Origin of the sequence: Nitrospira sp. BLG_1 (assembly GCF_047338595.1) — a bacterium.
GTDB lineage: Bacteria > Nitrospirota > Nitrospiria > Nitrospirales > Nitrospiraceae > Nitrospira_D.
Map to the genome: position 1 here is coordinate 1 of NZ_JBLFBO010000017.1, position 50,644 is coordinate 50,644.

A 50,644-nucleotide genomic window follows, 5' to 3' on the forward strand; every position below is an offset into this window, starting at 1 on the left:
CCTCTTCAAACTGTTCCTGCACACGTTCTTTGGTTACGTTTCGCCCTAATTACCAATCGGAAATAGATGAACTAATTACCTTGTTATCATCCGTCAGCAGTAGACAACCCATAGCACTAGCGAACTTCAAGGCTGCACCCACCACCTCAATTGAAAGCGTTCTTAAATCGAAACGAGCGTATATACTACCGACAATATGATTCTCTTTGTAAAAGGTAACGCAGGTTGATCCAAGATCTCCAAGTACTTCGAGGTCCTTTGACCAAGATCGCCCAGCAGGCAGAAACATACGTAGCTGGCAGAGTTCTTCTGAAGGGAGCGTTGAATTATCCCATTCTGAAATTAGGTCACGCACCGCAGCAGAGACTGTCATACCAGGAACAATTCGGCGTGTTTCTGCTACCGCGTTTGCAATAAGATACCCCCCAAATTGCCACACTGCCATACCGCCTCCACATCTCTCACATGGTTTATTTTTCGCAAAAAGATGTCATCGTCAACAAGCTCAAAGGGATCAAATTATTAAGACCTCCAAGCACCTGATGCATACGGTACGTTATCTGACACGAACACCTTGTGATTCTTGGGCCGTTGCAGTTCAACAATCTGTTGGTAAATCGTACACCTGAACCCACAGAGAGAGAGCAACGAATTACTGAATCACCTCTTTGCTCCCCACTCATGTCTCCGTTATAATCCTTCGTTCCACGGAAGACCCATGGCTACAGCGACCACTGAATACAAAGAACGCCTTCGCCAACTGGCCGAATTGATGCTCGCCGTGTCGGGCGAATCGGTCACCATGATGAAGCGCAATGCGCCGGAGCAGGCGCTGAAGCTCAAACGCCAGGATGAGTGGGGCATCTACCTGGAATTTCTCAAGATTATGTTCAACCTCACAGACCGGCTGGTGGCCCTGCACATTCCGCTGAAGGATCAGCTGGAGTTCATGAACGGGCTGGAAGATGCGGTGACCCAACAGTTAAAGCAAGCACTGGAACCGGCCTTCGGCAACAATGCCGATCAAATGGAAATCATGATGACAATCGGCACGACGGTGGCCGAGAGTCGCCAGACTTACGAACACTACAAATTCCTGATCACCGAAGACTCCAAAACCAAGAGCGAGATGTTCCGCAATTTCGGCGAGAACGTGGCCGAGGCGCTCGGTGCGCCACGCAACGCACAGCTCAGCGCCGCCGCATCACTCTGTGCCAGCGCCGTTGTCCCGGCGCTCAGCGCCGTGCTTCAAGGACAGGCGCCTCCCTCTCAGGAGGCGCCGCAGGTCGGAGCTCCAGCCGTTGGAACGTCAACAGAGCAGAACAAGTCAACCGGCCAGGAGATCAAGCTTGTCAGCTTGATGTCGAGTGTGTCGGGAGAAGAAGTCGAAACCCGCTGGGGCCTCCACCCCCGGTTCCGAGACGACCTCACACTGTCCGAACTTCAACAACTCACCAAACTCTTGAACCGGGTCGCAAAAATTCTTGGCGAACGGTATGCCGCCGTGGCATTCTCTAAAGAGTGGGCCACGTGGCATAAGGCAGGGCACGCCTAATTCCCACCGGTCGTCGCCCATCATTCGCGCATAACGCATTGCTCGCCTTTGACCAAAGGAGTGTTTGTGGATTCTCCAAATTCGACGAAGACTGCTCTCCCCCAGAACCTGAATCGGCTCCCTGAACTGGCACGGAATCTCTGGTGGAGCTGGACCCTGGAAGCTCGCCAGCTGTTTGAAACCATCGATCCGACCCTGTGGTTCCTGACCAACCATAATCCCGTCAAACTCCTCGCCGACATTCAGTCTGACCGGCTGACGCGCCTGGCAGAGGACCCCTCGTTCCTTCGCCAATATTCGGCCGTCTTCCGCCTGTTTGATGAATATCTGGCCAATAAGAAAAGTTGGACCGGCACTCACCATGCCGACTTGGCAAAGAAGACCATCGCGTACTTCTCAGCCGAGTTTGGGCTCCACGCTTCCGTGCCGATTTATAGCGGCGGGTTAGGAATCTTGGCCGGAGACCATTGTAAAGAAGCGAGCGATCTTGGGCTGCCGTTTGTCGGCGTTGGATTCATGTACCCGCAGGGCTATTTCCGTCAGCGCATTACACCCGAGGGCTGGCAAGAAGCAGCCTACGCTCCTTTTAACCGCGATGAGTCGCCGATACATTTAGCTCAGACTCCGTCCGGTGAATCGTGCCGGTTTACCGTCGACATGGGGAACCGGCGCGTCACCGCTGCCGTGTGGAAACTGTTGGTGGGCCGAATCACGCTGTTTCTCATCGATACGGACGTGCCTGAGAACAGCCCGGAAGACCGCGCCCTCTCCGCTCGACTCTATGGCGGAGATCAAGAAATGCGGATCTGCCAGGAAATTCTGCTGGGAATCGGCGGTGTGCGCATGTTGCGTTCGCTCGGGATCTCGCCGTCCGTGTGGCATGCCAATGAAGGACACTCGGCCTTCCTGACCTTGGAGCGAGTACGTGAGTTCGTTCAGAAGGGTTCGTCTCATGCGGAAGCCTGCGAATTGGTCCGTCAGAGTACCGTCTTCACCACGCATACACCTGTCCCTGCCGGGCATGACGTCTTCCCACACCATTTGATGGATCGCTACTTTACCGGATACTGGGAACAGCTCGGTCTGTCACGTGAAGAATTTCTGCGCCTGGGTGAGACTCCCGAATCGCACGGTGGATTTAATATGACCGCATTGGTCATGCGCCTCTCCGCCCATGTCAACGGTGTCAGCCGGGAGCACGGCCGCGTGACACGCGAGATGTGGCAACACTTCTGGCCTGGATTGCCGACCGATCAGATCCCCATCCGGAGCGTCACGAACGGCATTCATGCCCCGACGTGGATCTCCCCGGAACTCCACCATCTCTACAGCAAGTCACTCAGCCCGACCTGGACACAGACCTGCGACGATCCCGCCATGTGGCAACGGGTCATGGATGTTCCTGACCATGAATTGTGGGCGGTTCGCCAAGCCATGAAACGGAAACTGATGGGCTTTATTCGCGAGCGGGCCAGAACCGGGTGGATGCATGGGCATCTCCAACCCTCACAAGTGCTCACACGCGGAACGCTCATGGACCCTGAAGCGCTGACCATTGGGTTTGCCAGACGGTTTGCAACCTACAAACGCGCCACTCTGCTCTTCCGAGACCTTGAACGGCTCAAAGTCTTGCTCCAAGACCGATGGCGGCCGGTCCAACTGATTTTCGCCGGCAAGGCCCACCCGGCCGATGAGCCGGGCCGGTATTTCATCCATGAAGTGCTGTCGTTCTGTCACGATCACAAGCTCGGTGGTCGCGTCGCATTTCTTGAAGACTACGAAATGCATATGGCAAAGTACCTCGTGCAAGGTGTCGATATTTGGTTGAACACGCCTCGCTTCCCCCTGGAGGCCAGCGGCACCAGCGGCATGAAAGCCGCCCTGAACGGCGTGTTGAACCTCAGCGTCCTGGATGGATGGTGGGTTGAAGGGTACAACGGAGCCAATGGATGGGGTATCCAACCGTTGAGCGAACAGGCGGACGCGCAGGCTCAAGACCATCACGATGGTGAACAACTTTATCGCCTGTTGGAACAGGAAGTTGTTCCACTGTTCTATCAGCGAGATCGTGACGGAATCCCTCGTGGCTGGCTGCAAATGGTGAAGGAATGTATTCGCACCACCGCGCCCCAGTTCTGCACCACGCGCATGTTGAAGGACTACGTCAGCCTGATGTACCGCGCCGCCACGGTGCGCATGCCTGCGACATGGTAATGTGGTTCGAGCGATCGAACCGGAGGCTGTTGCGCACGCGGGTTCCTCACCTGGTTACCGTTGCGATCGCGATTGTCGGACTGATCGTGTTGCTTGGTGGACTGCCTGTCGTGGCGGCCACCACAGGGGCACCGTCTCCAATTGAATCGAAGGCTGGCGTCTTCTTCAAAGCCGGTGAGTACCCGGAAGTCACAGCGCTCTACCGAAGTCTTCCACCAGATGCGACCCCTTCTAAAGAATTTCTCCGCCTCGTCTTGCAGAGCTATGTCCGCCTTGGACGAACAGACGAGGCCCTCTCCATTTATTCCAAACTGATCCAGCCGGGGCAGTCTCACGATGCTGCGCTGCTTCGCCCCTTGGCGCTCGGCATGATCACCAGCCACGTACGAGACCGCAAGGAACATATTCGGATCGCCGCGTACTCAGCCCTGGCGGAGTTGGGACTGCCGGAGACCGCAGCCATTCTGGAGGATGGATTGCTGGATTCATCCGTCGTCGTGCGGGCACGAGCCGCCGAGGCGATCGGAAAATCCGGCCTCTCGGCACAATCCGGTCCCTTGCGCCGTGCCTTGCGAGATGCAATGCCGACCGTCCGCATTGCCGCCATGACCGCCCTCGGCGAAGGAAACGCCACCGATGTTCGACAACGATTGATGGACGTGGCTCGTACTGAGGATGGCCCTGAGTCCGTTTTTGCTTCCGCAGCCTTGGTGAAATTGGGCCAGTCCGAACAGCTGGCTGAAATTACCAGTGCCGCAACGTTACCGGACGCTGAATCCAGAATGGCGGCATTGGGCGTCTTGGGGCGCCTCAAACGCCCGGCGAGCCTCGCCGTCCTTGCGCAAGCCGTCTATGATCCCGATCCATCAGTCCGTGCCTTTGCGGCCGGTGCGCTGGGGGAATTTGGATCTCCCGATGGCGCCGCCCCCCTGACACATGCTATCGGAGACGAGAGCGCGATGATTCGCGCGGTCGCGGCCGCAAGCCTCGGCAAACTGGGTATCAAGGATACCCGGCCGCTGCTCTCGGCACTGACTCGCGACCCCGATGCTCACGTCCGTGCCAATGCTGCAGAAGGACTACTTCGCCTTGGTGATACCTCAGCCATCGCCTTGGCGGCCGAGCTGGCCCGACATCCCGATCCATCCATACGTGGTACAGCAGCCCAAGCCTTGAGCGCCTCACCGGATGAGGAGCAGGCGCTCACAATATTGCAGGCGCTCCTGTCAGACCAACAGCCGCTCCCTCGGCTGTCGGCCGCCAAGGCATTGCGAAAAAGCAACGACAGAGCCATCCCTATTTTGCTACAAGGGTTACGTGACACCGATGAGGCGGTACGCATTGCGGCGGCAAACAGCCTCCTCCAGCAACTCGCCAAGCAACCGACATCAAAACGACGCCGCTAACGCAGGACCACCATGGCCAAATTTCTGACAGTTTTGTTGCTTCTAGTCGGCGCGTTCGGGGCAGGCTATTACGTTGGACAACGCCCCGTGGGCACATTACAGCAGTCCGTCTCCAACCTCCAGCAATCGTTGAAGGAGGTGTCGAAAAACGTCATGGATACCACGCTCGGAATCGAGCGCGATCTCCGTCGTCGTCAGGGACTTGTCGAAGCCAAGTCTCGTTTCGTACAGGCAAAGGTATACGTAATCGACCAAAAGCATGCCGAGGCAGCGAAGGAGCTCACGGCTGTCATCGACGCAATAGAGACCATGACAAAGGGAGCGAAGGGTGATGACGCAACCGCAGCGCTGCGCCATTTAGTCGATTCGCTGCGGGACGTTCAATTGGAACTGGCGACGGGGAAACAGGTCGCGTTCAAGAAGATGGAGGACCTGCAACAACGGATGGATCAACAGTTGAACAAATAGTTCAGGCGTTGGCAGGTTCAGAGGTCGGCTGCTTCTTCCACTTCGCTAAAATCCGCTCGACCCGCATTTTCACGACCATATCGGAGTCTTTGAGCAACGGCTTGATCGCCTCACGCCCGCGATCGTCGCCGATTGATTCCAGGGCCGCGGCTGCCGTCAATCGTGTAAACCAGTCTTTGTCACCAAGCATCTGAATGAGGGGGTCGATGGCTTCGCTACTCTTGATCCGTCCCAACGCGAGCACGGCGCATTTCCGAACGTTCTCATCCTTATCGCGAAGGGCAGGGATGAGCTTCTCGACGGAGGGCGCACCCAATGCGACCAAGGCATCGATCGCATCATCTTTAAACTCATCGTTCCGCAGCTGCAGCATCAGGGGATCCAGCACCCGCTCGTCGCGTATTTTCCCAAGGGCTGCGATGGCGTACTTGCGCACCTCCCAGTCACGGAGAAGTTTAAGCAGCGTCTCGACCGCAGGCGGTCCCACCTGGCCCATCGCTTCGATGGCAACCTCGCGAACCTGCCAATCACCGTCACGCAACGCACGGGCCAACGGTTCGACACACCGTTCGTCCCCCATTTCCCCGAGCGTGATCACGGCTTCTCTTCGGACTACCCAGTCGGGGTCGGCCAATAGATCGATCTGGATATCGATCTCGTCCTTGACCTGCTCTTCTTCAAGCGCAACCATGCCTGGGCCAGCCGTTTCCGGCTCGACGGAGGGAGACTCAGCCTGCGGACGTTCAGCGACGACCTCAGCGGCCGACTCATCTCCGGATTGCTGGCTGAGAGGATTGTTATCGAGAGAGGGGCGTTTGGTCTTCGAGTCCATAAGAATCAGTCCGTCTTTGAGACGATTTTTCCACGAGAGATTAGGCTGATGCAGAAGCGACGGCTTTGCTTCCGGCTGCCCGCTTTTTCCGCTGCACTAGGGCCCGCCGCTTCCGCTGCTCCCGTTTCAATCGTTTTTTCAACGAGCGGAGGGCGGTATCCCCTTCCGGATTACCCTGATCAGTCGTCTTTGTGGCAATTTTCTTCTTTAGTTTCACTTCATCCGACTCTTGCGCGCGCTTCTTGGCCATCGAATCATGCCTCCCCTTAATATTCACACGTATGATGGTCTTGGGCTGATAGAAAGAGTGCAGTCTAGTGGAGAGCTTTACACACTGTCAACCTGAATGGGGCGATACGAATGTTCCCGAGATGAGCCTAGATTATTAGGGGGTGCTTCCCGCAAGTTCCGCCTTTTCAATGAGCCTCTACGAGTACCCCGTTTACAAGGCAAGCAAGCGTCATCCTGAAAGGGACCCATCTCGAGGCTCTCAGGTAAGGACCAGCGAAGCAACCGGAAGCTGGATTGGGTCTACCACGGACAGCATGGCAAGGGCCCACCGATTCCTCCTGGCAATCCAGAGATCGCCGGGAAAATTTCTCGCGTGAGATGTCATCCCCTGCGACGTCCGGCCAACCGGAAGCATTCGGTCTGTCAGAACGGACGACATTGGCCCGGAAAATTGCTCTGCCAGCAGCAGCAGCTCGGGACGGCGTGCGCCGACAACCTCGATCTGCACATGTGCAACCCCTTCACGCTCCATTCCCAGAAGGACGGCCGCCCCGTGGGACAGGTCGAGAATCCGCCCCTTTTCGTAGGGCCCACGGTCGGTCACTCGCACATGAAGATGTTTGCCGTTCGACAAATTAACGACGCGGACCACACTCCCGAGCGGGATCGTCCGATGCGCAGCCGTCAGCCCTTCCATATCGAATATCTCGCCGTTCGCAGCCTGTCTTCCATGAAACTGTTCGCCGTACCAGGAGGCAACCCCGCGATCCTTGATCCCGACATCCAGTTGCACCTCCCCTTTAGGGACCCAGGAGCAGGCACCCAGGGACAGACACAGTGCCAGGGCAAAAGAACTCTTCGAGAAGAACCGATTGTGGGGAACGTCCGTGTGCATACTGGATTTACCTCCCTCTGAATGCTGACGTACTCTGATTTTCGATTGACTCAGAGTATGAAAGGTCTCCCATTTCGACAACACCGACGGGAGTATCCCTCTCCCCCCACCTCCGTATAGCTAATCCCTATTCAAAAAAGTACCTGATTGGACTATCGAACGGAGCTTCTATATAACCGAGGCACAGTATAAGTTCAACACCTTATAGTATTCGAGACAGGCGGTAAGAACAGGAGCTGTGATCCCCGTACGGCTTCAGTATGCTCGCGATTTCTGGATGGATTCCGGGAGACAGCCGTCTGCGTCGTGCGTGCTGATTCCAGTTCCGCAGCAACACCCGGCAGACTGTATTCCACCGCCATATTGACTGCATCAGGCAGAGTGAGTAAGATCCCCCGCAGTAAGAACTGTTATCCCGAGAGCAGTACTGCTCCACATTCTCCACAGCTGTTCGCACCGATATCACTTTCGTGATTGACGTTCACAACATTACAAAGCGGTACGGCCATCATACGGCTATTGATCGCGTCACCTTTTCCGTCGCCAAAGGGGAAGTGCTGGCCTTTCTCGGTCCCAACGGGGCCGGTAAGACCACGACGATGCGAATTCTGACCTGTTTTATGCCTGCAACGGAGGGCACGGCGCGCGTCGCGGGGTTCGACTGTACCGATCACCCTTTGGAGGTGAAGCGGCAGATCGGGTATCTACCGGAAACACCGCCGGTCTACCAAGAACTGACCGTCACCGAATACCTGACCTTCGTCGGACAACTCCGTGGCATGGCAGGACCAACACTCACCTCGGCACTTGACCAATCCATCGGGCGACTTGAGCTGGGTGCCGTGCGGCACCGACTGATCGGAAATCTCTCCCGTGGCTATCGGCAGCGTGTTGGATTGGCACAGGCCCTGTTGCATGATCCTCCGGTCCTCATTCTCGACGAGCCCACTGTGGGCCTCGACCCGAAACAGATCATTGAAATCCGGGAACTCATCAAGAGTTTGGCCGGTTCGCATTCCGTCATCCTCAGCACACATATCCTTCCCGAGGCGACGGCCGTCTGCCAGCGGGTGGTCATCATCAACAAGGGTCGGATTGTCGCGGAAGACACCCCTGAGCAGTTGTCGGCGCGCCTGCGTCAATCGGAAAAAGTCTCGCTGACGCTGAAATCCCGCCCAGCGGACTGTGAGTCAAAATTACAGGCAATCCCAGGCGTGCTTCAGGTACTTCCAGGACAGGGTGGAGGCACTTTTCTCATTGAATGTGAGTTAGGTCGTGACCTACGCGACGAACTTGCACGTGTCGCCGTGATGAACCAATGGGGGCTGCTCGAACTCCGGACGGTCTCTATGACATTGGAAGACGTCTTCCTCCAACTGACACGTCACGAAGACCACTCCACTGAAGCAACAGAGACCACGGTGAGCATGGCCCCCTCGGAAAGCATGGACGGGTAGACGCCGTATGACCCCGGTACAGGCCATTATTGGTAAGGAACTGCGCATCTATTTCGTCTCGCCCATTGTCTATGTGGTCGGAGCGGTCTTTCTGCTGATTTTCGGACTGCTGTCCTACCTGTACGTCGGATTCGCGGGCGCGCAGGCCATCCAATTGATGCAAATGCAAGGCGGGCCGGCGCAGATCAACCTGAACGACCTGGTCTTTCGAAACCTCTTCGCCAGCATGCGAATCGTCCTCGTGATTATCTTGCCCATATTGACCATGCGGTTGTTCGCGGAAGAGCGCAAGTTGCGAACCTTCGAGTTTTTGCTGACCTCGCCGCTGCGGGTCACAGATATCGTCGTCGGCAAGTTTGTCAGCGTGTTTGTGATCTATCTTGGGCTGGTCGGACTCACTACATTAGTCCCGACAGTCCTGATGCTCTTCAGCGACTTTGACTGGAATCCCATCTGGACCGGGTATCTCGGCATGGTACTGCTGGGAGCCCTGTTTCTGTCCGTCGGACTGTTCGCCTCGGCGGTCACGGAAAACCAAATCGTCGCCGCCTTCGTCAGCTTCGGCATGTTGCTCACGATTTGGTTGATCGCCGGACTGGGCAGCCTCTTCGGCGATACCACCGCGGGTCACGTCATCTCGTACGTATCCTACATGGAGCACTACGAACGCCTCGTTCGGGGACTGATCGACACAAGCGACCTGGTGTACTTCGGAAGCGGCCTTGTGCTCATGCTGTTTTTGACACATCGAGTCGTGGAATCGACACGCTGGAAATGAAACTTCAATCGTTCCCCCTCGGCATTGTAGGAATCCTGCTCGGCATCGGTGGCATGGTCGCCTACAGCCTTCGACCGGACTGGCTCTGGGCCGTGACCGTTTCCGAAGGCTTGGCGCTGGCCTGCCTGGTCTCGTTCTTTGTCCTCCATTTCGAGACCGTCAAGGCCTTCTCGGGCCGGCGCTCAACGAAGATGGGGCTCAACAGCCTTCTGATGGTCGTATTCTTCACGAGCATTCTGGTGATCGTGAACTTTCTGGCAGCCCGGCATTCTGTCCGGTGGGATCTCTCGGAGAACCAGAACTATACCCTCGCACCCCAAACCTACCGGGTGCTTCGGACCCTCCCGCGAGACGTCAAGATCACGGTCTTCACCAGAGAAAAGGACCCTGGCTATCAATCCTTCAAAGAGCGCTTGGAGAGTTATCGGCAAGCCTCGACCAAGCTGAGCGTGGAATTCATCGATCCGGAAAAGCAACCAAAGATGGCCCAGACGTACGGCATCTTTCGGACCGACACGGCCATCTTCGAGAGCAACGGGCAAACAATCCGCGTGACCTCCCCCTCTGAAATCGAACTGACCGGCGCATTGATCCGGATCTCCAAGGACTCGAAAAAACGGATCGTCTTCGTTGAAGGCCACAGCGAGCTGAACGTCGAGGATAAAGACCGGAATGGTCTGTTTAGTGCGAAAGAGGCCTTGATTCGTCAAGGCTATGACGTTGGAACGGTCTCGCTCCTGAAGGAATCTGCCGTGCCGGATCATACGTCCGTGCTGGTCCTTGCCGGCCCACGTCGTCCCGTCATGAAAGAGGAACAAGATCGCATTCACTCGTATGTCGAGAAGGGCGGCCACCTGTTGCTGTTGGCGGATCCCGATACCCAAACGGGACTCGAGACACTGCTGGCCCGCTGGGGAGTAGGCCTGGGCCCCGGCGTCCTGGTGGATCTCCAAGATCGATTAGCGCAAGGTGACCTCACCGCGCTGCTCGTAAGAACGTTTACGGAACATGAGATCACGCAAGATCTCACCTCGGCCGTGCTGTTGCCGCTGTCACGACACATCACCTTCGATGAGCAGACCGGCACAGACTGGGACTTCGTCCCCCTCGCCAGAACGTCGCCCAACAGCTGGGCCGAAACGAATATGCAAGGCCGCGTGGTGAGCCTCAGTGAAAAAGAAGACGTCAAGGGACCACTTCCCATGGCCGCCGCCCTGTCGCCCAAGAAGGCCCCGGAGGAGGGCAAACCTCGCCCGGCCATTGTGGTGATCGGCAATTCCACCTTCGCCTCCAACGCCTTCTTTAATTTCCCGGGCAACAGCGACTTTTTCCTCCATACGACCGGATGGTTGGCCGAGGAGCGGGACTTGATCTCCATCGCCCCGAGAGAGCCGGCGTTGCACCCCTTTACGCCCAATCCCACGCAGGAGCGCGCACTGATTTACATCCAGGTTGTTTTGCTGCCGCTCATGACCTTCCTGACCGGTCTCATCGTGTGGAGAAAACGGCGACGCTTGTAAGAGGCATAAGCATGCACGACATGTTCGTCATCTGTCATTCGTCTTCCGGCAAACGTGAGGAGTACAGAGCCGATTCCCCTCGATTCACTTGTCACCTTTCACGTTTCACCTTTCACGCTTCACCCTTCACGCTCTGACCATGCGTTACTGGCCCACAGTGCTCATGTTGATGATTCTGGCTGGACTGGGTGGCTATCTCTACCTGATCGAGTTTCCCGCCAAACAACAGGAAGACAAACAGGAGACGGCACAGAAACAACTCTTACCGTTTCCGGAAACCGCCATCACGGGCCTCTCCATCACCACCGCTCAAGGCCCGGTTGAGCTCAAGCTGACCGAACCGGCGAAGTGGTCCATTGTCGCTCCGCTTCGGACCGAAGCCGATACACGCGAGGTCCAAGCCCTCATTCGCGCGCTGGTTACCGGAACCGTCACCAGAACCCTGGACGACCAAACCACACAGCTGATCGCATTTGGCCTCGAACCGCCGGTCACCACCCTCACCGTGACAGCCGGCACGCGACAGGAGACCATCGCCATCGGCAACAGCGGGCCCCTGTCCAATACCCTCTATGTGCTGCGGGGATCGGATCATCGCATCCTCTTAACCAGTCTGGCGCCGAAGGATTTTGTCAATAAGTCCTTGATGACCTTTCGGCGGAAGGAGCTGTTGAAGTTCGTGCAGAACGACATCGAACGGGTTCGCTTGACCTATCCGACGACCGAAATCGTGATCTACAACATGGCGAAGGATAAGCCCAAACCTTCGTGGAAGATCCGGTATCCGATCGAAGCCGAAGCGGATCAAAACGAAGTGCGGTCTTTGATGTTTCGCCTGGAAGACCTGAAGGCGCTCGGCATCATTGATCCAGGCCCTGAACGAGATACCATTGCCAAGAGCTTGACGACACCGAAAGTGAAAGTCACCCTGCATACCGCCGCCGGAGACCAATCGGTTCGGCTCTATCAACCGGACCCGCAGAAGGGCGAAGCCATCGCAGAAACCGCACCGGACGCACCGCTCTATCGTATCAACCCGGGACTGATCAAGGACCTGACGAAGGACCTCTTCATTCTTCAAGACAAACGACTCTTCGGCCTCGACTATACGGATGTGGCCATGCTGTCGGTCAAAACCAGAGATCAGGAGTACGTGTTGATCAACCAAAGCGGTGAGTGGATCCTGGAAGACCAGCCCACGGAGAAAGTCAGCCAAGAGGTGGCAGACCTCTTCGTCAGTCGGGTGGCCAATCTACCGGCGGAAGAACGGGTCATGAAACAATCCGCACCGCTCGCCCCCTATGGGCTCCTGTCGCCGGCCGCAGAGTTTGTCGCGACGGCAAAGGACGGCAAGGCCACAGGCAAACTGACATTGGGTAGCCAAGCGGGGAATCTCCTCTACGCAACCGGCCAACGAATTCCCGGGTTGTTTCAAGTGCGCCCGGATCTCCTGACTCAGATCCCATCGAAAACCGAACTCCTCGGGAAAGCGCCGAGCGCGGCACCGTCAAAACGTTAATGCGATTACGACATATTCGTTATCCTATTTAGGTACTTGGCTCAGGTACTTGACCTGACTAGTACAATTCCGCTATAGGTTCAATCCGTACCCATCGGGACATCGAAACGGTACTCAACCAAGGCCGGACGGTCTCGTCATCCCGAAACGCGAACGCGTGGGTTCACAACACGTGACCAACTACATCCTGAACGATCTGCCCCAACAGAAAGTGAGCGGTTCCACCATGAAGCATCCACACATCCGTACCGGACGATCTCTCGTTGGACTGACCCTGATCCTCTTCGGGCTGAGCGCCTACGGCTGTGGGGACTCCGCAACCGTGACCGAGCCGGCGTCACTCGGAAACCTGTCGGTCTCCGAAGGAACATTGACGCCCAGGTTTAGCCCTGACACAACAAGTTACACGGTCCAGCTCTCCACCGATGTCTCAACTACTACCATCACGGCCACTCCTCGAGTCGCTGGAGACACAATACGGATCAACAACCAGCCTGTATCAAGTCAGGCCATCACGCTCGACTCACCAGGGGCAGAGGAATCTGTCAATATCGTTGTCACAGAAACAGGCACAGGTGGCACGTCGAGATCATACACGGTCCGAGTCAAACGAGCGCCCCTGGCTGGAGATAATTCCTTAATAAACTTGACTGTTACACCAGGAGCGCTCGCTCCCCCATTCGACAAGAACTTACTTAACTATACGGTCAGTGTAGACAATAACATCGGACGCATCACGGTCACCCCCACACTGTCAGACCCCTTGGCGACCATGACCGTGAATGGGCAAGCGGCAGGATCTGGTCAACCCCACCCGGTTGATCTCAAGGGTGGTGGTCAAGTCACACCAGTCACGATCACCGTTACGGCACAGAATGGAAGCACGAAATCCTACGAAGTTACCGTGAGCCGGGGAGCGTCAAGAAACAACAACTTGTCAGGACTGACCGTCTCCTCCGGGAGCTTAGACCCTTCGTTCAGGGCAGATCGCACCGCCTATACCGTGAATGTGGGCAGTGGTGTATCCAGCGTCACAGTGAGACCAACCCTGGCAGATACCTCGGCAACCATGACCGTCAATGGGCAAACCACCACCTCCGCCCAATCACAGACCTTTCAGTTAAACAACCCTGGTTCGCCTACCATCATCACCATCATTGTCATCGCCCAAGATGGGTCACCCAAAGCATATTCGGTAGCTATCAATCGGGCCGGGAACAACAATCTGTCAGCATTGACCGTCTCCTCCGGGAGCTTAGACCCTTCGTTCAGGGCAGATCGCACCGCCTATACCGTGAATGTGGGCAGTGGTGTATCCAGCGTCACAGTGAGACCAACCCTGGCAGATACCTCGGCAACCATGACCGTCAATGGGCAAGCCGCTACCTCCGGCCAATCTCAAACCATTGGGTTAAACAACCCTGGCTTACCTAGCACCGTCACCATTATCGTATTCGCCTCAAATCAAGCCCCCAAGCAATATACGGTGACCATCAATCGGGCCGCCCTCTCGGGCAATAACAACCTATCGGCGTTGACCGTGTCGCCGGGCACCCTAAGCCCCACGTTCAGTGCAAGCACTTCCTCTTACACCGTGAATGTTGGGAGCACCGTCACGAGCGTGACCGTGACCGCCAGGCTTCAGGATACGAATGCCACGATGACGATCGAGGGACAGGGCACCAACTCGGGCCAAAGTCGCTCCATCAGTCTGGGCGAGGCGGGAACGAACACAGTCATCGACATCCTCGTAACTGCTCCGAATGGGACCCCAAAGGCCTACACCGTCACGGTGAACAAAGCCGCCCTCTCGGGCAACAACAACCTATCGGCATTGACCGTGTCGCCAGGAACCTTAGATCCTTCATTCAGGGCAGATCGCACCGCCTACACCGTGAATGTTGGGAGCACCGTCACAAGCGTGACCGTGACCGCCAGGCTTCAGGATACGAATGCCACGATGACGATCGAGGGACAGGGCACCAACTCGGGCCAAAGTCGCTCCATCAGTCTGGGCGAGGCGGGAACGAACACAGTCATCGACATCCTCGTAACTGCTCCGAATGGGACCGCAAAGGCCCACACCCTCACGGTGAACAAAGCCGCTCTCGGTGCAAACAATAATCTATCAGCATTAACTGTCTCACCAGGCACATTCGACTCGCCCTTCAACGCGAACGATCTCAGCTATATAGTAACTGTGGATAGTGCTGTCGGTAACGTCACTGTTTCCGCAACCAAAGCCGATTCAAATGCCACGATGGCGCTAGGCAGTGTAACCGTCCCACCGGGTACTGCGTCAGGGCAAGCGAATTTCCCGCTGAATGGTGCAGGAGGGGAAAATACAGCGATATCGGTCACCGTGACTGCTCAGAATGGAGTTGCCATCAACACCTACACCATCTCCGTGTTCCGTCCGGCCACGCCCACCCCACCGGCGAAACCGGCAATCGCCCCGGACCTACTGACAGCGGATGACTCCTGTCCGCTTAGGACTGATCTTACGGGCCCTCCGACCGGCACTAATGCGGACTGCGCCGTAGACGATCAAGGTATACCGTTTGGCACCAGAGACGACAACTTCACCACCGTCACAACGCCAAGATTCACAATACCCCAGCCTGCATCGGGACACACACCAAACCTTTACGTGGATGGGAACAAGGTTGGCTCTAATTTTAATGCGGCGAATAACACCCTCCAACCAACAACACCGCTGAGTGGGAATAACAATGGAATCCCGCACTCGATTACCAGCACCGTAACCAATACGGCGACGAACCTTGAGTCCCAGCAGAGTGACCCTTTGCCCGTAACTATCAGCACGGGGCAAACCGGAACATAGTTCCGGCCATCAAATACGACTTTGATGTAACGCGCACTTAGGCCTGTCGCACATTATTGAGGTCATCCCCGGTGCCACCAGAGGGTGGCCAATACTAGGGTGAGCATTTCGGCAGCCAGGCTCGCCCTGAATGTCGTAATGTCGGTCTGACGTCGCTACTAAGACAGATATTGCGACGGCGTTATATGCCGTTCTGCTGAACAGCCCAGTACCCGCAACATCATGCCGTTCATCTCATCAGCCTCGGTTGATACTGTAGAGACTCCCTCCATCACTCCGAACCACTAACGTGAGTCAGTTTCTTAGCTACATACGCTGAACCTCCTCCACATGTTGTTCGATCCCCTCTGTTATCCTGACCAGATCCCGCCTTCGCCCGGAGCTCCCTTACCTTTGTAGGCCTAGACCGTTTTCCCATCCTCTCCTAGCATCAGGACTCTGTTGTTCGGGATGGGCAAGACCCAAGACGCTACGAATTCCTGTACCAAAAAATAACCGGGACCATTATGAAACACCTGTTGACCTTCACCAAGACCTATTGGGCCATCATCCTGGTCGCTGCAATCAGCATCGGGAATTACGGATGTTCGGACAGCGCCTCGATTTCAGAAACCACCGTAGAAGTACCCCTCTCCAGCTTGACGGTAACCCCAGGATCGCTGCAGCCCGTGTTTTCAAGCAACACCACCAGCTACAGAGTCGATGCCCCGACAGGCGCTGCAACGGTCACCGTGGTCGCCACCCCAAAAAGCAGTACAACACTCGTCACTATTGATGGCACGGTCACCACGCAACGCTCCATATCACTTGGCCCTCCAGGATCGAGCAAGATAATCCCTATTCTCTTAGAGTCACAGAATGGGTTGGAAACCACCTATACCGTCACGGTCACAAGACTCTTATCGAGCGATAACAATCTCTCGGCATTGAGCGTCAAAGTAAATAACGCGATTCAACCCTTGGTTCCTGGCTTTGATGCGAACACCCTGGCCTACACAGTAGACGTTCAGACCAACGTCACCTCCGTGAACGTCACTGCCACCAAATCAGACCCAAATGCCGCGATGCTGATCGGGTCTACCACTGTTCCGGCAGGAACAAATCCAGGACAAGTGCCCATCACACTCGGCTCTCCCGGGACAATCACACCGGTGACAATCGAAGTTACCGCCCCCAATGGCAGCAAGAAGACCTATACCTTATCCATAAAGCGACTCGCAGGAGATACCAATCTGTCAGCGTTGAACGTCTCAGTCGGTACCTTGAATCCTGTCTTCACCGCAGGCACGACATTCTACACAGTAGACGTGCCCACCAATGTCACCAGTGTGGCTGTCTCGGCAACGAAATCCGATCCGAATGCCGTGATGGCAATCGCGAGCGTCACCGTCCCAGCAGGAACAGCCTCCGGTTCCGCAACAAATCTTCCCCTCGGCGCGCCAGGCTCAGACACGCCGATATCAGTCCTTGTCACTGCACAGAATGGGATTGACAGTAAAACCTACACCGTCACGATTCATCGCGCGTCATCGGACGACAGCAACCTGTCGGCATTGATCGTGACCGCAAACTCCTTGGCTCATCCTATTGATCTCAACACCCCACCGCCCTACACGGTCAATGTGGCCACGAATGTGACCAGCGTGGATGTCTCGGCAACGAAATCCGATCCAAATGCCGTGATGGCAATTGGGAGCGTCACCATCCCGGCAGGAACGGCTTCCGGTTCTGCGTCCAATCTCCCGCTAGGAGGGCCAGGCTCAGACACGCCGATATCAGTCCTTGTCACTGCACAGAATGGGATTGACAGTAAAACCTACACCGTCACGATTCATCGCGCGTCATCAGATGACAGCAATCTACTCGCATTGAGTGTGGCAGCGAATGCTGTACTTCTTACCTTAACTCCAGCTTTTGATCAGAACCACTTGGACTACACAGTAGAAGTACCATTTGGCATCTTCGAGGTGACCGTCACTGCGACTAAGTCCGATCCTAATGCCATCCTCTCTGGCTCGGTCCCCGACCCTGGAACAGGAGTCGCAACTGGCCAAGCAACCGTTTCTTATATATTCCTCCCCCCCCCACAGATATCGGTTATTGTGACCGCACAAAACACAACGACCATCAAGACCTACACCATTACCGTGAGCCAAGCACCTCCTCTAGCTCCCTAGTACATTAGGTCGTTCGCCGAGGCCTTTCTGTCACCGGATAGGCCTCTTGCGACATACCATCCTTACACAGACCTACTTCCCATAACCGGTCACCCACCGCTTCTTAATCTGAAGCGTTGCCCTAATCAGTTAGGAACGCCGCTTCTCTCACTCGGCTGATCCATACACAAGTAGGGATAGACCGATCAGGAAACCCTTCCGTAAGATCTGCACCTCCGTTTTGGTTCATACGGGTGGCTGGGCCCAACAGGATTTCCAGCAAGCGAATGTGGTGGGTCCATCATGAAACACCTTTTCACCATGCCTGCACAGTACCTTGCCCTCGCGCTTCTTGTCGGGACCATCGGGTTTGGCACCGCTGGCTGTACGGACACAGGGTCGATTGATCCTGGCCCGCAACTAGCCGGCCTTTCAGTTTCCGGCGCGTCACTCCAACCGCCCTTCACCAGCGACACGACCGACTACACGGTTGATCTGTCCGGCACCCAGCAAGATGTCACCATTTCAGCAACGAAGTCTGAACCGAATGACGTCTTGTCTGGTGGGATCACCGCTCCGGCAGGACAAGTCACTGGTCAGGCCACGGTTCAAGCCCCCGGGCCTGGATCAACGAAGGACGTCTCCTTGACCGTCTCATCCTCCGATGGAAGGGCGAAGATCTACACGATAACCCTGCGGGCGATCACCCTTGCCGGGGACAACACCCTGAAGAGTTTGACTGTCTCGCCGGGCACCTTAGCTCCCGTCTTTTCTGCCGCCACTCAAAACTATACGGTGAATGTGGCCAACACCGTCACTGAGGTGACCGTCGTGGCCACCAAATCTGACCCCAATGCCGTGATCTCGGGTGATGGGCCTAACGAAGGGCGTGCGACGCTCACACTGGACGGGCCCGGAACCACCAAGGTTGTCTCGTTGACCGTGACCGCACCGAATGGAACCTCAAGGAGCTATACCATCGCCGTCACACGTGCGAGACCCTCGAGCGACGATGCGCTCGCCGACTTGACGGTCACTCCTGGCTCCTTGGATCCTGCGTTCTCTTCAGATACCGTGAGCTACCGGGTGACCGTGGCCAGTGACGTGGAACGTGTGACTATCTCCGCAACGAAATCCGATCCCAATGCCGTGCTGTCCGCACTTGGTTCCATCATCGCAGCGGCAGGGACACAGACAGGACAAATCTCCGTCCCTCTAACGGGAAGACGCACCGAGATGGATCTGACGGTCACCGCACAGGACGGTGCGACGACACGCTCATACGCCATCTTCATCCGGTCTCGTCGATAGACTGTGGACTCAGCTTCACCCTGACGCAGACATATTTCTGCCGCCATGTACTCATGAACAGCGGTTTCTCTGAATCACTGTCCTGACACTCTCACACATCGCGCCCATCATCCCTCCTCACTTCGTCGGTTGACCCGACCGGTCAGATCCGCTATATCAAATATCAGTCGCTGCTCGATTTGCGGACATCGTGAGAACCGATCTGAACCCTCTGTGACATTTCCTCGCTGACGGTTTGGACTCAGTAGACCAGATGCACCAGTTCCGGCGTGCAACACGAGACCATCTGCGATATTGCCATGAAACGCTTTTTGATCATCACAAGAGCCGATTGGGTTGCCCTTTGCCTCGTCGTGCTCTGTGTGACTCTCTACGGTTGTAAGGACTCGGCGTCCGTTTCAGATCGGCCCAATGTCCCACTGGCCAGCCTCGACGTGACGCCGGCCACCCTTCAACCGGCCTTTTCCAGCGATACCACCAGCTATGCGGCTGAGGCTCCGACGGCCGCTACCAGTATCACGGTCACAGCGACCCCCCAGGACAGCACAGTAACGGTATCGATCGACGGAACTGTCACCACACAGCGTTCCATCGCCCTCGACCAACCAGGATCGACCAAAACCATCTCTATCGTGTTGACAACACAGACCGGTACGGACAGCACCTATACAGTCCGTGTGACACGACTGCTCTCAGGTGATAATAATCTGAAGACCTTGACCGTCACGCCAGATCCCGTGAGTCCCTCCTTTACGTCCGACCGTTTAACTTACACTGTGGATGTGGCCACCAACATCTCCGCTGTCACCATTGCCGCAACCAAGTCTGATCCTGATGCCGTACTATCGGGTGATGTGTCCGATGAAGGACGCGCGACCATCCAACTCGATGGACCGGGGACACAAAGAATAGTTTCGATCACCGTCACCGCTCCGAATCAAGCCCGCAAAACCTATCGCATCACGATCCGTCGTGCGGCATCCAGCAACAACAACCTGTCGGCCTTGCGCGTGCAAGTCGGCACTGCTGATCAAACCTTATCTCCTGGCTTTTCCTCTGGCGAGACCAACTACAGGGTGGATGTGGGGACCAAGGTTACCAGTGTCACCGTCACAGCAACCAAGGCCGATCCCCTTGCGGTGATTTCCGGTGGCGTCCCCAATGAAGGACGGGCCACCATCCAACTGGATGGACCGGGGACAGAAAAGGATGTCTCCATTCATGTGGCCGCTCAAGACGGCAATGTAAAAACCTACACCATCACGATCAAACGAGCCGCTCCATCGAGCAATAACAACTTGTCGGCTCTCAGTGTGACATCCGGGACTCTGAGTCCCGCCTTCACTGCTGATCATCTGGCCTATGCCCTGGATGTGCCGACCAACGTCGACAGCGTAGATGTGTCCGCGACCAAAGCTGACCCAGACGCTGTGATATCCGGCTCGTTGTCCGCCGGGACTGGCCAAGCAAGCGGTCACGCATCGATTCCACTCGGCACGCCGGGGAGCACCACAGCGGTGTCCATCATCGTCAGAGCACCGGATGGAACCTCCAAACCTTACTCCGTCACCATTAACCGGCGTGCATCCAGCGACAGCACGCTGTCAGCCTTGAGTGTAAGTGCCGGCACATTGGATCCTCCCTTCGCCCCTAATATCGTGGACTATACGGTGAAGATCGGCCTCCTCACCGGCAGCGTCATCATCACAGCGACCAAGACCGATCCGAACGCCATCATGTCTTCCCTAGGCTCAGTCATCGCTGCAGCTGGGACACCCATCGGTCAGGTGACGGTCTCTCCGGTCTTGGGGGCTGGGACAACGGTAGATCTGACTCTGATCGCCCAAGACGGGATCAACAGAACGACGTATAAGATTACTGTGACTCGAGGACTCTAGAAACTAACAGCCACCGGTGAGACCGCCATATCCCTTGATCCTATCGATTGACCAGACCGAGCGGATTCGCTATAGGTGTCATATGTCGGTACGACGTTCTCGATCTTGGAATGCAGGCCTGAAATCAGCTGTACGCATCAGCGCCACGTGCGATGTTTACCAGATCAGATACAAACCAGCCTCCCTGGTACTGAGAAAGTGACCATATGTCCATGAAACACCTGCTCGTTGCTGCGAGCCACCGCATCGCCGCTGTCTGTCTCATCACTCTCTGCTTCATCGCCTCTGGCTGCAGAGACAGTGCATCACTTTCAGAGCAGACAGCAGAAGTTCCCCTTACCGGCTTGACGATCACCCCCTCCGGTGCGCTTCAACCGGCATTTTCCAGCAATACCACCAGCTATACCGCCACCGTGGCCACCGCCGTGACCAGTGTGACGGTGACGGCCAATCCCAAAAGCACGACGACCACGATCATCATCAACGGGACAATCACCCCTGCAGGGCAAGGCCACCCTGTCTCACTCGGCCAGCCGGGGTCGACCACACTCATTGAAGTGGTCGCATCCTCACAAAACGGACTGGAGAGCAGGTATACCATCACGGTCACACGGCGCCTCTCGGGTGATAACCACCTCTCGGATTTGAACGTGACAACAAGTTCTGTGCCACAGCCATTGTCGCCGGGATTTGATGCCAATGTTCTGAACTATACGGTGAACGTGGCAACCACCGTTGGACAAGTCACGATCACCGCCACCAAGTCCGACCAGAGTGCCACGATGCTGATGAGTTCAGCGGCGAACTCCGTCAGCATTGGGCCAGGGATCAATCCCGGGCAATTACCGGTCACGCTTGGTAATCCGGGGACAACCACCTCTGTATCGATTACTGTCACCGCACCTAGTGGAGCCGCGGCGACCTACTCCATCACCATCAACCGCCTCTTCTCTAACGACAGTCTTCTGTCTGCGTTACAGGTCAATGCGGGTTCTCTGGATCCACCCTTTGCACCCGACACAGAGAACTATACCGTGAAGGTAGGCCTGCTCGTGGGCGGTATCACAATCACGGCGACAAAGTCTGATCCCAATGCCACAGTGTCGGCGTTGGGATCAGTCATGGCCACGGCAGGAACCCCAACCGGCCAGGTGACCATCTCGCCGGGGCTGGGACCAAATCCACCGGTTGGAATAACTGTTATCGCGCAAGACGGAGTGAACAGCACGACGTACAACGTCACTGTTATTCGAGGGCTCTAGCAGGTCATCTCGCCCATGAAACGTTTGGTTTCTTTCCTGGCTTAGAGCCTGTCTCCAATCTTGATTGCGGCGCATGCTATCCGCTCGCAACTCTCATTGAAAGCGCAACATGCCGCCGAACAAAAGGCGGGTAAGCAATCGATCTGTCCGCAGAAGAGATCTATCGCTTTGGGTCCAATTCGATCAGGCCTTTGCGGATGGCAAGAATGGCGGCCTGTGTGCGGTCGTAGACTTGTAGCTTGTGAAAAATATTCCTCACGTGATTCTTGACCGTCTTTTCACTGAGGTCCAAGCTGTTGGCGATTTCTTTATTGGTCTTTCCGTCGGCAACCAATCGCAACACGGTAATTTCCCGTTCCGTCAAGTCATGTTCGGCCCATGCCGGCTTTTTCCCTTTTTTCTGCGCCATGAGCGAAAACTCCGCCAGGATTTTGCTGGCGACCGACGGGTGGATCAGCGACTCACCGCGATAGATCGCGCGAATGGCGGCCACAATCTGCGACGATTCCGAATCTTTCAGGAGGTATCCCGTTGCGCCGGCACGGACCAGGTCGAAGATATATTGCTGCTCTTCATACATGGTCAACGCGACCACGCCAATATGCGGGAACTCACGCTTGATCTGTCTGGTCGCCTCAACGCCGCCCATCCTCGGCATACTGACGTCCATCAGGATCACGTCCGGAAGCAAGGCGCGCGCTTTCTCCACCGCTTCCATTCCATCCTGCGCCTCACCAAGAACATGAATATCTTCTTTCGTCTTGAGAATAGCAGCCAACCCTTCTCGGACGACCCGATGGTCGTCGGCGATGAGGACCTTAATCTTTTCCATGCTGTTGTTCCTCCTTCTGGCCCAAGGGCACTTCAACGATAATCCTCGTGCCTTTCCCTGGTTTGGATTCGACTCGCCCCTCCCCTCCGACCAACCGCGATCGCTCTAAGATACCTTTAATCCCAAAATGGTCCCACTTTTCAGGGTCGCGCAGGACGGTTTCCATATCGAACCCGATTCCATTATCGGTGATCGTCACCCGCAAGAGATCGATATCAATATCCAACTTAATCGTCACTCGGTCCGCCTTGGCATGTTTGTGAACGTTCCCCAAAGCCTCTTGAATGATGCGAAAAAGAAACATCTTCGTCCGAGGAAACAGAATCTGTTCGTCCCCGGAGAAGGTAAACTTGGTGGCGATATGAGTCTGCGTCTGATAGGACTTGAAATAGTTGGTCAGCGCCGAGATCAATTCCATCTTGTCGTAATGCAGAGGACGCAAATTGAAGATGACCTGGCGGGCTTCTTGAATCGCCAGTTTCAGCTGAGCCTTACTCTCCTTGAGCGTGGCCAAACTCGCCCGTGGATTTTTCCGTAAGAGCTGCTGACACAGATCCAGCTTGAAGTTGACCCCCGCCAGGATCTGTACGAACCCGTCATGAATCTCGCAGGCGATTCTGGTCCGTTCATCCGTCACCGCTGCGCCGGTTTCCTTCACGTACAATCGGTAGAGGGATTGATACTTGTTCAACGTTTTCTCGATCTCCGCCGTCGCGCGAATTCTGGCTCCGATCAACTCCCACATGAATTTCGCGCTGGCTCCTCCGATGACGGTAACGCCCATTCGATGAAAATCCTGGAGAAATTGCCACACGTCCGGGTCTCCCGACACGTCGATGATCAGGTCGACACGCTCCATCGTAAGCAGCTGTTGATAGTCGTGCGTGACCGGGATCTTCAACTGCTTGGCCAACGCAAGTCCCGGCGCATCTGCATTGATCTCCGCAACACCGACGATCTGAACCAACGGATCATTCGCAAAGATCTCGATCAGCGCGGTGCCTCCACGACCAGCACCGATGATGGCAACGCTGGTTGACGCGGAAGTCGATGCGTGTCGTTTCCCACGCGAAGATAGAGGTTTGATCGTAGGCATGGTGGTTCTAGCGGGTTGCAAGAAAGCAGTATAAACACTGTTCAGAGACGCGTAACTGCATGATCCTGTCTGCGATCCGCATATGCTACAGGACGTTCAACAGAGCCTTCCCGTCGGTCCGCAACCGGCAAAGAGGCGAGGTGGACTCAGCGCCGTGTCGTAAACGGCTGAGGGAGGCCTTAACTATGCAGGAGAACAGGCTCACTCTCCGGCTCGTACCCGAAGCACCCGTCTGGTCACCGTGTGAGGTGTGAAACGGCCGAGACAGAACCATCCTGAGAAGAGAACTGAGCGACAACAGTCGAAGGTCAAGGCTCACTACGTTCCTGCGCCAGGGTCTTCAACTCATCCAAGAATTGGTCGATGTCCTTGAACTCTCGATACACGGATGCAAACCGGACGTAGGCGACCTGGTCCAACTGATGCAGTTCTCGCATCACTTCTTCCCCGACGATCCGGCTTTCGATCTCCGTCTCGCCCATCTCTTGAATGTGTTTTTCAATGCGGTCGGTCACGGCCTCAATGGTACTGATACTGATCGGCCGTTTTTCACAGGCTTTTTTTAGTCCCACCAGAATCTTATTGCGATCGAACGATTCGCGCCGCCCGTCCTTTTTCACCACGACCGGGAGGATCTCTTCGACACGCTCGTAGGTGGTATAGCGGCGTTTACACCCAAGGCATTCGCGACGGCGACGGATGACCTCGCCTTCCTTGGCCATACGAGAGTCGACCACCTTGTCTTCGAGTTCATCGCAGAACGGACATTTCACCGGCGGCGACCCTGTCCTCTTGCTAGCGGCTGGTTAGTACTGGTGGATGAAAGGAAACCGAGCGTTCAATGCCTTGGCCTCAGCCCGTACTTCCTCCAGCACCGCTGGCTCTTGCCGATGTTGCAGCACGCGGTCGACCAGTCCCACGATCTGCTTCATCTCGGGCTCACGCATGCCGCGCGTCGACACGATCGGCGTTCCAAGGCGAATGCCGCTGGCCACGGCCGGTGGCTTCTCATCGTACGGCACAGCGTTCTTGTTGACGATAATCCCGGCGGCATCGAGCGCCGCATCGGCATCTTTCCCCGTAATACCCTTGTTCGACAAGTTGAGAAGCATCAGATGAGTATCGGTGCCTCCGGAGACGATCTTATACCCACGCTCGACCAATCCCTGCGCCAAGGCCCTCGCATTGACCAGCACTTGCTGCTGATACCGCTTGAACCCTGGGGAGAGGGCCTCTTGAAATGCAACCGCTTTTGCCGCAATCACATGCATGAGCGGTCCGCCTTGTAATCCGGGGAACACCAGCTTGTCGACTCCCTTGGCGTACTCGGCTTTGCACATCGTCACACCCCCGCGCGGGCCACGCAGAGTTTTATGGGTCGTCGTGGTCACAAAGTCCGCATAGGGGACGGGATTCGGGTGAAGTCCCGCAGCGATGAGCCCGGCGATATGGGCGATATCGACAAGCAGATAGGCCCCGACGGATTTCGCAATCTGCTGGAACCGCGGGAAGTCGAGGATCCGCGCATAGGCGCTAGCCCCCACCACGATCATGCGCGGGCGGCATTCCTCGGCAACCTTTTGCACCGCATCATAGTCGATGGTTTCAGTCTGGCGATCAACGCCGTAGGAAAAGACCTTGAAGAGAATGCCGGAGAAGTTCACCTTGCTGCCGTGCGTCAAATGGCCGCCCTGAGCCAGATCCATCCCGAGAATCGTATCGCCCGGTTTTAAGACCGACAGATAGGCCGCCATGTTGGCCTGCGACCCGGAATGCGGCTGAACATTGACGTGGTCGGCACCGAAGATCTGCTTGCACCGCTGAATGGCCAGGTCTTCGACGGCGTCGGCATGCTGACAGCCGCCGTAATACCGCTTGCCCGAATAGCCTTCAGCATATTTATTGGTGAGCAACGAGCCCTGGGCGGCAAGCACCGCCGGGCTGGCGAAATTCTCCGAGGCAATCAAGAGTAACTTTTCACGTTGCCGGATCGCTTCCGACTCAATCGCGGCATAGACATCGGGATCTACCGCTTTCAGTACATCCAATGAGCCGATCGCGTCCTGCATCATGCTGTCATCACCCCTTTATTCCGAAGCGGAAGGTTCTTCTGCCTCTTGTTTCTTGACCACGCAAACCGTTACGGTCGCGACCACGTCCCTGTGCATCTTAATGGGTACAGACACCGTGCCCAACTCCTTGATCGGGTGCGCCAATTGGATCTTCCGCCGATCCACCGTCACACCTTGGGCCGCTAATCCCTCCGCGATGTCTTTCGTGGTGACGGAGCCAAACAGCTTGTCGTCCTTGCCCGCCTGCATCTCGATCGTCAGCGATACCGCCGACACTTCTTTGGCATGGGCTTCGATCTCCAGCTTCTCTTTCTTGGCCTTCTCGGCCGCCACCCTCTTCACATGTTCGAACGCCTTCATGCTTCGGCTGTCGGCTTCAACGGCCTTACGCCTCGGCAACAAATAGTTTCTCGCGAACCCATCGGCGACGTTGATGAGATCGCCAAGATGCCCAACCCCTTCCAGGGTCTCTTGAAGAATAACTTTCATAGCCCTACTCCTTCACATAATAAAGTGCCAGAGAATACTGAGCTGGCTGCGAAATGTCAATTCGGAGGGATACGGGTGGGGATGCCTATGGAATGATACCGAGGGCACGGCCCGCTGTGGCAAACGCCGCCACGGCCTGTTGCAACTGAGCGGGTGTATGGGCCGCCGACATTTGGGTCCTGATCCTTGCCTGTCCTTGAGGAACGACGGGATAGCTGAACCCGACGACGTAGACCCCTTCGTTCAGCAATGCCTCCGCCATCGAGGTGGCAAGGGCGGCCTCACCCAGCATGACGGGAATGATAGGGTGTTCACCCGGAACGAGCCGGAAGCCGAGCGTAGTCAGCTCATCCCTGAAAAAAGCAGCATTGGCGCGAAGCTGTTGCCTGAGATGGTCACCTTGCTGTACGAGCTCAAGCGCACAGAGCGCACCAGCCGCAATCGGCGGAGGGAGGGAGTTGGAGAAGAGGTAGGGCCGAGACCGTTGGCGCAGCAACTCCACAACCTCAGCCTTGCCGGAGGTAAATCCACCCGTTGCACCCCCGAGCGTCTTTCCCAAGGTGCTGGTCACGATTTCAATCCGGTCGGCGACGCCGAAGTGAGCCGGCGTACCCCTCCCCTTCTGACCAAGTACCCCGGTGGCATGACTGTCATCGACGATCACAGCCGCGTCATATCGTTCCGCTAGCCCGACAATTCGATCAAGCTTGGCCAGGTCACCATCCATCGAGAAGACGCCATCCGTGACAATGAGTCGAAGACGACAGTCACCTGCTTCCTGAAGCCGCGCTTTGAGATCAGCCATATCGGAATGGGCGTACCGAAGTCGTTTGGCTTTGCAGAGTCGGATACCGTCGATCAGGCTTGCGTGGTTCAACGCGTCGCTAATGACGGCATCGCGCTCATCCAGCAACACTTCAAAGAGTCCCCCGTTGGCATCGAAGCAGGAACTGTAGAGGATCGTGTCCTCAGTACCGAGAAACGCACTGATGGCCTGTTCCAGCTGCTTGTGCAGATCTTGCGTGCCGCAAATAAACCGCACTGAGGCCATGCCATAGCCATGGGTGTCCAACCCTGTTTTTGCCGCTTGGACGATCGCCGGATGATTCGCGAGGCCGAGATAGTTGTTGGCGCAGAGATTGAGCACCGAGCCCTGAGAGACCCGAATATCCGAACCTTGTGGGCTCAGAATGCGCCGCTCGGCTTTATACAGGCCTTTGGCCCGGATGTCGGTAAGTTGAGTATCCAGAACCTGTTTGAGAGAATCGTAGGCCATGATTTGCGTGAGAGGTGAAAGATAAAAAGTGAAAGCCAGGAATGGTACAGCCCGGAAATTTAGATTTCCATGTCTTGCTTCTTACTTCTCACTTTTCACTTCTCACCTTTTACCCTATCACGGGAATAGCACCACCTTTCCACATTGCCCCGACTGAATCAACTCAAACCCGGTTGCAAACTCGCTCAGTGGAAACGAATGGGTGATGACCGGCCGGATATTGAGACCGGCCTTGAAGAGACCGGCCAGCCGGTACCAGGTTCCAAACAACCGCCGGCCGGTAATCCCGTACACACGAATCCCCTTGAAGATCATTTCGTTAGGGAGATCAAACGTCACAGGGCCGGTGGGAATACCGAACAGTGTGACCCGCCCACCGTTCTTCACCGCCTGAAAGGCCTGGTGCAACGCCTCTGGGTTTCCCGACATCTCCAACGACGCATCAACCCCTTCACCGGCGGTGATATCCAGAATCGCAGCGGCCAGCTGTTCCGGGTGATACGCTTTTGGATTGAGGACGTGATCCGCACCAACTTGCTTGGCCAAACCAAGCCGGTAGTCGCTGACATCCGACGCAATAATGGTGGCCGCCCCGGCGGTTCGTGCGACAGCCGCGGCAAACAACCCGGTTGGGCCGCATCCGGTGATCAACACCGTCTGGCCGGTCAAGTCTTCAGCAAGGGCAGCGTCAACGGCATTACCGATTGGTTCCTGGAGACAGGCTAACTCAGGCGGAATGTTCGGATCCGTTTTCCACAGGACGTTTTCAGGTAAAATCACATACTGCGCGTAGGATCCGTCTCGGTCGACTCCGAGGATCTTATAATTCTTGCACACATGCGCCAATCCCGTCCGGCACTGAAAACAGGCTCCACAAGTCAGATGCGATTCCGCTGCGACATAGTCGCCGGTTTTGACGAGGGACACCTCGCGTCCGACCTCCACCACGTGGCCGCACAACTCATGGCCGATCACGCGCGGTGGATGGATCCGCCGCTGTGCCCATTCATCCCACCGATAGATATGGGCGTCGGTTCCACAGAGCGAAGTCGCCGCCACCTTCACCACCACGTCATGGAGCCCTGGGATTGGGTCCGCCCAATCAGTGAGGGTGAGACCCGGTCCCGCAACAGTTTTGACGAGTGCTTTCATGAGTGCATTCTATACCAACATCACCAGTGGACGCCCATGTTTCAGCGAAAGAAACACATTGCGCCACCCTCTCGTGGTGGATAGGATATCAAGCAGAAAGAACTGGATCGATCGAGAGGAAATACGCCCCATGCGGGGAGACTGAAAGGGGATGAACATGAACAGGAGCCGAGCCTGGACAGAGCGCATCATCATGATGAGTTTCTTGGCACTGTGTCCACTGAACGTCCAAGCCGAGACGGCTCGATGGAACATCGACCCGGATCACTCCCTGATTGAGTTCCGGGTAGCGCACATGGTGATCTCGAAGACTTCAGGACGATTTCTCGACTACCGCGGATTCGTCGAGATGGATGCGAACGCAAAGACCATCAACGCGATCGAAGCGACCATCAATGCGGACTCAATCAATACCAACCATGAGAAACGTGATGGACATCTGCGTAATGCCGACTTCCTGGATGTGAAGCAGTTTCCAACGATCATCTACGCTATGAAAACCGCTCGAAAAGAAGGAGAAACATACAAGGCTGTCGGCAATCTCACACTCCACGGCGTCACGAAGGAAGTGACCCTCACCGGGACGTTGAACGGCGTCACGAAGGACCCCTGGGGAAACACGAGAGCCGGATTCACCGCCGACGGTACATTGAATCGTAAGGATTTCGGCATGGTCTGGAACAAAACTCTCGATACCGGAGGACTCGTCGTGGGAGACGACGTCCACATTCATCTGGACATTGAGTGCATTAAGGCGAAGTAACTGAGAAGCCCCAGAGAAGTTTCATGTTTCCGGTTTCAAGTTTCACGTGCCCTGATCAGATGCAGATGGTCTTGATTGGCGTTCAGACCTGAGACTTGAAACTTGCAACCTGAAACTCCTCCCCCCCAAGCGACTATGAAATCCATGGTGCTCCACCATACTGGCAACGTCTCCCGCAATCCGTTGCGGCTTGAGGATCGTCCGGTCCCTATTCCACAGCCAGATCAGGTCCTTGTTAAAGTCCACGTCTGCGGCGTCTGCCGCACCGATCTTCATGTGGTGGAAGGCGAACTGCCCGACGTAGCCTTACCAATCATCCCAGGGCATCAAACAGTCGGTACGGTGATGCAGATCGGCGCCGGAGTCTCGGAGGTGAAAGAAGGCGATCGTGTCGGAATCGCCTGGCTACAAGGCACATGCGGACAGTGTGAGTTTTGTACAAGCAAGCGGGAGAACCTCTGCTTACAAGCCAAATTCACCGGCTACCAGTTTGATGGTGGCTATGCGGAATATGCTGTGGTGCCTGCACGATTCGCCTATCCAATCCCTTCAATCTTTTCAGATGATGAAGCCGCGCCCTTGTTGTGTGCGGGCATTATCGGTTATCGAGCCTTGCGTCTCAGCGGCATCAAGCCAGGCCAGCGGCTTGGTCTCTATGGATTCGGTGCTTCCGCGCATATTGCGATTCAGATCGCACGCCATTGGGGCTGTCGGGTCTATGTGAGTTCGCTCAAGCGAGAGCACCAGGAATTGGCAAAGCAACTAGGCGCCGTCTGGGTCGGTGGCGCGATGGAAATGCCGCCGGATAAGCTACACAGCTCCATCATCTTTGCCCCAGCCGGTGAACTCGTGCCGCTTGCGTTACAGGCACTTGAACGAGGCGGCACCTTAGCCTTAGCCGGCATCCACATGTCGCCCATTCCCTCGCTGGACTATGATCGCGATATCTTCGGCGAACGCGTCATCCGCAGCGTCACGGCCAACACCAGACAGGACGGCATCGATTTATTGCGTGAAGCAGCGGCCATTCCTATAAAGCCCCGCACGATACGATTTCCTCTTGAAGAAGCAAACCATGCCTTACAAGAACTCAAGGCCGGAAGCTTTCAAGGCGCAGCAATACTGGCAATGCAATGAGACACCGAGCCCATGTTTACGCTTCTGCTAGGCAAGCCCAAATAGGATCGACTATAATGAGGTCCGCAGTGATGAAGAATCTACTGAAGGTAAGGAATTGACCATGCCTACAAGGAGCTACACCGCCATCGTGGAAAAGGAAGGCACGGGCTATGTGGCGCTCTGCCCCGAACTTGACGTAGCTAGTCAAGGCGAGACCGTTGAATCAGCCACGGCCAATCTCAAAGAAGCTGTCGAACTCTTCCTCGAATGTGCAGACCCCACCGAAGTCGAACGTCGCCTGCATACACAGGTGTTCATCACACGCTTCGAAGCGGCCCATGGGTAAATTGCGTGTCCTTTCCGGACGAGACGCCTGCCGTATCCTCGAACAACATGGTTTTCAAATCGTCCGCCAACGGGGCAGTCACATCGTCATGCAGCGAAGCACGGATCTCGGTACCATCACCGTGCCGATTCCTGATCACCCCGAACTGAGGATCGGAACGCTACAGTCGATCATTCGACAGAGCGGAGTCGCTCGTACCGCGTTCAAGATCTAATCACCGATGAGCCTCATAATCTGGTCTCTCCCGTCTTGAGAGCACTCGACCGAAGCGATACCTGAGCCGGCATCCACATATCGCCCATTCCCTCGCTGGACTATAATCGCGATATCTTCGGCAAACGCGTCATCCGCAGCGTCACGGCCAATACCAGACAGGACGGCATCGATTTATTGCGTGAAGCAGCGGCCATTCCTATAAAGCCCCGCACGGTCCGTTTTCCTCTGGAAGAGGCGAACCGTGCCTTACAAGAATTGAAGGCTGGAAGCTTTCAAGGCGCCGCGGTGCTGACGATATGAGTCGAACAGAACCTCGGTAGGTCTCGCGATAGATGTGAGTGCCGGTTTAGAATGTACAGTAAGAAACAAGCTCCGCCCCCGTTGATTTATTCGTATCATTGACCTCGCTCAATTGACGCTCTACAGTCGCGAGGGAGTATGGAACGATTCCTACCTTCCGTAATTTGTCCCTATCCTTACCGCTTCCTCCCAAGAATATTCGCTGCCTGCTCCGACACTTCCTTCACCAGCACACCCAGTTTGGAATGTGACGGCTCGAAGTCGACCGGCCAGTCGAAATGGCGCAACCGTTCGCTGGCGGCAGGACCTATTGAGCCCACAACCAGTTTCTGCAACGCGTCATGAAACGGGATGACGTTTCCGTCCTGTTCCAACACCTGCATAACGTGGTCGATCTGCATGGCGTTGGTGATCAGCATGACCTCCACCCGCCCGGCGATGACGCGCTCGCAGGCAACGCGTAGCGGTCCAAGATCTTCCGGTAATGCCCATTGGTAGATCGGCACAGGAAAAACAGCTGCTCCACGCTGCTCCAAAGCCTTCACCAGCGCGTTGTTGGGTATGCCATATTCCTGCACGGCGATTCGTACGCCCGGCTCAAGGCTGTACTCATCCATCGCAGAAACCAGATCGATCCAGGTATTGGGCTCCGGCACCGTCACCGTTGGGACGAGCCCCACGGCCTTGAGCGCTGCAACCGTTTTCGCCCCCCTGGCAATGATCACAGTCCCCTGTACCGCCTCAACGATCGATGGCCAGGGATACTGCGGTTTCAAGATCTCGAACAACGCCTCGGTACCAACGCCGGTGAGCAAGACCAGCATGTCGATCTGTCCCGCCATCAAGCGCGTTCCCAATTCATAGGCCGCCTGGTTGCTCTCCAGCGGGATTTCTCTCAGCGCCGGAGCCATGAGTGGGAGACCTTCATACCGTTCAATCAAACGGGCCAGCTCCGTCTCCATCCGACTTTCGAACGCCACCACCGTCATTCCGTTGAATGTCATAGCCGTAACTACTCCTCCCCGATCAGGTGCCAATCATACTACACTCGTCGTCACGAGGGAGAGCCGGTTTTCCGTTGACGGCTGATCGCTCGTCTCCCTACTATACGGATGTGATCATTGTTCAACGAGTGCGAGACACCCCATGACGGCACCACTTCATCGCGGTCTTCGACATCTGGCACTTCGCGTTATGGATCTTCCTCGATCGCGTCGATTCTATGAGCAGATCCTCGGCATGCAGGTCGTCTGGGAACCGGACCCGGAGAACGTGTATTTCAGCTCCGGCGTCGACAACCTGGCACTGCATCAGATCTCGAAGCATGAATTGGACTCCTACGAGTCCTCGAAGACCCAACTGCTCGACCACATGGGCGTGATTCTTGAAAGTCCACAGGCCGTGGATCAGATGTACCGTGAGATCATGCCCTCGATTGAGTCCCTGGGCGGACGAATCACCAAACTGCCGAAGTTGCATCGTGACGGCAGCTACTCATTCTATTTCTCCGACCCAGACGGCAATGTGATTCAAGCGTTGTACGAACCGGCGATCAGTCGATTGACGATAGGACTGAGTAACGAGGACTGAGGGCTGAGATGGAACAACAGCGAGTAGATAAATTTGAGGATCTCATTGCTTGGCAGAAGGCACGGGAATTGACCAAAGCAATCTACCAAGTGACTACATCAGGGCCTTTTGCCAAAGACTTCGGATTACGCGACCAGATCCGACGAGCTGCCGTCTCGGTCATGTCCGATATTGCCGAAGGATTCGAACGAAGCGGGCGTTCGGAGTTTCACCAATTTCTGAGTATAGCGAAGTCATCCTGCGCAGAACTCAGATCACAACTGTACGTTTCGCTTGACGCGAGATACCTATCTCCATCGACATTTCGTCAGTTGATTCTTCAAGCGGAAGAAGTCGCACGAATCATAGGCGGCCTTCGCAAAGCAGTTCATGCACAACGAATACTGGCTCGCGCTTCTGGGCTCGAGAGGAAATCCGCAATACCTCGATCCTCAGTCCTCAGTCCTCAGTCCTGACAACCATGACCCAGCTCTGGACCAGCCTTCCCAAATCCCATTACGTGAGCCTCGTCCCCTGGTGCTGGGCACAACTGGAAAGTGCGGAGCCACCAGGCCCTTTTCCATTCATTGGCGGCGTCGCCCCTGAAGTGGTAATCAGCCTCCAAGAGGCTCACGGTCTCCTGGCCAGTGCGATCGATACTGCGATCAGCGATGTCTTCTCGAAACGGGCCCCGCTGGACGAACCGGAGCGTCGGCGACGGCTCGAAGATGCTTATGCGGAGCTGATCAACACCACCCCCCACCTCCAGCGACACATCCGCTGCGGCCGTCGACCCGACGGCGCCTTTCACTGGGAATTCCCGACAGGTCCGACTCGATCCGCAACCGTCACGAACGGCGGGCTCCGCATGTTTCATGCGATTAACCAGCAGGCCATCCCGTTCGGATTCAACAACCGCCGCCTGGGCCCATTGATCGGCAAACTCCTCGGTCTCCTCAATGGCACTCGCACCGCAGACGAAGTCGGCACCATCGTCTCCTCAATGCCTCGTGATTCCCAGGGCCTGCTCACCACATTTATGGAGCTCTTGCAGCGACATGAATGTCTGACCAGCTCGACGACAGCGTCGCTACGCCATCATTGGTTCGAGGTCGTTCAGGATCAAGATACCGTGCACCTTGGCCATGCGGCCTTACTCTACCGACAACGTGACACGGTGTTGCTCTTTGACCCATGGCTCTTGCCCTGGTTCGCAGAATCACCCATGCCGTCACTCTGGGGCGGGCTCGTCCCCAAGCCGGCAGCGGTCTTCCTCACGCATGATCACGATGACCATGTGGATCCCCGCACCTTGCTCCATCTGCCGAAAGAGATCCCCGTCATCGTCCCCAGCCGACGCAATCGCACCCAGCTGTTTTTTGACTATCGGTCACTCCTGGCGGAGCTGGGGTTTGAGCAGGTGATCGAGCTGGCCCATGGGGAGAGCTGGCCGTTCGAGGGAGGCACGGTCGTGTCGGTCCCGTTCTATGGCGAAGATCCCTGTGATCTCAATATGCCGCGGAATTGTTATCTGATTTCCGATCGCGGGCACAATGTGTTGGTTCATGCGGACAGTGGCCCCACCAACGACGGGCGATCAGCTCTCAAAGACTCAATTATTCAACGGATGGTCGGCAAGTACGGACCGATTCCCCTGGTCTTGGCCTCACAGCAACAACTGCGTGAGATCCGAACCCATGCAGCCCACGCACCGCTCTCTCACCCAGGCCAATGGCTGGACATCGGCGAGAACGGCTATCTCACAAACGCCTATCTTGCCGAGCTCTGCACAACTGCCCGCGCCCAACTGTTTGTGTCGTACGCCACCGGTGGAGCGGATTGGTATCCGGACCACCTCTCGTTCATGTTCAGTCGCCGGAACCCTGCCAGAACTGCACTGCTGACAGCCCACTGGGAACCGGCGGAAAAGTTAAAAGACCTTCTGGCTTCACAGGGATGTCGTTATCATCATGCCCACGCGCTGGACATCTATCGCCCCACAGCTGGAGGAACGATTGAGGTTCACTCAACAGGAGAATCCCTAACCCCACTGACTCTTTATCGGGTGGATCATGGCGATCCCCCGTTTATGAAAGCCGCGCCGCGGCGATAAGTCCTTATTTTGAGGAGCAGCTATGAGCGAAAGACCAGCGACGATTCTTGTCACCGGAGCCGCGGGATTCATCGGATTCCATGTGGCGATGCGCCTCCTGGACCGAGGCGACCATGTCATCGGCCTCGACAATCTCAACGATTACTACGACGTCCGACTGAAGGAAGCTCGACTGGCACAGCTCCGGCCTCGTGAACGATTCACGTTCATTAAACTGGACCTCGCCAATCGGCAAGGCATGAAAGACCTCTTTGCCGACCAGTCGATCCAGCGGGTGGTGCACCTGGCCGCTCAAGCCGGAGTTCGCTATTCGCTGGTCAATCCACACGCCTACACCGAGAGTAACATCGAAGGGTTCATGAATATCCTGGAAGGCTGCCGACATAACCAGATCGAACACTTGGTCTATGCATCTTCGAGTTCTGTCTATGGCGGTAATACCCACATGCCGTTCTCAATCCATGACAATGTGGATCATCCCGTCTCGCTCTATGCCGCCAGCAAGAAGGCTAATGAGCTCATGGCTCATTGCTATGCCCATCTGTATCGGCTGCCTTGCACCGGCTTGCGCTTTTTTACCGTGTATGGTCCATGGGGGCGGCCTGACATGGCCCTCTTCATCTTTACCAAGGCCATTTTGGAGGGCAAACCGATCGATGTCTTCAATCAGGGCAAGATGAAACGCGACTTCACCTATATCGATGATATCGTCGAAGGCATCATCCGGACACTTGATCATCCGGCAACCGCCAATCCCTCCTGGTCGGGAGAACGACCGGATCCCGGAACCAGCTCCGCCCCAGCCCGTATCTACAACATCGGCAATCATCAGCCGGTGGAGCTGCTGGATCTCATCGGAGTACTGGAACAAGCTTTGGGGAAAAAGGCGGAGAAGCGACTTTTGCCGATACAGCCGGGCGACGTGCCCGCGACCTATGCCGATATCGACGATCTCACCAATGACGTCGGCTTCAGGCCAAATACCCCGGTAGGGGTGGGCATTCCTCGCTTCGTGAAATGGTACCGAGAATTCTACGGATTGTGAGGACAACTGACCAAGTTGTGCTAGTAGCACCCCACCGGCACGAACCCGGTCCCGAACAGCCTCGATAACGCGATGTAGCGCGCGTTATCGTAGAAGGAATGGCTGGCCCCTCGCTGATTCCTCCCCGTGAGGTCCCCTCCATAGGACGGATCGGACCCGAAGAACATCCCTCCCCTGGTCTTCTGCACGAGGTGCATCCATTCCATATACAACGTGCAGGCTTCCGCCTGGACTGAGCCAGAAACCGTGTTGCTCGCATACCAGTCGCGTGCCCATTCCGGAACCTGCCGTCCCGCCCCCACTGACTCACGATCTCGCGCGGCAGACGGCTCAACCTGTGACTCCCTCATGAGCTGCGTTCGAGGAATCGTCGGCATATTCACCAAATCAGGCACAACCGAGAGCGGTTTCAGATCCATCGCTTCACACCCGGCCCGCTCCTTATTGGTATACATCGTGCTCCCGTCTGCTTGGAAACACTTCCAGGTTGTCGGACCAGCTCCCGTGTCTCCCCAAGCCATTCCCGTGGACAAAGCCACCAGGATGGTCGCCGAGAGGAACGTTCCTTGAACCTGCCGCATGGGACACCTCCAGATCATGTAGCCAAGACACGCGGTGCGTGAGCACCCTGGTCGCTCTCTATAGTTGGTGCGCACACCCTACTCAATACTTTGTTTTTCGTCTATGCAGCTTTGGAGGGGGGAGCCACAAACCGTAGGATCTCGACCGACTGACGCTTGCCGTGGTTGCGCCCGTCGCCCGCCACAAACCGATGAGGGGCCGGCGCTCAATAACCACACTATTCATACCCGGGCTCCCTCATCCCAAATCGCTCCTGTCCCACACCCTGCATTACCTTGTCCGCTATCGAAACCTCAGGTATCCTGCCTGTCATATTGCCGATGGTCTGTTGGGTAAAACAGCCTAGATGTGTCATCTCAGCCCATCAGCAGTGGTTAGGTCGATTCATCAACAGAGAACGTGCACTCGATAGCTGCACAACATGACCGACTATAATGTCCTCACGAATCTGCTCTTCATCTACACCGTATCGATCGCGGTGGTGTTTCTGTTTCATCAGTTCCGACTCCCCTCAATCGCCGGGTTCCTAGTCGCGGGTGCACTGATCGGCCCTCATGGGCTCAATCTCATTTCCGATATCGCCACCGTACAGGTCTTGGCGGAAATCGGCATCGTACTCCTCCTGTTCACCATCGGCATTGAATTCTCGTTGGTCCAACTCGCCTCGCTCCAACGCCTGCTGCTGATTGCAGCCCCGATCCAAGTGGGTGGAGTTATCGCCATTACATGGCTCGGCGGCACGCTCGCAGGATTACCAACCTCTCAGGCGATCTTTTGGGGGTTTCTGCTCTCACTCAGCAGCACCGCCATTGTGCTCAAGGCATTGACGGCCAGCGAAGCCAGCGACTCACCACACGGGCGGGCCACGATCGGAATCTTGGTATTCCAAGACATCGCGGTCGTACCAATGATCTTGCTCACGCCTATTCTCGCCGGCCCAAGCGATGGGGCGATTGCCCCGGTGTTGCTCTCTCTGGGGAAATCGTTGGTCGTGGTGGCCTGTATTCTGGTCGGCGCGTGGTATGCGGTCCCGATCTTGCTCGAACACATCGTCCGCAGTCGAAGCCGGGAACTGTTCTTATTGACCATCATTGTCCTCTGCCTCGGCATCGCCTGGCTGACCTCTCTCGGCGGACTCTCGCTGGCGCTCGGCGCCTTCATCGCCGGCCTCGTGATCTCCGAGTCGGAGTACAGTCACCAAGCCATCGCCGAAGTGTTGCCCTTTCGTGACAGTTTCAATAGCCTCTTCTTCGTTTCCATCGGCATCCTGATGGATTGGCATATTCTGCTGGAGTACCCCTTCGTCGTGACCGGCCTTCTGCTGATCGTCCTCTTGGTGAAATTCTTCGCGGGCGCCGGCGCAGTACTTGCCGCCTCCATGCCGCCCCGATCCGCAGTCATGACCGGCATCGCCCTCGCACAAGTGGGAGAATTCAGCTTTATCCTGGCACAAGTCGGCCAGGAGGATCAGCTCCTGTCAGGAATTCAGTATCAGATATTTCTGGCTGTCTCGGTCTGTTCGATGATCATTACCCCGATCCTCATTCAGCTGTCGCCGCATCTTGGCCGACGAGTCGAGGCCGTCCAGCGACTCCACCGCTGGTTCCCTGGACAAACCACGGCACATGTTCTTGAAGCGGAGGGGCGTCATCTTCGCATCAAGGACCATGTCATTATCGTGGGATATGGGCTGAACGGCCGCAATCTCTCTCGCGTCCTGGGCGAGACGGAAGTTCCCTATATTGCGTTGGATTTGGACGGTGAAACCGTGCGCCGCGAGTCGGCCCACGGATTACCCCTCTTCTACGGAGACGCAACCAATCCGACCGTATTGCGACACGTCAAGATCGAACAGGCTCGAGTCCTGGTCGTGGCCATCTCTGATCCCTTCATGGCACGCCGAACCGTGCAGGTTGCACGAGGATTGAATCCAAAGATTCACATCGTCGTCAGGACTCGTTATTTGCGTGAATTGGAAGAGCTCCATCAGCTCGGCGCCGACGATGTCGTGCCGGAAGAATTTGAAACGTCGATCGAGATTTTTGCGCTCGTCCTCCGTACCTATCAGATGCCACAAGACTTCGTCATGCGCAAGGCGGAGCAGGTGCGTCGGGAAGGATACGCGCTTCTTCGCCGAAGCGAACTGCCTGAACTGGCGCACCACTTGCGCGGCGGCACCCTCACCGATGTGGAAGTGGAAACATTCCGGATTGAGGAAGCCGCACCGGCGGCAGGGAAAACGCTCGCCCAGCTGGCGTTGCGTCTGCGGACCGGAGCCTCGATCATTGCTTTGACCAGAGGCGGAGTGACCGAATCAAACCCGTCGGACAAAACGAAACTCTTGGCCGGCGATATCGTGGTCCTACTCGGATCACGCGATGAAATTCGTCGTGCGATGGAATTCATCCTCACCGATCAACCTGACCGATAACTTCGGAATCTCCTTGTTGTCTTGTCGTTTCTCCGAGACTCAGCTTCGCCAGCGAAGCGTGACTCGTTCTTTGAGCGGGTGATCGAAGGGGCGTCCGGTCTGAACCGATTCGAGATGGGCTGCTTTCAGCTTATAGTACCATCTCGCGGGCATATCGGCGTCTCCCAGAAACATGGAGGAGGGCTTATGACGGAGACCCACCGCCAAATGCTTCATCGCCCGCTCATCCTGGCCCAGAAACATCTTGGTCAACGTACGAAAAATCAAATTGCCGAACGGCAGCCAATGCAGGCCGCACCAATAGGCTGAAAAATCAATGCGACACTCCATATCGGAGACAGGTGTGGACATCAACCGATTCGCGAGCCAGACACTGCCACATTGCATCAGTTCCACTCGCTGGTTCGGCAGTAGAAAGTCGATGGTGGTGCTCAACGGTCCTCCATAGATACGCTCGATCCAATGAAACGGCCCGCTGTTCTTTGCCGGCCGGTGTGCAGTCATCCTGAAACCATAGGGGATCGGCTCAAAGACTTTCGCCTTCTCGTGCATCCGCGCATCGCTACGCCACCACGAATGGACATAGGGACCATGGACCGGATCGATGAGCCCGATGACACCATCATCGGGCGTGCAGGTGTAGGTCAGCGAAATGTGGAATGATTGCCGAGGCTCCGAGGGAAGCGGCATACGCGGAGCCGGCGGCAACGGATCAGTATTCCCTCGCTCATCAGCCAAATACAACCAAATCATTCCGTCCGTCTCTTCGACCGGATAGGTTGCCACGCCGATCTTGTCGCATTGGAAACTCCCGCCTTCGGGAAGGGCCGGGATCCGCTGACAGCGCCCCTTCGTATCAAACTGCCACCCGTGATACGGACATTCCACAAGCTCACCATCGAACCGACCGAACGACATCGGCATCCCTCGGTGAGGGCAGAGGTCACGCATCGCTGCCAGCGCACCCGCTCGATCTCGGCATAGAAGAATCGGGAGGTCCAACATCTTGAGTGCGGTCATCGTCCCCGGACGGAGTCGATGGCTAGGAACGGCCGGATACCAAAAGCCGAACAGGGGCGCACTCCTGGAAGCGAGGACCTCGGGTGATAATAGTTGGCTCATTGCTGAATAGGATGGTCGCAGGAAGACGTCGTATAAATAGAGTCCGGACTATAACGGGGGGCAGAGATCAGGTCAAGCAACGAACGGACCAGGAGGATGGCCCTGTTCCTTGACACCCCAAAGGACCACATACTATTCTGTTCAAGTACCGAGCGCACTGAGTCCTGCCTATGGGGTAGAGGTGATACGATGATTGCCACACAGATTGAGCCGGCGGCGACGTTGGCACAGCTACAAGAATCCAAGCCGGAAAGTGTCACCATCGTCTTGTTGAGCGGTGATCTCGATCGGGCGATGGCAGCTTTCATCATTGCGACAGGCGCAGCCGCCATGGGCATGAAGGTCACCATGTTCTTTACCTTTTGGGGGCTGAATGCCATCCGAAGAAAGGGTGCCACCAGTTCGGCAAAGGACTGGCTTCGCCGGATGTTTGGACTGCTCAATAAAGGCGGGGCCGACAGCCTTCCGTTATCCCGTTTCCATATGGGCGGGTTGGGCACGAAGATGATGCAAAAGGTGATGAAGCAAAACCGCATGCCCGATGTACCGGAATTGATGCAGACCGCCCTTGATCTTGGCGTACATTTTATCGCGTGCACGACCACCATGGGCCTGATGGGCATTACCAAGGACACCTTAATCGATGGAATCGATCAGTTCGCCGGTGTCACGACATACCTGGCGGAAGCGAAGCGGGGTAGCGTCAATCTATTCATTTGAACTGACAGCTCTCATCCGGGAGCGAGGGATATCTTCATGATGCAAGCCGATGTCAAACTCGATACATTAGGGTACTTTTGTCCCATGCCGATCATTCTGACGTCGAAGAAGATCAAAGAGCTGGCCTTGGGCCAGGTGCTGGAGGTCGTCTCCGATGATGAAGGCATCAAGAAAGACATGCCGGCTTGGTGTGAAACCACCGGCCATCAAATGGTGGGGCTGGAAGAAGAGCAGGCAAAGTCTGGGCGGATTTACAAGGCTTTTGTGAAGAAAACAAAATAATCAGACTTTTTCAGAATCGACCAGACCAGAAGCCGGAAGGACCAGACGAAGTCCTCCGGCTTTTTCGTTTAAGACCAGACGGATGGCATGGATCACATCGTTGAATGTGTGCCCAACTTCAGTGAAGGCCGGGATCGAGCCACTGTCCAATCCATACTCGACGCGGTCGCCTCGACGTCCGACGTCGTGTGTTTGGACCACTCAATGGATCCAGACCACCATCGAGCCGTCCTGACCTTCTGTGGAACCCCTGAGGCAGTTGTCGAGGCAGCTTTCCGTGCGATCCGTACCGCAACCAACCTCATTGATTTGCGAAGCCATATCGGCGTGCATCCGCGTGTGGGAGCAACGGACGTCGTGCCATTTATTCCGATCACGGGTACGACGATGGACGATTGTATCCAGCTTGCCAGGCGACTCGGATCACAAGTTGGACATGAACTGGAAATTCCCGTCTTCCTGTACGAACGGGCCTCAACTCGAGCCGATCATGCTCCTTTGGAAGCAGTCAGGCGTGGGGGTCTTGAAGGATTGGCGTTCCGGATGGCATCCGACCCGAATTGGGCACCCGATTTCGGTCCGGCCCGACTCCATCCAAGTGCCGGAGCCATCGCCATCGGTGCCCGGCCACCACTCATCGCATACAACATCAATCTCCGCTCGACGGAAGTGGACAAGGCCCGTGCGATCGCCCGCGCCGTCCGCCACTCAAACGGAGGACTCCCTCATGTCAAGGCGATCGGCGTCGACTTACCCAGTCGGAGAATCGTCCAGGTCGCCATGAATCTAACCGACCATCAGGCCACACCAATCCTCACTGCGTTTCAGGCAGTCCAGGCGGAAGCGGCACGACTTGGAATCGATGTCGCCGGCAGTGAACTGATTGGATTGATCCCGCAGGCAGCGCTGCAGCACACTGCCACCACAGCGCTCCAACTTGATCGCTTCGATGCCAGCCGGGTCCTAGAAACAAGAATCAGCGAGATGCTGCGCTGCAAGACCGCTCCAGAACAAACCGTGGCGGAGTTTCTTGCCGCCGTGGCCGACTCCAAGCCAACCCCAGCTGGTGGAAGTGTCGCCGCGTTGGTGGGAGCCTTGGCGGCTTCATTAGGAGTGATGGGGGCCCGTCTCGGTCGGCAACCGGACGCGGAACAGCGTCTCCTTGCACTGAGCCGCAACCTCCACAGGCTGGTTCAAGCGGACGCGGCGGCCTACAACGAGCTGATGGCGGCCTACAAGCGCCCTAAACATGACCCCGAACGCGCCCAGACAATTTCGGTTGCACTCCAACGGGCAACTGAGATCCCACTCCAGATCGTGGAGTTCAGCTGTGAGGCAGCCCGGTTTCTCCAGCCATTACAAGCGGCGGCTAAATTGCCGGTCCGATCAGATCTCACAGTCGGCCTCACCCTCGCAATTGCAGCTGGTCAAGCTGGTCTCTTCACCGTGACGACAAATATAAATACACAGCAAAATCATGCGCTTATGGACGACTTTCGAGGCAGGATCTCAAAGGTGACCGAAATCCTTGAGGAACTCAAGGTGTTGTGTTAGACTCCGCCGCTGATTTGTGGGGTCCCTAAAAACATTATGAAGCAGGCTTACCTGGCCTGAGAAAGTCGAAAATCAATCGGATGGAAATCAAAGTTTTTAATAACAACGTCGAAAAAGCTCTGAAGGTTGCGAAAAAGAAGTTGGCAGGTGAGGGTCTCTTCCGTGAGCTCAAGCGTCGCCGTTTTTATGAGAAGCCCAGTGTGAGGAAGAAGGCCAAGCAACGCGAAGCCCAACGGCGCCGTCAGAAGTGGTTGTCAAAGCGGAAACCTGAGTAGAGACGCCATCAGGGCTCTTCTAATCCCTTCCGTAGCCTCCTCTCTCTCCATTCGTGCCCACGCCTCTATGCGTCAGGAGCAGATTCATGCCGCCGTCCGCATTCTCAAGCGGGAGATTTGCCGTTGGCAAGAACCGGTCGTCGGCGTGGTCGCCAAGGAATCGAACCGCGATCCCTTCCTGATTCTTATTTCCACCCTTATCAGTTTACGAACCAAGGACAAGACAACCCGAGAAGCAGGAGACCGACTCTTTGCGTTGGCGCGTACCCCTGCCACAATGCTGCAGCTGCCGCTGAAGAAGATCGAACAGGCAATCTATCCAGCCGGATTCTATCGGACTAAGGCCAAGTCGATTCACGAGATCTGCCGACGATTGCTGGATCAACATGGCGGCAAGGTCCCGGACTCCATCGATGAACTGGTCAGCTTACCGGGAGTCGGGCGGAAGACGGCGAATCTCGTGGTCACGATCGGATTTGGGAAACCGGGAATCTGTGTCGATATTCATGTACACCGCATCAGCAACCGCTGGGGCTACATCAAGACCAAGACGCCGGAAGAATCGGAAAACGCCCTCCGCCGAAAACTGCCAAAACAGTACTGGATCATTTACAACGACCTTCTCGTGCCCTATGGACAAAACCTCTGTCTTCCTGTGTCTCCCTTATGCAGTACCTGCAAGTTGACAGACCTCTGCGACCAAGTTGGAGTCACGAAGTCGCGTTAGTAGTAAACGGTGAGGGGTGAGGTGACGGAATAAGCTTGGTTGTTAAATTCCACCTACCCCTAACCCTTAACCCCTTACCGACTAGATAAACAGCTTCGTCTCCGCCTCAGCTGTTAATGACAGAATCGCAGGCAGACCCAGGACCTCATCGACGTTCCGTTCGACCGCACCGGCATCCACTCCCATATATTCCAGGCCGGCGCTGCAGGCGATCAGCCGAAACTTCCCGACGTGCTTCGCATCTTGGAACATTTCTGAAATCTTAGGTACCTTCTTCTCTTTGAGGAGTCTGGCGACTTCCTCGGCAGATCCCGCATACTCCGGTGGAAAGTCGATCTGATCGATCTTGCCTTCGGCCAGCTTTTTGATCGTCCAAAACAGCAACACCACGATTACATCCTTGCCCATCGCGGCAGCCGTCATGCCGAGCGTCGCGACCTGATGCAATTTATCGTATGTTGCGTTGTGGGCAAAAATAACAAACTTCGGTTTGGTCGACATGGTTTACTTCTTCTGTACCCTGGTTTTCACGCTGTTGATATAGTCCGTAATCGCAGTATCAACGTCATCGGCTGTCATGGGACGATCATGCGTTTCACTCTCGTCGACAAGATAGCGTTCATGATCTTTTTCCTGCCTTAGAATGACGGCGTTTTCAGGCGTCACCTCAATCAACATAAACCATTCCTTCGCCCCTTGTGAGAGCACCACCTGCTTGCCGGCTCCCTTTCTGGTGATCTCAATCTGAAGCCCATCATCCGTTTCCGTCGAGGACCATGCCCCGCTTGCAAACGACATCGCCCCAATGACGACCGTCAAGATGCCGAGGAGCGTTACAGCTTTGGGATTCACCTGGCACCACACCGCTGGGGAAAATTCATGACGACTCGATTATAGCGAGCAGGGGCGACTCCGTAAACCATCGAGATCTATCTCGTTTACCTTGAGGGGCACGTGAACCCATGTTAGGATGCCGCCCGATGGATGGACTCATTGCAACGGTTGAGCAATACATCTCCACCGAAACACTCGTGACCCTGACGGCGCTCTCGATCGTCTTTTTCGTCGGGTCGTTGATCGCCATCCCCTTCATCCTGGTCAGGTTGCCGACAGACTTTTTTGACACGCGTGTACCAAGACGCTGGATGGAAAATCATCACCCGGTGCTTCGACTCCTCGGTCATCTTGCGAAGAATGTGGTCGGAGCGATCTTCGTGTTTGCCGGATTCTTGATGCTCTTCCTCCCAGGTCAGGGCATTCTGACCATGTTAATCGGGATCACAATGCTGGACTTCCCCGGCAAGCGCAAACTCGAAGCTAAGATGATCGGCCAACCCGCCGTCCTCAACGCCATCAACGGGATGCGCGAGAAATTCGGGAAGCCACCACTCATCATTGCACCAGGCCCCTGACCAGAACTGAGACAAGAGTGCTGAATGCTGAGACTTCTCCACTCTCACTCAGTCCTCAGCACTCAATACTCAGCACTGAAAGAACACCATGTCTGAGACATCACTCCAGTCCAACAAGCGCCCCACTCTCTATTTGATTGACGGCAGTGCTTACATCTATCGCGCTTTTTTTGCCCTGCCGGCCCTTAACAACTCCAAAGGCCTCCAGACCAACGCGGTTTATGGATTCATGACCACACTCCTCAAGATAATTCGCGAACATCGACCCGATGGTCTGGTCGTGGCATTCGATGAGAAGGGGCCGACACTCCGGCACGAGGAATTCAAGGACTATAAAGCGCAGCGTCCACCCATGCCGGATGGGATGAAGGCCCAGATCCCTTACATTCATCGTATCGTAGAGGCATTGAATATCTCCGCCGTGAAACAAGTCGGCTACGAAGCCGATGATCTGATCGGGACCCTAGCTCGCCAAGCAGAACAGGCTGACCACGATGTCGTCATCGTCACCGGTGATAAAGACATGCTCCAACTCATCACGCCGCATGTGCGCATCTACGATCCGGTGAAAGACAAATGGTCCGGCGATGCGGAATGCATCGCCAAGTTCGGCGTCGAACCAGGGCGTGTCGTCGAAATCATGGGATTGATGGGCGACAGCAGCGACAACATCCCTGGAGTGAAAGGCATCGGCGAGAAAACTGCCATGAAGCTCATCTCTCAGTTTGGAACCATCGATGAGCTGCTTCGCCGCCTCGACGAGGTAACACCCACGCGCATCAAAACCCTTCTGACGGACCAGGCTGACAATGCCAGACTGAGCCGAAGACTCGCGACCATCGACACCCAGAGCCCGGTGGAATTCCATCCTGAGTCCTATCGGATCAGGCCACCGCACGACGAACAGCTCGCCGAGCTGCTGCGTGAACTCGAGTTCACGTCGCTGCTGAAGAGTCTTCAGCCGTCGCCCAAACAGTCGGAGACGAAAACCCCGGTGCCGGTCATAATTGGAGATGAATCAGCCGCACAGCGGTTTGCTGACAGCTTGCCCCAAAACACTCCGCTTGCCGTGCACTGTCTCTTTGCAGGACATCCAGGAGTTCATGCCGATCTGACAGGCCTCGCCCTCTCGAGTGGTGGCCACACCACCTTCGTTCCGATTGACATCCACGCCTATATGCGACCGATCATGCCCCTCCTTCACGATCCGCAGAGAACCAAAGTGGTGCATGACCTGAAAGCGACCCTCTTGGCCTTACATCGCCTCGGCGTGACCCTGGCACCGCCCTATGTCGACACCATGGTTGCGGACTATCTGCTCAATCCCAACCGGCGGGACCATAGCCTTGAAACGATCGCCATGGAGCGGTTGGGTGAGCGGTTTGGATCAGACAAGGGGCAGCAGGCCCAACCCCAATCGCTCTTTGAGGTCGATACTGGATCCCGAGACCAAGCGACAGAAGCCGCTTCATGGTTGGTCAAACTCGAACCCATCCTGGCCAACCAGTTAATGGAACAGGGAAGCCTGCCCCTCTTTACCGATGTCGAGATGCCACTCGTTCCTGTCCTGGCAGACATCGAACGGAATGGGTTCTTACTCGATGTTGAAGGGCTACACACATTAGGTAAAGAGCTCGAACGGGAACTCGACCGCATGATGGAAACAATCGCCGGGCTCGCCGGGGGTGAGTTCAATATTAATTCACCCAAACAGCTGGCCACGGTCCTCTTCGAGAAGCTCGGCCTAAAACCCCTGCGGAAAACCAAGACCGGGTACTCCACTGATGAAGACACCCTGACGCAACTGGCATCGCAACATGATCTGCCTGCGCAGATTCTGAACTACCGCAGCCTCAGCAAACTCAAGTCCACCTATGTCGATGCCCTTCCGGAACTCGTCAGACCGGAGACAAAACGGCTCCACACCTCGTTGAATCAGACCGTTGCCGCAACTGGACGGCTTTCGTCAACTGATCCCAATCTGCAGAACATCCCCGTCAAAGGCGACTATGGCCTGCGTATTCGTGAAGCCTTCATCGTGCCCAAAGGCCATGAACTGCTCTGCGCAGACTACAGCCAGATCGAACCACGCATCCTCGCCCATCTGTCACAAGATCCCAGATTGCTCTCCGTTTTTGCCAAGGAAGAAGACATTCACATGGCCACTGCCATGGAAATCTTCGGACTCCCCTCCAGTCAGATCACGAGAGACATGCGCCGCGCCGCCAAGACCGTCGTGTTCGGCATCGTTTACGGCATCAGCCCGTTCGGTCTTTCCCAAAATTTAGGAGTCCCCCAGCCCGAGGCAAAGAAATACATCGAGACGTTCTTTGAGCGGTTTGCTGCAGTGCGGGCACTCATGGATCGAAACATTGCGGAGGGAAAGGAGAAGGGCTATACCACCACCATCCTTGGCCGCCGCCGACCGATTCCTGAATTGCAAAGCGGCGATCCGACACAACGCGGCTTCGGGGAACGTATGGCCGTGAACAGCCCTATCCAGGGCTCCGCAGCGGACTTAATCAAGGTCGCCATGATCAATGTCCATAAGAAACTTCATGCTGAACTCCCACACGTGAAGATGATCCTCCAAGTCCACGATGAATTGATCTTCGAAGTGCCGGATCACGATCTAGAGGAAGCCAAGCGGCTGGTGAAGCAGGAGATGGAAGGCATCGGCAAGCAGCTCGGCCTATCAGTCCCTCTCAAAGTGGACCTCGGCGTCGGCAAAAACTGGCGAGTAGCGCATCCGTAGGCAACCAATAAACCCTCGCACGGCAAGTAACCTGCAACCTTTACCTCGCTGACTCTTAATCAGTGGGGTTTGTTCTTTAAACTCTCCACCTTTCCCCGGTTCTCCCACACTATCGCCCAACTACTGCAAGCCTCATGCATGGAATTCTTGACTCCGGATCAGGCTGGGCCTAGACTCTGAACCGGGTAACGGTTAATGGTGAGAGTTCCGATGCCAACTGTAAAAAAACAAGCCCTCGACATGGTAAAGAAGCTACCTGAAAAAGCCACATGGGACGATATCATGTACGAAATCTTCGTCCGCAAGAAGATTGAGACCGGCATCCATGCTGCTGATGACGGGAGACTTGTTCCCCATGAAGTTGTGAAAAAACGCTTCCTCAAAAAATGATCCGCATCGAGTGGACTGAACCCGCCGTTTCCGATCTCGAAAATATCCATGAATACATCGCCAGAGATTCGGCTGAATATGCTGATGCCGTCGTCGAGCGCCTCGTCCTCTCCGTTGATCGGCTCGCTTCATTTCCAGAAAGTGGTCGACTGGTTCCTGAAGCCTCCGACCCAAAGATTCGCGAACTCCTTTCCCAAAACTATCGAGTGATCTATCGGCTGAGGAAAGGAGTCGCCCAGATTCTAGCAATAGTCCTTGGCGCAAGAAATCTCTCTGGCATCAAACCCAAACCATGGGTAGGTCAGTAGGCACCCGTCTTCTGAGAACTGCAACTCTTGGCTGCAACAGTTTGATGAAAAAAGTCTTCGTCTCACAGCATCTATTCGAAGTCGAAATGCGCAAGGAGCGGCTTGATCAGGCGGGGATCTCCTGCATGATCAAGAATCAACGTTCGTCTAGCCTAGCCGGAGAGATTCCCTTTATGGAGATTTTCCCGGAACTGTGGGTCATTCAAGACGAGGATGCCTATCGGGCACGACAAGTACTCGACGAAGAGTTGATTACGCAGCCGTCAAACTCAGGCGCTTGGGTCTGCACCGGATGTGGCGAACATCACGAGCGTCAATTTTCTGAATGTTGGAAGTGTGGCCATACAAGCGCATCACCATGATTCAGCCAACCGGCATGCGCGTACATCATTATTTTTTCCCGCAGACAAATTTCCACACTGACTGCGCGAGTGTGCCTCGGGTGATGGGCACCCAGCTTGACTCACCTGATTTCTTGTAGATCGACTGACCGGTCCCCATATTTCCAGCAAATCGCTCAATCGCCACAAGACGAAACCGTTCTTTAGAACAATCGTGCTCCTCCTGGTTGCGAGTGGATAAGAACGTGCTCAGCCCTCTGGTGTTGGCGGCCTTGAGATCATCTAAAACCAGCGCTCTCACGATTTCCCCGTTTCGGCTGATGCTCTCCGAATCGACGTAGATTGCATCCTTCTCGTTACGATCGACCAGCAGCCACTCCGCACACACAGCTCCTACACACCACAACTGAAGAGCCATCAGTACGATAAGAATTCCAGGAGACGTCCGAAAAAACCTACGAGTGGACGGCATATACAACCTCAGCATATGCATGTTGGAACGGCACCACGAAGAAACGTGGTGCCAACGGAAGCGGCACCCACTAACAGACATGCCACATGGGAAACACGGGAATTCGTCGTCACTCAGATGGTGGCTTCATGCCGAGCTCGTCAACCCGTTTCAAGCAGTCGTTGAATCCCTGCCGCCGTTGGACAAATGACCAAAATAATTTGTACCGATTCAACATGTCCAACTGTTGGACATGTTCATCGCATGTCTTCTGTTTCCAGGGCTCTACGTTGTCCGGCGGTGCAGTGACGACCCATGCTCCTCCAACCAAGGTCGAGACGAGCAGCACCGCACCACCAACAATTATCATTCCCTTCTTAACGTTCATGACTCCCTCTTTTGGTACGTTGAACATCGAAGAGCCGGCTGCCCCCTTTAGGGGCGAACCCTGCCCGTTGCATTACTCTGGTGCCGGAGACCGGGATCGAACCGGTACGGGCCTTTTGAGCCCGAGGGATTTTAAGTCCCTTGCGTCTGCCTATTCCGCCACTCCGGCGAA

The 50,644-nt window shown here is 55.8% G+C and carries 52 protein-coding genes and 1 tRNA gene; 32 read left to right on the top strand and 21 right to left on the bottom strand.

The genetic code is table 11. The features are described from left to right. Positions 1–49 precede the first annotated feature (49 nt). Positions 50–445, bottom strand: a complete 396-nt coding sequence (locus ACMTNU_RS13185) for a hypothetical protein (protein ID WP_413935721.1) — start codon at positions 443–445, stop codon at positions 50–52. 273 nt (positions 446–718) lie between these two features. On the opposite strand from ACMTNU_RS13185, the gene ACMTNU_RS13190 reads away from it, so the two are divergent. The 4 genes from ACMTNU_RS13190 (at position 719) to ACMTNU_RS13205 (ending at position 5,643) form a co-directional block, all read left to right on the top strand. Further along, entirely contained in the window at positions 719–1,555 is an 837-nt protein-coding gene (locus ACMTNU_RS13190; RefSeq protein WP_413935722.1) for a hypothetical protein, read from the top strand. A 66-nt stretch (positions 1,556–1,621) separates the two neighbouring features. Next, positions 1,622–3,769 (top strand): alpha-glucan family phosphorylase, encoded by a 2,148-nt coding sequence (gene glgP, locus ACMTNU_RS13195; RefSeq protein WP_413935723.1) that lies wholly within the window; start codon positions 1,622–1,624, stop codon positions 3,767–3,769. Beyond that, positions 3,763–5,175, top strand: coding sequence for a HEAT repeat domain-containing protein (locus ACMTNU_RS13200; RefSeq protein ID WP_413935724.1), 1,413 nt, complete (start codon positions 3,763–3,765; stop codon positions 5,173–5,175). The genes glgP and ACMTNU_RS13200 overlap by 7 nt, the downstream gene beginning before the upstream one ends. Before the next feature lie 12 nt (positions 5,176–5,187). Next, a complete protein-coding gene (locus ACMTNU_RS13205) occupies positions 5,188–5,643 on the top strand; it encodes a hypothetical protein (RefSeq protein ID WP_413935725.1) in 456 nt (151 codons plus the stop codon). 1 nt (position 5,644) lies between these two features. On the opposite strand, the gene ACMTNU_RS13210 is transcribed toward ACMTNU_RS13205, so the two are convergent. The 3 genes from ACMTNU_RS13210 to ACMTNU_RS13220 all read right to left on the bottom strand — a co-directional run bounded on the left by ACMTNU_RS13210 (position 5,645) and on the right by ACMTNU_RS13220 (position 7,601). Further along, positions 5,645–6,475: a HEAT repeat domain-containing protein gene (locus ACMTNU_RS13210; protein ID WP_413935726.1), complete on the bottom strand. Its 831-nt coding sequence runs from the start codon at positions 6,473–6,475 to the stop codon at positions 5,645–5,647. Between the two features lie 40 nt (positions 6,476–6,515). After that, positions 6,516–6,725: a hypothetical protein gene (locus ACMTNU_RS13215; RefSeq protein WP_413935727.1), complete on the bottom strand. Its 210-nt coding sequence runs from the start codon at positions 6,723–6,725 to the stop codon at positions 6,516–6,518. A 240-nt stretch (positions 6,726–6,965) separates the two neighbouring features. Continuing rightward, the gene (locus ACMTNU_RS13220) at positions 6,966–7,601 is read right to left on the bottom strand and encodes a septal ring lytic transglycosylase RlpA family protein (RefSeq protein ID WP_413935728.1); all 636 of its coding nucleotides are present in this window, start codon (positions 7,599–7,601) and stop codon (positions 6,966–6,968) included. Between the two features lie 470 nt (positions 7,602–8,071). Here ACMTNU_RS13220 and ACMTNU_RS13225 point away from each other — a divergent pair, with 470 nt between their 5' ends. The 9 genes from ACMTNU_RS13225 to ACMTNU_RS13265 all read left to right on the top strand — a co-directional run bounded on the left by ACMTNU_RS13225 (position 8,072) and on the right by ACMTNU_RS13265 (position 22,347). After that, positions 8,072–9,058 carry an ABC transporter ATP-binding protein gene (locus tag ACMTNU_RS13225; RefSeq protein ID WP_413935729.1) on the top strand — a complete coding sequence of 329 codons (987 nt, stop codon included), beginning with the start codon at positions 8,072–8,074 and terminating at the stop codon, positions 9,056–9,058. A 7-nt stretch (positions 9,059–9,065) separates the two neighbouring features. Next, positions 9,066–9,836 carry an ABC transporter permease gene (locus ACMTNU_RS13230; protein WP_413935730.1) on the top strand — a complete coding sequence of 257 codons (771 nt, stop codon included), beginning with the start codon at positions 9,066–9,068 and terminating at the stop codon, positions 9,834–9,836. Continuing rightward, the gene (locus tag ACMTNU_RS13235) at positions 9,833–11,356 is read left to right on the top strand and encodes a GldG family protein (RefSeq protein WP_413935731.1); all 1,524 of its coding nucleotides are present in this window, start codon (positions 9,833–9,835) and stop codon (positions 11,354–11,356) included. The genes ACMTNU_RS13230 and ACMTNU_RS13235 overlap by 4 nt, the downstream gene beginning before the upstream one ends. Positions 11,357–11,519: 163 nt before the next feature. Further along, the gene (locus ACMTNU_RS13240; RefSeq protein ID WP_413935732.1) at positions 11,520–12,875 is read left to right on the top strand and encodes a DUF4340 domain-containing protein; all 1,356 of its coding nucleotides are present in this window, start codon (positions 11,520–11,522) and stop codon (positions 12,873–12,875) included. Between the two features lie 226 nt (positions 12,876–13,101). Then, the gene (locus ACMTNU_RS13245; protein ID WP_413935733.1) at positions 13,102–15,720 is read left to right on the top strand and encodes a cadherin-like beta sandwich domain-containing protein; all 2,619 of its coding nucleotides are present in this window, start codon (positions 13,102–13,104) and stop codon (positions 15,718–15,720) included. A 506-nt stretch (positions 15,721–16,226) separates the two neighbouring features. Then, the gene (locus ACMTNU_RS13250) at positions 16,227–17,897 is read left to right on the top strand and encodes a cadherin-like beta sandwich domain-containing protein (RefSeq protein ID WP_413935734.1); all 1,671 of its coding nucleotides are present in this window, start codon (positions 16,227–16,229) and stop codon (positions 17,895–17,897) included. Between the two features lie 282 nt (positions 17,898–18,179). Next, the gene (locus ACMTNU_RS13255) at positions 18,180–19,187 is read left to right on the top strand and encodes a cadherin-like beta sandwich domain-containing protein (protein ID WP_413935735.1); all 1,008 of its coding nucleotides are present in this window, start codon (positions 18,180–18,182) and stop codon (positions 19,185–19,187) included. A gap of 299 nt (positions 19,188–19,486) precedes the next feature. Continuing rightward, the gene (locus ACMTNU_RS13260; RefSeq protein WP_413935736.1) at positions 19,487–21,085 is read left to right on the top strand and encodes a cadherin-like beta sandwich domain-containing protein; all 1,599 of its coding nucleotides are present in this window, start codon (positions 19,487–19,489) and stop codon (positions 21,083–21,085) included. A gap of 206 nt (positions 21,086–21,291) precedes the next feature. Further along, on the top strand, positions 21,292–22,347 hold the full coding sequence (locus ACMTNU_RS13265) for a cadherin-like beta sandwich domain-containing protein (RefSeq protein ID WP_413935737.1): 1,056 nt from the start codon (positions 21,292–21,294) through the stop codon (positions 22,345–22,347). A gap of 160 nt (positions 22,348–22,507) precedes the next feature. On the opposite strand, the gene ACMTNU_RS13270 is transcribed toward ACMTNU_RS13265, so the two are convergent. The 8 genes from ACMTNU_RS13270 to ACMTNU_RS13305 form a co-directional block, all read right to left on the bottom strand. Beyond that, on the bottom strand, positions 22,508–23,179 hold the full coding sequence (locus ACMTNU_RS13270) for a response regulator (RefSeq protein ID WP_413935738.1): 672 nt from the start codon (positions 23,177–23,179) through the stop codon (positions 22,508–22,510). Further along, entirely contained in the window at positions 23,166–24,275 is a 1,110-nt protein-coding gene (locus ACMTNU_RS13275; RefSeq protein WP_413935739.1) for an ATP-binding protein, read from the bottom strand. Before ACMTNU_RS13275 ends, ACMTNU_RS13270 begins: the two co-directional genes overlap by 14 nt. A 308-nt stretch (positions 24,276–24,583) precedes the next feature. Then, positions 24,584–25,048: a transcriptional regulator NrdR gene (gene nrdR, locus ACMTNU_RS13280; protein WP_413935740.1), complete on the bottom strand. Its 465-nt coding sequence runs from the start codon at positions 25,046–25,048 to the stop codon at positions 24,584–24,586. A 33-nt stretch (positions 25,049–25,081) separates the two neighbouring features. Next, complete coding sequence (glyA, locus tag ACMTNU_RS13285) at positions 25,082–26,323, bottom strand: serine hydroxymethyltransferase (RefSeq protein WP_413935768.1); 1,242 nt, start codon at positions 26,321–26,323, stop codon at positions 25,082–25,084. Positions 26,324–26,362: 39 nt separating this feature from the next. Then, a complete protein-coding gene (gene rplI / locus ACMTNU_RS13290; protein ID WP_413935741.1) occupies positions 26,363–26,836 on the bottom strand; it encodes a 50S ribosomal protein L9 in 474 nt (157 codons plus the stop codon). Positions 26,837–26,921: 85 nt separating this feature from the next. Next, positions 26,922–28,112 carry a glycine C-acetyltransferase gene (locus tag ACMTNU_RS13295; RefSeq protein ID WP_413935742.1) on the bottom strand — a complete coding sequence of 397 codons (1,191 nt, stop codon included), beginning with the start codon at positions 28,110–28,112 and terminating at the stop codon, positions 26,922–26,924. A gap of 117 nt (positions 28,113–28,229) precedes the next feature. Beyond that, positions 28,230–29,264 (bottom strand): L-threonine 3-dehydrogenase, encoded by a 1,035-nt coding sequence (gene tdh, locus ACMTNU_RS13300; protein ID WP_413935743.1) that lies wholly within the window; start codon positions 29,262–29,264, stop codon positions 28,230–28,232. 9 nt (positions 29,265–29,273) lie between these two features. After that, complete coding sequence (locus ACMTNU_RS13305; protein ID WP_413935744.1) at positions 29,274–29,459, bottom strand: hypothetical protein; 186 nt, start codon at positions 29,457–29,459, stop codon at positions 29,274–29,276. Here ACMTNU_RS13305 and ACMTNU_RS13310 point away from each other — a divergent pair. From ACMTNU_RS13310 to ACMTNU_RS13325, 4 genes are all read left to right on the top strand, one after another. Beyond that, positions 29,458–30,027: a YceI family protein gene (locus ACMTNU_RS13310; protein ID WP_413935745.1), complete on the top strand. Its 570-nt coding sequence runs from the start codon at positions 29,458–29,460 to the stop codon at positions 30,025–30,027. The two genes, ACMTNU_RS13305 and ACMTNU_RS13310, sit on opposite strands and share 2 nt — an antisense overlap. 135 nt (positions 30,028–30,162) lie before the next feature. Further along, positions 30,163–31,164 (top strand): zinc-dependent alcohol dehydrogenase family protein, encoded by a 1,002-nt coding sequence (locus ACMTNU_RS13315; RefSeq protein WP_413935746.1) that lies wholly within the window; start codon positions 30,163–30,165, stop codon positions 31,162–31,164. A gap of 103 nt (positions 31,165–31,267) precedes the next feature. Next, positions 31,268–31,492: a type II toxin-antitoxin system HicB family antitoxin gene (locus ACMTNU_RS13320; RefSeq protein ID WP_413935747.1), complete on the top strand. Its 225-nt coding sequence runs from the start codon at positions 31,268–31,270 to the stop codon at positions 31,490–31,492. Continuing rightward, positions 31,485–31,706, top strand: coding sequence for a type II toxin-antitoxin system HicA family toxin (locus tag ACMTNU_RS13325; RefSeq protein WP_413935748.1), 222 nt, complete (start codon positions 31,485–31,487; stop codon positions 31,704–31,706). Before ACMTNU_RS13320 ends, ACMTNU_RS13325 begins: the two co-directional genes overlap by 8 nt. Positions 31,707–32,184: 478 nt before the next feature. Here ACMTNU_RS13325 and ACMTNU_RS13330 read toward each other — a convergent pair whose 3' ends face one another. After that, positions 32,185–33,012, bottom strand: coding sequence for a uroporphyrinogen-III synthase (locus ACMTNU_RS13330; RefSeq protein WP_413935749.1), 828 nt, complete (start codon positions 33,010–33,012; stop codon positions 32,185–32,187). 142 nt (positions 33,013–33,154) lie between these two features. Here ACMTNU_RS13330 and ACMTNU_RS13335 point away from each other — a divergent pair, with 142 nt between their 5' ends. From ACMTNU_RS13335 to ACMTNU_RS13350, 4 genes are read left to right on the top strand one after another with little or no spacing between them, the layout of a single operon-like run. Next, positions 33,155–33,598, top strand: a complete 444-nt coding sequence (locus tag ACMTNU_RS13335) for a VOC family protein (RefSeq protein WP_413935750.1) — start codon at positions 33,155–33,157, stop codon at positions 33,596–33,598. An 8-nt stretch (positions 33,599–33,606) separates the two neighbouring features. Further along, the gene (locus tag ACMTNU_RS13340; protein WP_413935751.1) at positions 33,607–34,053 is read left to right on the top strand and encodes a four helix bundle protein; all 447 of its coding nucleotides are present in this window, start codon (positions 33,607–33,609) and stop codon (positions 34,051–34,053) included. Positions 34,054–34,058: 5 nt separating this feature from the next. After that, a complete protein-coding gene (locus tag ACMTNU_RS13345; protein WP_413935752.1) occupies positions 34,059–35,690 on the top strand; it encodes an MBL fold metallo-hydrolase in 1,632 nt (543 codons plus the stop codon). Between the two features lie 22 nt (positions 35,691–35,712). Next, positions 35,713–36,735, top strand: coding sequence for an NAD-dependent epimerase (locus ACMTNU_RS13350; protein ID WP_413935753.1), 1,023 nt, complete (start codon positions 35,713–35,715; stop codon positions 36,733–36,735). Between the two features lie 20 nt (positions 36,736–36,755). Here the strand turns inward: ACMTNU_RS13350 and ACMTNU_RS13355 are convergent, their stop codons facing one another. Continuing rightward, on the bottom strand, positions 36,756–37,316 hold the full coding sequence (locus tag ACMTNU_RS13355; RefSeq protein ID WP_413935754.1) for a hypothetical protein: 561 nt from the start codon (positions 37,314–37,316) through the stop codon (positions 36,756–36,758). A gap of 422 nt (positions 37,317–37,738) precedes the next feature. Between ACMTNU_RS13355 and ACMTNU_RS13360 the strand changes: the two genes are divergently transcribed. After that, the gene (locus tag ACMTNU_RS13360) at positions 37,739–39,748 is read left to right on the top strand and encodes a cation:proton antiporter (protein WP_413935755.1); all 2,010 of its coding nucleotides are present in this window, start codon (positions 37,739–37,741) and stop codon (positions 39,746–39,748) included. A 39-nt stretch (positions 39,749–39,787) separates the two neighbouring features. On the opposite strand, the gene ACMTNU_RS13365 is transcribed toward ACMTNU_RS13360, so the two are convergent. Next, positions 39,788–40,870, bottom strand: coding sequence for a Rieske 2Fe-2S domain-containing protein (locus tag ACMTNU_RS13365; protein WP_413935756.1), 1,083 nt, complete (start codon positions 40,868–40,870; stop codon positions 39,788–39,790). Between the two features lie 189 nt (positions 40,871–41,059). On the opposite strand from ACMTNU_RS13365, the gene ACMTNU_RS13370 reads away from it, so the two are divergent. Beyond that, positions 41,060–41,590: a DsrE/DsrF/DrsH-like family protein gene (locus ACMTNU_RS13370; RefSeq protein WP_413935757.1), complete on the top strand. Its 531-nt coding sequence runs from the start codon at positions 41,060–41,062 to the stop codon at positions 41,588–41,590. A gap of 36 nt (positions 41,591–41,626) precedes the next feature. After that, positions 41,627–41,872, top strand: a complete 246-nt coding sequence (locus ACMTNU_RS13375; RefSeq protein WP_090748443.1) for a sulfurtransferase TusA family protein — start codon at positions 41,627–41,629, stop codon at positions 41,870–41,872. Here ACMTNU_RS13375 and ACMTNU_RS13380 read toward each other — a convergent pair whose 3' ends face one another. Beyond that, positions 41,873–42,073, bottom strand: a complete 201-nt coding sequence (locus tag ACMTNU_RS13380; RefSeq protein ID WP_413935770.1) for a hypothetical protein — start codon at positions 42,071–42,073, stop codon at positions 41,873–41,875. It abuts the gene before it with no gap. On the opposite strand from ACMTNU_RS13380, the gene ftcD reads away from it, so the two are divergent. The 3 genes from ftcD to ACMTNU_RS13395 all read left to right on the top strand — a co-directional run bounded on the left by ftcD (position 41,981) and on the right by ACMTNU_RS13395 (position 44,428). Beyond that, on the top strand, positions 41,981–43,426 hold the full coding sequence (ftcD, locus tag ACMTNU_RS13385; RefSeq protein WP_413935769.1) for a glutamate formimidoyltransferase: 1,446 nt from the start codon (positions 41,981–41,983) through the stop codon (positions 43,424–43,426). The genes ACMTNU_RS13380 and ftcD overlap by 93 nt on opposite strands. Positions 43,427–43,506: 80 nt before the next feature. Further along, the gene (rpsU, locus tag ACMTNU_RS13390; RefSeq protein ID WP_087473173.1) at positions 43,507–43,701 is read left to right on the top strand and encodes a 30S ribosomal protein S21; all 195 of its coding nucleotides are present in this window, start codon (positions 43,507–43,509) and stop codon (positions 43,699–43,701) included. A gap of 67 nt (positions 43,702–43,768) precedes the next feature. Next, entirely contained in the window at positions 43,769–44,428 is a 660-nt protein-coding gene (locus ACMTNU_RS13395) for an endonuclease III domain-containing protein (protein WP_413935758.1), read from the top strand. 81 nt (positions 44,429–44,509) lie between these two features. Here ACMTNU_RS13395 and ACMTNU_RS13400 read toward each other — a convergent pair whose 3' ends face one another. After that, on the bottom strand, positions 44,510–44,929 hold the full coding sequence (locus tag ACMTNU_RS13400; protein WP_413935759.1) for a hypothetical protein: 420 nt from the start codon (positions 44,927–44,929) through the stop codon (positions 44,510–44,512). Positions 44,930–44,932: 3 nt separating this feature from the next. After that, the gene (locus ACMTNU_RS13405) at positions 44,933–45,280 is read right to left on the bottom strand and encodes a hypothetical protein (RefSeq protein ID WP_413935760.1); all 348 of its coding nucleotides are present in this window, start codon (positions 45,278–45,280) and stop codon (positions 44,933–44,935) included. Between the two features lie 128 nt (positions 45,281–45,408). Here ACMTNU_RS13405 and ACMTNU_RS13410 point away from each other — a divergent pair, with 128 nt between their 5' ends. From ACMTNU_RS13410 to ACMTNU_RS13430, 5 genes are all read left to right on the top strand, one after another. After that, a complete protein-coding gene (locus tag ACMTNU_RS13410) occupies positions 45,409–45,840 on the top strand; it encodes a PGPGW domain-containing protein (RefSeq protein WP_413935761.1) in 432 nt (143 codons plus the stop codon). A gap of 88 nt (positions 45,841–45,928) precedes the next feature. Further along, positions 45,929–48,595 carry a DNA polymerase I gene (gene polA, locus ACMTNU_RS13415; RefSeq protein WP_413935762.1) on the top strand — a complete coding sequence of 889 codons (2,667 nt, stop codon included), beginning with the start codon at positions 45,929–45,931 and terminating at the stop codon, positions 48,593–48,595. A gap of 210 nt (positions 48,596–48,805) precedes the next feature. Then, positions 48,806–48,985 carry a hypothetical protein gene (locus ACMTNU_RS13420; RefSeq protein WP_413935763.1) on the top strand — a complete coding sequence of 60 codons (180 nt, stop codon included), beginning with the start codon at positions 48,806–48,808 and terminating at the stop codon, positions 48,983–48,985. After that, a complete protein-coding gene (locus tag ACMTNU_RS13425; RefSeq protein ID WP_413935764.1) occupies positions 48,982–49,293 on the top strand; it encodes a type II toxin-antitoxin system RelE/ParE family toxin in 312 nt (103 codons plus the stop codon). The genes ACMTNU_RS13420 and ACMTNU_RS13425 overlap by 4 nt, the downstream gene beginning before the upstream one ends. 44 nt (positions 49,294–49,337) lie before the next feature. Continuing rightward, positions 49,338–49,655, top strand: a complete 318-nt coding sequence (locus ACMTNU_RS13430; RefSeq protein ID WP_413935765.1) for a DUF2007 domain-containing protein — start codon at positions 49,338–49,340, stop codon at positions 49,653–49,655. A gap of 28 nt (positions 49,656–49,683) precedes the next feature. Here the strand turns inward: ACMTNU_RS13430 and ACMTNU_RS13435 are convergent, their stop codons facing one another. The 3 genes from ACMTNU_RS13435 to ACMTNU_RS13445 form a co-directional block, all read right to left on the bottom strand. Continuing rightward, complete coding sequence (locus tag ACMTNU_RS13435) at positions 49,684–50,106, bottom strand: surface-adhesin E family protein (protein WP_413935766.1); 423 nt, start codon at positions 50,104–50,106, stop codon at positions 49,684–49,686. A gap of 109 nt (positions 50,107–50,215) precedes the next feature. Beyond that, positions 50,216–50,473 carry a hypothetical protein gene (locus ACMTNU_RS13440; RefSeq protein ID WP_413935767.1) on the bottom strand — a complete coding sequence of 86 codons (258 nt, stop codon included), beginning with the start codon at positions 50,471–50,473 and terminating at the stop codon, positions 50,216–50,218. Between the two features lie 78 nt (positions 50,474–50,551). Continuing rightward, positions 50,552–50,641 (bottom strand) — tRNA-Leu (locus ACMTNU_RS13445). Positions 50,642–50,644: the final 3 nt, after the last annotated feature.

Bases quoted from the DNA above. Each gene is read 5' to 3' on its own strand.
- ACMTNU_RS13185 (WP_413935721.1), bottom strand. From the start codon at position 445: ATGGCAGTGTGGCAATTTGGGGGGTATCTTATTGCAAACGCGGTAGCA.
- ACMTNU_RS13190 (WP_413935722.1), top strand. From the start codon at position 719: ATGGCTACAGCGACCACTGAATACAAAGAACGCCTTCGCCAACTGGCC.
- ACMTNU_RS13200 (WP_413935724.1), top strand. From the start codon at position 3,763: ATGGTAATGTGGTTCGAGCGATCGAACCGGAGGCTGTTGCGCACGCGG.
- ACMTNU_RS13205 (WP_413935725.1), top strand. From the start codon at position 5,188: ATGGCCAAATTTCTGACAGTTTTGTTGCTTCTAGTCGGCGCGTTCGGG.
- ACMTNU_RS13210 (WP_413935726.1), bottom strand. From the start codon at position 6,475: ATGGACTCGAAGACCAAACGCCCCTCTCTCGATAACAATCCTCTCAGC.
- ACMTNU_RS13215 (WP_413935727.1), bottom strand. From the start codon at position 6,725: ATGGCCAAGAAGCGCGCGCAAGAGTCGGATGAAGTGAAACTAAAGAAG.
- ACMTNU_RS13220 (WP_413935728.1), bottom strand. From the start codon at position 7,601: ATGCACACGGACGTTCCCCACAATCGGTTCTTCTCGAAGAGTTCTTTT.
- ACMTNU_RS13230 (WP_413935730.1), top strand. From the start codon at position 9,066: ATGACCCCGGTACAGGCCATTATTGGTAAGGAACTGCGCATCTATTTC.
- ACMTNU_RS13235 (WP_413935731.1), top strand. From the start codon at position 9,833: ATGAAACTTCAATCGTTCCCCCTCGGCATTGTAGGAATCCTGCTCGGC.
- ACMTNU_RS13240 (WP_413935732.1), top strand. From the start codon at position 11,520: ATGTTGATGATTCTGGCTGGACTGGGTGGCTATCTCTACCTGATCGAG.
- ACMTNU_RS13245 (WP_413935733.1), top strand. From the start codon at position 13,102: ATGAAGCATCCACACATCCGTACCGGACGATCTCTCGTTGGACTGACC.
- ACMTNU_RS13250 (WP_413935734.1), top strand. From the start codon at position 16,227: ATGAAACACCTGTTGACCTTCACCAAGACCTATTGGGCCATCATCCTG.
- ACMTNU_RS13255 (WP_413935735.1), top strand. From the start codon at position 18,180: ATGAAACACCTTTTCACCATGCCTGCACAGTACCTTGCCCTCGCGCTT.
- ACMTNU_RS13260 (WP_413935736.1), top strand. From the start codon at position 19,487: ATGAAACGCTTTTTGATCATCACAAGAGCCGATTGGGTTGCCCTTTGC.
- ACMTNU_RS13265 (WP_413935737.1), top strand. From the start codon at position 21,292: ATGTCCATGAAACACCTGCTCGTTGCTGCGAGCCACCGCATCGCCGCT.
- ACMTNU_RS13270 (WP_413935738.1), bottom strand. From the start codon at position 23,179: ATGGAAAAGATTAAGGTCCTCATCGCCGACGACCATCGGGTCGTCCGA.
- ACMTNU_RS13275 (WP_413935739.1), bottom strand. From the start codon at position 24,275: ATGCCTACGATCAAACCTCTATCTTCGCGTGGGAAACGACACGCATCG.
- rplI (WP_413935741.1), bottom strand. From the start codon at position 26,836: ATGAAAGTTATTCTTCAAGAGACCCTGGAAGGGGTTGGGCATCTTGGC.
- ACMTNU_RS13295 (WP_413935742.1), bottom strand. From the start codon at position 28,112: ATGGCCTACGATTCTCTCAAACAGGTTCTGGATACTCAACTTACCGAC.
- tdh (WP_413935743.1), bottom strand. From the start codon at position 29,264: ATGAAAGCACTCGTCAAAACTGTTGCGGGACCGGGTCTCACCCTCACT.
- ACMTNU_RS13310 (WP_413935745.1), top strand. From the start codon at position 29,458: ATGATGAGTTTCTTGGCACTGTGTCCACTGAACGTCCAAGCCGAGACG.
- ACMTNU_RS13305 (WP_413935744.1), bottom strand. From the start codon at position 29,459: ATGATGATGCGCTCTGTCCAGGCTCGGCTCCTGTTCATGTTCATCCCC.
- ACMTNU_RS13315 (WP_413935746.1), top strand. From the start codon at position 30,163: ATGAAATCCATGGTGCTCCACCATACTGGCAACGTCTCCCGCAATCCG.
- ACMTNU_RS13320 (WP_413935747.1), top strand. From the start codon at position 31,268: ATGCCTACAAGGAGCTACACCGCCATCGTGGAAAAGGAAGGCACGGGC.
- ACMTNU_RS13325 (WP_413935748.1), top strand. From the start codon at position 31,485: ATGGGTAAATTGCGTGTCCTTTCCGGACGAGACGCCTGCCGTATCCTC.
- ACMTNU_RS13330 (WP_413935749.1), bottom strand. From the start codon at position 33,012: ATGACATTCAACGGAATGACGGTGGTGGCGTTCGAAAGTCGGATGGAG.
- ACMTNU_RS13335 (WP_413935750.1), top strand. From the start codon at position 33,155: ATGACGGCACCACTTCATCGCGGTCTTCGACATCTGGCACTTCGCGTT.
- ACMTNU_RS13340 (WP_413935751.1), top strand. From the start codon at position 33,607: ATGGAACAACAGCGAGTAGATAAATTTGAGGATCTCATTGCTTGGCAG.
- ACMTNU_RS13345 (WP_413935752.1), top strand. From the start codon at position 34,059: ATGACCCAGCTCTGGACCAGCCTTCCCAAATCCCATTACGTGAGCCTC.
- ACMTNU_RS13350 (WP_413935753.1), top strand. From the start codon at position 35,713: ATGAGCGAAAGACCAGCGACGATTCTTGTCACCGGAGCCGCGGGATTC.
- ACMTNU_RS13355 (WP_413935754.1), bottom strand. From the start codon at position 37,316: ATGCGGCAGGTTCAAGGAACGTTCCTCTCGGCGACCATCCTGGTGGCT.
- ACMTNU_RS13360 (WP_413935755.1), top strand. From the start codon at position 37,739: ATGACCGACTATAATGTCCTCACGAATCTGCTCTTCATCTACACCGTA.
- ACMTNU_RS13365 (WP_413935756.1), bottom strand. From the start codon at position 40,870: ATGAGCCAACTATTATCACCCGAGGTCCTCGCTTCCAGGAGTGCGCCC.
- ACMTNU_RS13370 (WP_413935757.1), top strand. From the start codon at position 41,060: ATGATTGCCACACAGATTGAGCCGGCGGCGACGTTGGCACAGCTACAA.
- ACMTNU_RS13375 (WP_090748443.1), top strand. From the start codon at position 41,627: ATGATGCAAGCCGATGTCAAACTCGATACATTAGGGTACTTTTGTCCC.
- rpsU (WP_087473173.1), top strand. From the start codon at position 43,507: ATGGAAATCAAAGTTTTTAATAACAACGTCGAAAAAGCTCTGAAGGTT.
- ACMTNU_RS13395 (WP_413935758.1), top strand. From the start codon at position 43,769: ATGCGTCAGGAGCAGATTCATGCCGCCGTCCGCATTCTCAAGCGGGAG.
- ACMTNU_RS13400 (WP_413935759.1), bottom strand. From the start codon at position 44,929: ATGTCGACCAAACCGAAGTTTGTTATTTTTGCCCACAACGCAACATAC.
- ACMTNU_RS13410 (WP_413935761.1), top strand. From the start codon at position 45,409: ATGGATGGACTCATTGCAACGGTTGAGCAATACATCTCCACCGAAACA.
- polA (WP_413935762.1), top strand. From the start codon at position 45,929: ATGTCTGAGACATCACTCCAGTCCAACAAGCGCCCCACTCTCTATTTG.
- ACMTNU_RS13420 (WP_413935763.1), top strand. From the start codon at position 48,806: ATGCCAACTGTAAAAAAACAAGCCCTCGACATGGTAAAGAAGCTACCT.
- ACMTNU_RS13425 (WP_413935764.1), top strand. From the start codon at position 48,982: ATGATCCGCATCGAGTGGACTGAACCCGCCGTTTCCGATCTCGAAAAT.
- ACMTNU_RS13430 (WP_413935765.1), top strand. From the start codon at position 49,338: ATGAAAAAAGTCTTCGTCTCACAGCATCTATTCGAAGTCGAAATGCGC.
- ACMTNU_RS13435 (WP_413935766.1), bottom strand. From the start codon at position 50,106: ATGCCGTCCACTCGTAGGTTTTTTCGGACGTCTCCTGGAATTCTTATC.
- ACMTNU_RS13440 (WP_413935767.1), bottom strand. From the start codon at position 50,473: ATGAACGTTAAGAAGGGAATGATAATTGTTGGTGGTGCGGTGCTGCTC.